The 53,761-nt window shown below is 66.4% G+C and carries 61 protein-coding genes (1 of these 61 running past the window's edge); 29 read left to right on the forward strand and 32 right to left on the reverse strand.

Features of this window, described 5'->3' with window-relative positions:
• Together ACZ9AQ_RS19015 and ACZ9AQ_RS19020 are read right to left on the reverse strand one after the other, a co-directional pair.
• On the reverse strand, positions 1-758 hold the 5' portion of the coding sequence (locus ACZ9AQ_RS19015; RefSeq protein ID WP_429206333.1) for a type IV pilus twitching motility protein PilT. 364 nt of this gene lie to the left of the window's left edge; the window shows 758 of its 1,122 coding nt (coding positions 1-758); its start codon is at positions 756-758; its stop codon lies beyond the left edge, outside the window.
• A 69-nt stretch (positions 759-827) separates the two neighbouring features.
• Complete coding sequence (locus ACZ9AQ_RS19020; protein ID WP_429206268.1) at positions 828-1,310, reverse strand: DMT family transporter; 483 nt, start codon at positions 1,308-1,310, stop codon at positions 828-830.
• Between the two features lie 180 nt (positions 1,311-1,490).
• Here ACZ9AQ_RS19020 and ACZ9AQ_RS19025 point away from each other — a divergent pair, with 180 nt between their 5' ends.
• Positions 1,491-2,261: a head GIN domain-containing protein gene (locus ACZ9AQ_RS19025; protein ID WP_429206270.1), complete on the forward strand. Its 771-nt coding sequence runs from the start codon at positions 1,491-1,493 to the stop codon at positions 2,259-2,261.
• A gap of 66 nt (positions 2,262-2,327) precedes the next feature.
• On the opposite strand, the gene ACZ9AQ_RS19030 is transcribed toward ACZ9AQ_RS19025, so the two are convergent.
• The gene (locus tag ACZ9AQ_RS19030; RefSeq protein WP_429206272.1) at positions 2,328-2,870 is read right to left on the reverse strand and encodes a YaeQ family protein; all 543 of its coding nucleotides are present in this window, start codon (positions 2,868-2,870) and stop codon (positions 2,328-2,330) included.
• A 115-nt stretch (positions 2,871-2,985) separates the two neighbouring features.
• Between ACZ9AQ_RS19030 and ACZ9AQ_RS19035 the strand changes: the two genes are divergently transcribed.
• The 4 genes from ACZ9AQ_RS19035 to ACZ9AQ_RS19050 all read left to right on the forward strand — a co-directional run bounded on the left by ACZ9AQ_RS19035 (position 2,986) and on the right by ACZ9AQ_RS19050 (position 5,592).
• On the forward strand, positions 2,986-4,017 hold the full coding sequence (locus ACZ9AQ_RS19035; protein ID WP_429206274.1) for an NADP-dependent oxidoreductase: 1,032 nt from the start codon (positions 2,986-2,988) through the stop codon (positions 4,015-4,017).
• A 66-nt stretch (positions 4,018-4,083) separates the two neighbouring features.
• Entirely contained in the window at positions 4,084-4,488 is a 405-nt protein-coding gene (locus tag ACZ9AQ_RS19040; protein ID WP_429206276.1) for a phasin family protein, read from the forward strand.
• 151 nt (positions 4,489-4,639) lie between these two features.
• Positions 4,640-4,993, forward strand: coding sequence for a KGG domain-containing protein (locus tag ACZ9AQ_RS19045; protein WP_429206278.1), 354 nt, complete (start codon positions 4,640-4,642; stop codon positions 4,991-4,993).
• An 83-nt stretch (positions 4,994-5,076) separates the two neighbouring features.
• Positions 5,077-5,592, forward strand: coding sequence for a YgjP-like metallopeptidase domain-containing protein (locus ACZ9AQ_RS19050; RefSeq protein WP_429206280.1), 516 nt, complete (start codon positions 5,077-5,079; stop codon positions 5,590-5,592).
• Here the strand turns inward: ACZ9AQ_RS19050 and ACZ9AQ_RS19055 are convergent.
• Entirely contained in the window at positions 5,589-5,975 is a 387-nt protein-coding gene (locus ACZ9AQ_RS19055) for a hypothetical protein (RefSeq protein ID WP_429206281.1), read from the reverse strand. The two genes, ACZ9AQ_RS19050 and ACZ9AQ_RS19055, sit on opposite strands and share 4 nt — an antisense overlap.
• 259 nt (positions 5,976-6,234) lie before the next feature.
• On the opposite strand from ACZ9AQ_RS19055, the gene ACZ9AQ_RS19060 reads away from it, so the two are divergent.
• From ACZ9AQ_RS19060 to ACZ9AQ_RS19080, 5 genes are read left to right on the forward strand one after another with little or no spacing between them, the layout of a single operon-like run.
• The gene (locus tag ACZ9AQ_RS19060) at positions 6,235-7,494 is read left to right on the forward strand and encodes a hypothetical protein (RefSeq protein ID WP_429206282.1); all 1,260 of its coding nucleotides are present in this window, start codon (positions 6,235-6,237) and stop codon (positions 7,492-7,494) included.
• Positions 7,494-7,946: a phosphate ABC transporter substrate-binding protein gene (locus ACZ9AQ_RS19065; RefSeq protein WP_429206283.1), complete on the forward strand. Its 453-nt coding sequence runs from the start codon at positions 7,494-7,496 to the stop codon at positions 7,944-7,946. Before ACZ9AQ_RS19060 ends, ACZ9AQ_RS19065 begins: the two co-directional genes overlap by 1 nt.
• 7 nt (positions 7,947-7,953) lie before the next feature.
• Positions 7,954-10,701, forward strand: a complete 2,748-nt coding sequence (locus ACZ9AQ_RS19070; RefSeq protein WP_429206284.1) for a bifunctional diguanylate cyclase/phosphodiesterase — start codon at positions 7,954-7,956, stop codon at positions 10,699-10,701.
• On the forward strand, positions 10,665-11,798 hold the full coding sequence (locus ACZ9AQ_RS19075; protein WP_429206285.1) for a diguanylate cyclase: 1,134 nt from the start codon (positions 10,665-10,667) through the stop codon (positions 11,796-11,798). The genes ACZ9AQ_RS19070 and ACZ9AQ_RS19075 overlap by 37 nt, the downstream gene beginning before the upstream one ends.
• A 22-nt stretch (positions 11,799-11,820) precedes the next feature.
• Positions 11,821-12,447 carry a YdcF family protein gene (locus tag ACZ9AQ_RS19080; protein WP_429206286.1) on the forward strand — a complete coding sequence of 209 codons (627 nt, stop codon included), beginning with the start codon at positions 11,821-11,823 and terminating at the stop codon, positions 12,445-12,447.
• Here ACZ9AQ_RS19080 and ACZ9AQ_RS19085 read toward each other — a convergent pair.
• The 7 genes from ACZ9AQ_RS19085 to ACZ9AQ_RS19115 form a co-directional block, all read right to left on the reverse strand.
• Positions 12,399-13,001: an LOG family protein gene (locus tag ACZ9AQ_RS19085; protein ID WP_429206287.1), complete on the reverse strand. Its 603-nt coding sequence runs from the start codon at positions 12,999-13,001 to the stop codon at positions 12,399-12,401. The two genes, ACZ9AQ_RS19080 and ACZ9AQ_RS19085, sit on opposite strands and share 49 nt — an antisense overlap.
• A 10-nt stretch (positions 13,002-13,011) precedes the next feature.
• Positions 13,012-13,707, reverse strand: coding sequence for a TetR/AcrR family transcriptional regulator (locus ACZ9AQ_RS19090; RefSeq protein WP_429206288.1), 696 nt, complete (start codon positions 13,705-13,707; stop codon positions 13,012-13,014).
• A 91-nt stretch (positions 13,708-13,798) separates the two neighbouring features.
• Entirely contained in the window at positions 13,799-14,626 is an 828-nt protein-coding gene (locus ACZ9AQ_RS19095) for a response regulator (protein ID WP_429206289.1), read from the reverse strand.
• 60 nt (positions 14,627-14,686) lie between these two features.
• The gene (locus ACZ9AQ_RS19100) at positions 14,687-15,661 is read right to left on the reverse strand and encodes an esterase/lipase family protein (protein WP_429206290.1); all 975 of its coding nucleotides are present in this window, start codon (positions 15,659-15,661) and stop codon (positions 14,687-14,689) included.
• Positions 15,658-17,277, reverse strand: coding sequence for a GMC family oxidoreductase (locus ACZ9AQ_RS19105; RefSeq protein WP_429206291.1), 1,620 nt, complete (start codon positions 17,275-17,277; stop codon positions 15,658-15,660). The genes ACZ9AQ_RS19100 and ACZ9AQ_RS19105 overlap by 4 nt, the downstream gene beginning before the upstream one ends.
• The gene (locus tag ACZ9AQ_RS19110; protein WP_429206292.1) at positions 17,274-17,807 is read right to left on the reverse strand and encodes a hypothetical protein; all 534 of its coding nucleotides are present in this window, start codon (positions 17,805-17,807) and stop codon (positions 17,274-17,276) included. The genes ACZ9AQ_RS19105 and ACZ9AQ_RS19110 overlap by 4 nt, the downstream gene beginning before the upstream one ends.
• A 36-nt stretch (positions 17,808-17,843) precedes the next feature.
• A complete protein-coding gene (locus ACZ9AQ_RS19115) occupies positions 17,844-18,614 on the reverse strand; it encodes an RNA methyltransferase (protein WP_429206293.1) in 771 nt (256 codons plus the stop codon).
• 181 nt (positions 18,615-18,795) lie between these two features.
• Between ACZ9AQ_RS19115 and ACZ9AQ_RS19120 the strand changes: the two genes are divergently transcribed.
• The 4 genes from ACZ9AQ_RS19120 (at position 18,796) to ACZ9AQ_RS19135 (ending at position 23,229) form a co-directional block, all read left to right on the forward strand.
• A complete protein-coding gene (locus ACZ9AQ_RS19120) occupies positions 18,796-19,575 on the forward strand; it encodes an inositol monophosphatase family protein (protein ID WP_429206334.1) in 780 nt (259 codons plus the stop codon).
• Positions 19,576-19,825: 250 nt separating this feature from the next.
• Positions 19,826-21,190, forward strand: coding sequence for a DEAD/DEAH box helicase (locus tag ACZ9AQ_RS19125; RefSeq protein WP_429206294.1), 1,365 nt, complete (start codon positions 19,826-19,828; stop codon positions 21,188-21,190).
• A 572-nt stretch (positions 21,191-21,762) separates the two neighbouring features.
• Positions 21,763-22,614, forward strand: coding sequence for a hypothetical protein (locus ACZ9AQ_RS19130; RefSeq protein WP_429206295.1), 852 nt, complete (start codon positions 21,763-21,765; stop codon positions 22,612-22,614).
• Positions 22,615-22,623: 9 nt separating this feature from the next.
• Positions 22,624-23,229: a hypothetical protein gene (locus ACZ9AQ_RS19135; RefSeq protein ID WP_429206296.1), complete on the forward strand. Its 606-nt coding sequence runs from the start codon at positions 22,624-22,626 to the stop codon at positions 23,227-23,229.
• 79 nt (positions 23,230-23,308) lie between these two features.
• Here ACZ9AQ_RS19135 and phbB read toward each other — a convergent pair whose 3' ends face one another.
• From phbB to ACZ9AQ_RS19160, 5 genes are all read right to left on the reverse strand, one after another.
• Complete coding sequence (gene phbB, locus ACZ9AQ_RS19140) at positions 23,309-24,088, reverse strand: acetoacetyl-CoA reductase (protein WP_429206297.1); 780 nt, start codon at positions 24,086-24,088, stop codon at positions 23,309-23,311.
• Positions 24,089-24,249: 161 nt separating this feature from the next.
• The gene (locus tag ACZ9AQ_RS19145; RefSeq protein WP_429206298.1) at positions 24,250-24,804 is read right to left on the reverse strand and encodes a hypothetical protein; all 555 of its coding nucleotides are present in this window, start codon (positions 24,802-24,804) and stop codon (positions 24,250-24,252) included.
• Positions 24,805-25,009: 205 nt separating this feature from the next.
• Positions 25,010-25,897: a M90 family metallopeptidase gene (locus ACZ9AQ_RS19150; protein WP_429206299.1), complete on the reverse strand. Its 888-nt coding sequence runs from the start codon at positions 25,895-25,897 to the stop codon at positions 25,010-25,012.
• 2 nt (positions 25,898-25,899) lie between these two features.
• Positions 25,900-26,646, reverse strand: coding sequence for a glutathione peroxidase (locus ACZ9AQ_RS19155; protein WP_429206300.1), 747 nt, complete (start codon positions 26,644-26,646; stop codon positions 25,900-25,902).
• Positions 26,647-26,890: 244 nt separating this feature from the next.
• Positions 26,891-27,514, reverse strand: coding sequence for a winged helix-turn-helix domain-containing protein (locus tag ACZ9AQ_RS19160; protein WP_429206301.1), 624 nt, complete (start codon positions 27,512-27,514; stop codon positions 26,891-26,893).
• A gap of 504 nt (positions 27,515-28,018) precedes the next feature.
• Between ACZ9AQ_RS19160 and ACZ9AQ_RS19165 the strand changes: the two genes are divergently transcribed.
• Positions 28,019-29,053 (forward strand): OmpA family protein, encoded by a 1,035-nt coding sequence (locus ACZ9AQ_RS19165; RefSeq protein ID WP_429206302.1) that lies wholly within the window; start codon positions 28,019-28,021, stop codon positions 29,051-29,053.
• A 131-nt stretch (positions 29,054-29,184) separates the two neighbouring features.
• Positions 29,185-30,099, forward strand: a complete 915-nt coding sequence (locus tag ACZ9AQ_RS19170) for a YihY/virulence factor BrkB family protein (RefSeq protein ID WP_429206303.1) — start codon at positions 29,185-29,187, stop codon at positions 30,097-30,099.
• Between the two features lie 233 nt (positions 30,100-30,332).
• On the opposite strand, the gene ACZ9AQ_RS19175 is transcribed toward ACZ9AQ_RS19170, so the two are convergent.
• The 3 genes from ACZ9AQ_RS19175 to ACZ9AQ_RS19185 form a co-directional block, all read right to left on the reverse strand.
• The gene (locus tag ACZ9AQ_RS19175; protein ID WP_429206304.1) at positions 30,333-31,574 is read right to left on the reverse strand and encodes an AI-2E family transporter; all 1,242 of its coding nucleotides are present in this window, start codon (positions 31,572-31,574) and stop codon (positions 30,333-30,335) included.
• A gap of 44 nt (positions 31,575-31,618) precedes the next feature.
• Positions 31,619-31,933, reverse strand: coding sequence for a BON domain-containing protein (locus tag ACZ9AQ_RS19180; RefSeq protein WP_429206305.1), 315 nt, complete (start codon positions 31,931-31,933; stop codon positions 31,619-31,621).
• Positions 31,934-32,016: 83 nt separating this feature from the next.
• Entirely contained in the window at positions 32,017-32,562 is a 546-nt protein-coding gene (locus ACZ9AQ_RS19185) for a hypothetical protein (RefSeq protein WP_429206306.1), read from the reverse strand.
• Positions 32,563-32,837: 275 nt separating this feature from the next.
• Here ACZ9AQ_RS19185 and ACZ9AQ_RS19190 point away from each other — a divergent pair, with 275 nt between their 5' ends.
• Both ACZ9AQ_RS19190 and ACZ9AQ_RS19195 read left to right on the forward strand, forming a co-directional pair.
• Entirely contained in the window at positions 32,838-33,302 is a 465-nt protein-coding gene (locus ACZ9AQ_RS19190) for an outer membrane lipoprotein (protein ID WP_429206307.1), read from the forward strand.
• Between the two features lie 93 nt (positions 33,303-33,395).
• The gene (locus ACZ9AQ_RS19195; protein WP_429206308.1) at positions 33,396-33,761 is read left to right on the forward strand and encodes a hypothetical protein; all 366 of its coding nucleotides are present in this window, start codon (positions 33,396-33,398) and stop codon (positions 33,759-33,761) included.
• Positions 33,762-33,822: 61 nt separating this feature from the next.
• Here ACZ9AQ_RS19195 and ACZ9AQ_RS19200 read toward each other — a convergent pair whose 3' ends face one another.
• The 7 genes from ACZ9AQ_RS19200 to ACZ9AQ_RS19230 all read right to left on the reverse strand — a co-directional run bounded on the left by ACZ9AQ_RS19200 (position 33,823) and on the right by ACZ9AQ_RS19230 (position 38,810).
• Entirely contained in the window at positions 33,823-34,965 is a 1,143-nt protein-coding gene (locus ACZ9AQ_RS19200; RefSeq protein WP_429206309.1) for a DUF3616 domain-containing protein, read from the reverse strand.
• A 480-nt stretch (positions 34,966-35,445) separates the two neighbouring features.
• Positions 35,446-35,829, reverse strand: coding sequence for a hypothetical protein (locus tag ACZ9AQ_RS19205; protein WP_429206310.1), 384 nt, complete (start codon positions 35,827-35,829; stop codon positions 35,446-35,448).
• A 191-nt stretch (positions 35,830-36,020) separates the two neighbouring features.
• Entirely contained in the window at positions 36,021-36,407 is a 387-nt protein-coding gene (locus ACZ9AQ_RS19210; protein ID WP_429206311.1) for a phage holin family protein, read from the reverse strand.
• 14 nt (positions 36,408-36,421) lie between these two features.
• Positions 36,422-36,766, reverse strand: a complete 345-nt coding sequence (locus tag ACZ9AQ_RS19215; RefSeq protein ID WP_429206312.1) for an ElaB/YgaM/YqjD family protein — start codon at positions 36,764-36,766, stop codon at positions 36,422-36,424.
• A 100-nt stretch (positions 36,767-36,866) separates the two neighbouring features.
• The gene (locus ACZ9AQ_RS19220; protein WP_429206313.1) at positions 36,867-37,400 is read right to left on the reverse strand and encodes a ferritin-like domain-containing protein; all 534 of its coding nucleotides are present in this window, start codon (positions 37,398-37,400) and stop codon (positions 36,867-36,869) included.
• A 43-nt stretch (positions 37,401-37,443) separates the two neighbouring features.
• A complete protein-coding gene (locus ACZ9AQ_RS19225; protein WP_429206314.1) occupies positions 37,444-38,346 on the reverse strand; it encodes an OmpA family protein in 903 nt (300 codons plus the stop codon).
• A gap of 77 nt (positions 38,347-38,423) precedes the next feature.
• Entirely contained in the window at positions 38,424-38,810 is a 387-nt protein-coding gene (locus tag ACZ9AQ_RS19230) for a DUF4398 domain-containing protein (RefSeq protein ID WP_429206315.1), read from the reverse strand.
• Between the two features lie 189 nt (positions 38,811-38,999).
• Between ACZ9AQ_RS19230 and ACZ9AQ_RS19235 the strand changes: the two genes are divergently transcribed.
• Positions 39,000-39,359 (forward strand): BON domain-containing protein, encoded by a 360-nt coding sequence (locus ACZ9AQ_RS19235; RefSeq protein WP_429206316.1) that lies wholly within the window; start codon positions 39,000-39,002, stop codon positions 39,357-39,359.
• 20 nt (positions 39,360-39,379) lie between these two features.
• Entirely contained in the window at positions 39,380-39,601 is a 222-nt protein-coding gene (locus ACZ9AQ_RS19240; protein WP_109344196.1) for a glycine zipper 2TM domain-containing protein, read from the forward strand.
• Positions 39,602-39,768: 167 nt separating this feature from the next.
• Here the strand turns inward: ACZ9AQ_RS19240 and ACZ9AQ_RS19245 are convergent, their stop codons facing one another.
• A complete protein-coding gene (locus tag ACZ9AQ_RS19245; RefSeq protein WP_429206317.1) occupies positions 39,769-40,533 on the reverse strand; it encodes a Crp/Fnr family transcriptional regulator in 765 nt (254 codons plus the stop codon).
• A 196-nt stretch (positions 40,534-40,729) separates the two neighbouring features.
• On the opposite strand from ACZ9AQ_RS19245, the gene ACZ9AQ_RS19250 reads away from it, so the two are divergent.
• The 4 genes from ACZ9AQ_RS19250 (at position 40,730) to ACZ9AQ_RS19265 (ending at position 42,890) form a co-directional block, all read left to right on the forward strand.
• Positions 40,730-41,446 carry an outer membrane lipoprotein gene (locus ACZ9AQ_RS19250; RefSeq protein WP_429206318.1) on the forward strand — a complete coding sequence of 239 codons (717 nt, stop codon included), beginning with the start codon at positions 40,730-40,732 and terminating at the stop codon, positions 41,444-41,446.
• A 211-nt stretch (positions 41,447-41,657) separates the two neighbouring features.
• The gene (locus tag ACZ9AQ_RS19255) at positions 41,658-41,882 is read left to right on the forward strand and encodes a hypothetical protein (RefSeq protein ID WP_429206319.1); all 225 of its coding nucleotides are present in this window, start codon (positions 41,658-41,660) and stop codon (positions 41,880-41,882) included.
• An 87-nt stretch (positions 41,883-41,969) separates the two neighbouring features.
• Positions 41,970-42,116 carry a lmo0937 family membrane protein gene (locus ACZ9AQ_RS19260; RefSeq protein WP_005671362.1) on the forward strand — a complete coding sequence of 49 codons (147 nt, stop codon included), beginning with the start codon at positions 41,970-41,972 and terminating at the stop codon, positions 42,114-42,116.
• 105 nt (positions 42,117-42,221) lie between these two features.
• Positions 42,222-42,890, forward strand: coding sequence for a YiaD family glycine zipper/OmpA-like lipoprotein (locus ACZ9AQ_RS19265; RefSeq protein WP_429206320.1), 669 nt, complete (start codon positions 42,222-42,224; stop codon positions 42,888-42,890).
• Between the two features lie 61 nt (positions 42,891-42,951).
• Here the strand turns inward: ACZ9AQ_RS19265 and ACZ9AQ_RS19270 are convergent, their stop codons facing one another.
• On the reverse strand, positions 42,952-43,803 hold the full coding sequence (locus tag ACZ9AQ_RS19270) for a branched-chain amino acid aminotransferase (RefSeq protein WP_429206321.1): 852 nt from the start codon (positions 43,801-43,803) through the stop codon (positions 42,952-42,954).
• A gap of 329 nt (positions 43,804-44,132) precedes the next feature.
• Here ACZ9AQ_RS19270 and ACZ9AQ_RS19275 point away from each other — a divergent pair, with 329 nt between their 5' ends.
• Together ACZ9AQ_RS19275 and cls are read left to right on the forward strand one after the other, a co-directional pair.
• Complete coding sequence (locus ACZ9AQ_RS19275) at positions 44,133-46,316, forward strand: site-specific recombinase (RefSeq protein ID WP_429206322.1); 2,184 nt, start codon at positions 44,133-44,135, stop codon at positions 46,314-46,316.
• Entirely contained in the window at positions 46,313-47,701 is a 1,389-nt protein-coding gene (cls, locus tag ACZ9AQ_RS19280; RefSeq protein ID WP_429206323.1) for a cardiolipin synthase, read from the forward strand. Before ACZ9AQ_RS19275 ends, cls begins: the two co-directional genes overlap by 4 nt.
• A gap of 55 nt (positions 47,702-47,756) precedes the next feature.
• On the opposite strand, the gene ACZ9AQ_RS19285 is transcribed toward cls, so the two are convergent.
• Together ACZ9AQ_RS19285 and ACZ9AQ_RS19290 are read right to left on the reverse strand one after the other, a co-directional pair.
• Positions 47,757-48,593, reverse strand: a complete 837-nt coding sequence (locus tag ACZ9AQ_RS19285) for a metallophosphoesterase family protein (RefSeq protein WP_429206324.1) — start codon at positions 48,591-48,593, stop codon at positions 47,757-47,759.
• A gap of 25 nt (positions 48,594-48,618) precedes the next feature.
• A complete protein-coding gene (locus ACZ9AQ_RS19290) occupies positions 48,619-49,368 on the reverse strand; it encodes a phosphatase PAP2 family protein (RefSeq protein ID WP_429206325.1) in 750 nt (249 codons plus the stop codon).
• Positions 49,369-49,507: 139 nt separating this feature from the next.
• Here ACZ9AQ_RS19290 and ACZ9AQ_RS19295 point away from each other — a divergent pair, with 139 nt between their 5' ends.
• The 3 genes from ACZ9AQ_RS19295 to ACZ9AQ_RS19305 all read left to right on the forward strand — a co-directional run bounded on the left by ACZ9AQ_RS19295 (position 49,508) and on the right by ACZ9AQ_RS19305 (position 52,113).
• Entirely contained in the window at positions 49,508-49,720 is a 213-nt protein-coding gene (locus ACZ9AQ_RS19295) for a hypothetical protein (protein WP_005671379.1), read from the forward strand.
• Positions 49,721-49,832: 112 nt separating this feature from the next.
• Positions 49,833-50,834: a sulfate ABC transporter substrate-binding protein gene (locus ACZ9AQ_RS19300; RefSeq protein ID WP_429206326.1), complete on the forward strand. Its 1,002-nt coding sequence runs from the start codon at positions 49,833-49,835 to the stop codon at positions 50,832-50,834.
• Positions 50,835-51,093: 259 nt separating this feature from the next.
• The gene (locus ACZ9AQ_RS19305; RefSeq protein WP_429206327.1) at positions 51,094-52,113 is read left to right on the forward strand and encodes an SDR family oxidoreductase; all 1,020 of its coding nucleotides are present in this window, start codon (positions 51,094-51,096) and stop codon (positions 52,111-52,113) included.
• On the opposite strand, the gene ACZ9AQ_RS19310 is transcribed toward ACZ9AQ_RS19305, so the two are convergent.
• Both ACZ9AQ_RS19310 and ACZ9AQ_RS19315 read right to left on the reverse strand, forming a co-directional pair.
• On the reverse strand, positions 52,075-52,509 hold the full coding sequence (locus tag ACZ9AQ_RS19310) for a hypothetical protein (protein ID WP_429206328.1): 435 nt from the start codon (positions 52,507-52,509) through the stop codon (positions 52,075-52,077). The two genes, ACZ9AQ_RS19305 and ACZ9AQ_RS19310, sit on opposite strands and share 39 nt — an antisense overlap.
• Before the next feature lie 99 nt (positions 52,510-52,608).
• Complete coding sequence (locus ACZ9AQ_RS19315; protein ID WP_429206329.1) at positions 52,609-53,598, reverse strand: porin; 990 nt, start codon at positions 53,596-53,598, stop codon at positions 52,609-52,611.
• Positions 53,599-53,761: the final 163 nt, after the last annotated feature.

A 53,761-nucleotide genomic window follows, 5' to 3' on the forward strand; every position in this document is an offset into this window, starting at 1 on the left:
GTCGCCAGCACCAGCGGCCCCGACTCGGCCAGCGCCAGCGCCTCCTGCGCCGTCTGCGCATCGCGGATCTCGCCGATCATGATCACGTCCGGGCGCTCGCGCAGCGCGTCCAGCGCCCCGAGGTAGTAACTCTCGACGTCGCCATCCTCGCCCACCTCGCGCTGCGTGATGATGCACCTGCGCTGCGGGATCAAGGTCTCGACCGGATCCTCGATGGTGATGATGTGCCCCGAGCGCTGCCGGTTGATCTCGTCCAGGATCGAGGCGATGGTGGTGGACTTGCCCTGGCAGGTGTCGCCGATGATCAGCACCAGCCCGCTGGTCAGCTGCGCAAACTCGCGCTCGTCATCCCACAGGCCGAGTTCGCCCAGCGCAATCGGCTCCTTCGGAAAGCGCCGGATCACGCACCCGATGCGCTTGCCGCCCTGGAAGCGGAAACAGTTGGCGCGGATGCGCGCCGTATGCAGGTCGATCGAACGGTCGAAGGCGCGCGAGGCGATGCGCTGCGGCCAGTTCGGCTCGATCACATCGAAGAACTCTTCCAGTTCTTCCTTCGTGATCGGCGAGTCGGTCACCGCCACCAGGCCTTTCGGCTGGCGCAGCATCAGCGGGCTGTTTTGATGGATGATGATGTCCGAGAACACGAGCTTGGAGTTCAGCAGGTGCAGGATCTGCTGCACCAGGGTCTCGAACACCGGGTGGTCTTCGTTTTCGATGTACGAAAGTGTGGGGATCTGCGAGGACTGGTGGTATTCCATCTGGCGGCAAGGAGAAAACACGTTCCAGGCATTATAGAACTGGAATGTTGCACCAGAGTAAAAATATCGTCAGCGTGAAAAACTCGCAACAATGCGGTCGCCAAACACCGTGATGATCACGCCCAGGGCCACCACCAGCGCACCGCACAGACGCGCCGGCGACACCTCGCGCCTGGCCATGTTGATCAGCCCGAAATGGTCGATCGCCAACGAACTGAGCAGCTGGCCGGCGATCACCAGCACCACCAGCGTCAAGAGGCCGATGCGCGGCGCCAGGAACACGGTGCCGAGCACGAACGCCGCGCCCATGAAGCCGCCCAGGAATTTCCAGGCCGGCTGCGACGGCAGCGCCGCCAGGGTCGTCCCCAGGCCGGCCACGCCGCCCTTGGCCAGCGCCATTGCGAGCAGCGCCGCCGTGCCGCAACTGAACGAGATCAGCGCCGCCATGATCGAATTGGCCCCGATCGAATGGGCCAGCTGGCTGTTCACCGCGGCCTGCGCCGACATCGCCACGCCGATGCAGAAGGCCGCCGCCAATAAAATCAGGTTCATCTCGGTACGTCCTGGCAAAAAACGCACGATTCTAGTGCATTCCGGGCCGGCGCGTCGGCACGCCCCGTCGCGTACTCGTGCATTTCATCCCCGGCAAGCTGCAATTCGTCGCAAACGGCGCTTGCGGATCCGCCCGGCTCGCTAGGATGGCTGCCATACCAACGATTCACGGAGTCTACGATGCCAGCCTTTCAACCATCCCTTGCCGTGCGCACCCTGCTGGTGGCCGCCACCCTCGCCTGCGCCGCCGCGCCGGCGCCCGCCATGGCCTGGCCGTTCGGCGGCGAAAAAGTCGAAGGCAGCGGCAGCGTGACGCGCCAGGCGCGCCAGGTCGAGCGTTTCACCGGCATCGCGCTCGAGCTGCCGGCCCAGCTGGAACTACGCATGGGCACTACCGAGGGCATCACGATCGAGACCGACGACAACCTGCAACACCTGATCGAGACCGAGGTCGACGACGGCGTGCTGCGCATCCGGCCAACGAAGCGCAATATGAATTTGCGTGCGCGCACCATGAAAATCGTCGTCAACGCGCGCCAGATCGAGCGCCTGTCGCTGGGCGGCTCGGGCACCATCGATGCCGAGGCGCTGCGCGCCCCGAACCTGCGCTTCAACCTGGGCGGCTCGGGCAAGATGCGCATCGCCAGCCTGGACGCCGACAAGGTCTCGGTCAGCGTCGGCGGCAGCGGCGATTTCCGCGCCAACGGCGGCAAGGCGCGCGACGTGTCGGTGTCGATCGGGGGTTCCGGCAATGTCGACCTGGGCAAGGTCGCGGCCGACAGCGCCAGCGTCAGCGTGGCCGGCTCGGGCGACGTGACGGTCTGGGCCAAAAAAGAACTGAGCATGTCGATCGCCGGATCCGGCGACGTCAAGTACTACGGCGACCCGCAGCTGCGCACCTCGGTCGCCGGCTCGGGCAAGTCGCGCCGGCTGGGCGACGCGCCGCACTGACCGGGAAAGCGGCGCGCACTGATCGGCAAAGCGGCGCCTGCCGGGACAGGCTCCTTGGACAGGCGCTTAAAGCGCGCCGCGCAGCACTTCGCGCTCGACCTGCACCGTGTCCGCGCCGTCGGTCAGCCATATCTGGCCGTCCTGGATCGTGCACTGCAGCTGCATCGAACGCTGCGCCATCTTTTCCAGTTGCGCGCTGATCTCGGACGGGATGTTGATCACGCTGACGTTCTTCGCGCGCTCGATCTTGCCCGCCAGGCCCTTGAACCAGATGGCGCTGGTCGCGCTGTAGCTGTACACCACCACTTTTTCGGCGCGGCCGGCGGCCTTCAGCAGGCGCTTCTCGTCCGGCTGGCCGACCTCGATCCAGGTCTGGATGGCGCCGGTCAGGTCCTTCAGCCACAGCGCCGGCTCCTCGACGTCGAACAAGTCCTTGCCGTAGGCGAGCGCAGGGTCGGCGTGCAGGGCGAAGGCCAGCAGGCGGATCATCACGCGTTCTTCGGTCTCGGACGGATGCCGGGCGATGGTCAGGCTATGCTCCTGATAGTAGTTCCGGTCCATGTCGGCGATCGACAGGTCGGCCTTGTAGATGGTCGCTTTGATAGCCATTGTTGCGTGCGCTCGTGTGTGCTGGAGGATGAAAACCCGCTATTGTCGCATGCGCGGCGACTGCCGGGTTCCCCGCCGGTATAGACTGGCCGTCTCACCGAACATGGAGATCGCGATGACCAATGCTTTTCCTCCGAACCAGCAGTTCCTGCTTGCCGCGCGCCCGGTCGGGCTGCCCAGGCGCGAAGACTGGCGGTTCCACGAACAGGCCGTGCCCGAACCGGGCGAAGGCGAGGTCGTGGTCAAGGTCCTGTACCTGTCGCTCGATCCCGCCATGCGCGGCTGGATGAACGAAGGCAGATCGTATATCCGTCCGGTGGCGATCGGCGAAGTCATGCGCGCCGGCGGCGTCGGCGTGGTGGTGGCCTCGCGCTCGGACCGCTTCGCCGTGGGCGACTACGTGATGGGCGGCACCGGCGTGCAGCGCTACTGGTCCGGCCCGGCCGACGACAAGAGCGCCAACCTGGCCAGGATCGATCCGCAAGCGGGTCACCTGACGGCCTGGCTCAACCTGCTGGGCATGCCCGGCATGACGGCGTACTTCGGCCTGCGCGAGGTCGGCCAGGCCAGGGCCGGCGAGACGGTGGTGGTGTCGGGCGCGGCCGGCGCGGTCGGCATGGCCGTGGGCCAGCTCGCCAGGCAGATGGGCTGCCGCGTGGTCGGCATCGCCGGCGGGTTTGACAAGTGCGCCTTCGTCGTCGACCGTCTCGGCTTCGACGCCTGCATCGACTACAAGGCCGGCCAGCTCGGCGCCGCGCTCAGGCAGCATTGCCCGCAGGGCGTCGACGTCTATTTCGACAACGTCGGCGGCGAGATCCTCGACGCCGTCCTCACCCGCATCAACATGAAGGCGCGCATCGTGATCTGCGGCGCGATCTCGCAGTACAACGCGACCGCGCCGGTGAAGGGCCCGGCCAACTACCTGGCGCTGCTGGTCAATCGCGCGCGCATGGAAGGCATGGTCGTGTTCGACTACGCGGCGCGCTATCCCGAAGCCGTGGCCCAGCTCGGCGAATGGCTCAAGCAGGGCGCGATCCAGAGCCATGAACACGTGGTCGACGGCTTCGAGCAGTTCCCGCAAGCGCTCCTGATGCTGTTCGAAGGCCGCAACCTCGGCAAGCTGGTGCTGAAAGTGGCGGACGCCTGAAGAACTTGTCGCCGCCTCCATGGTCGTACAGGTCCGGGCCACCGCCCTTCTTTCATGGAGCCGGCCATGCTGTCCCTTTTCGAACAATTCTTCGCCAACCCGGCGCCGCAGGGCCCGTTCAGTCCGCAACTGGCCACGCCGCTGCAAGCCCAGCTGGCGGCCCAGTTGGGCACGCAGGTGGGCGCGCTGGCGACGCTGTCGCAGCACAGCCATGAGCTGCTGGCGCGCGTGACCGAGCTGAACCTGCAGATGGCGCGCCACCTGGTCGAGACGGCGCTCGACACCGAGCGCCAGCTCGCCGCCTGCACCGATCCCCTGCAACTGGCTCCCACCGCGATGCGTGGCTGGCAGCCGCTGGGCGAACACGTGCGCGCCTGGCAGCAGGGCCTGATGGGCGTGATGGCCGAGGCCCAGACCGGCCTCGGCCACGCAGCCGCACTGGCGCCGGCGCCTGCGAAACGTTCCGCCTGAGCGGGCCGGCGCCCCGTGTGGCGACGGGGCGGAACTAACGCTCACCACGTTTCTCTAAACGCACGAGCGCAGCCTGAGATGGCTCCAAGTGCGTTCATGCATAGCGTACAGCCTCTACAACTGACAGCCCCCCGGGCACAAGGAGATCGACATGGCGACCAGCAAGGAGAACGAAGGAAAGAGCAGCAGTCAGGGCAGTGCCCAGAAGAGCGGACCGCCCGCCAAGCGCGGCTTTGCGGCGATGGACCAGAACCAGCAGCGCGAGATCGCCAGCAAGGGCGGCCAGGCGGCCCACCAGAAAGGCACGGCGCACGAATTCGATTCCGAAGAAGCGCGCCGCGCCGGCCAGAAAGGCGGCGAGGCCGTGAGCCGCAACCGGGCCCATATGGCCGACATCGGCCGCAAGGGCGGCGAAAGCCGGCAATCGGCCCAGCGCGCGGCGGCCGCGGCGGCCGCGGCGGCGGCGGCGTCGCAAAAGGGCAATCGCCAGGGAGACGAAAGCTAGCGCGGCTGGCTGCCGACTGTCCACAGGGCGGTCCCGGCGCGGCCCGCCCGACGGGCCTGCCCCTGTGGTACATTGCCGGGCTTATGCCTACCCTGAAATACCTGACCGCCTACCCGGACACCCTGCAAGCCCAGGTCAGCGGGCTGATCGAACAGAACCGCCTTGGCGACACCTTGCGCCGCCGCTATCCCGAGCCGCACGGCATCCGCACCGATCGCGCCCTGTACGACTATGTGCAAGATCTGAAGGTCGATTACCTGCGCCAGGCCGCGCCGGTCTCGAAGGTCTCCTTCGACAGCAAGATCCAGGTGATCCAGCATGCGCTGGGCCTGCACACCGCCATTTCCCGGGTCCAGGGCTCGCGCCTGAAGGCCAAGCACGAGATCCGCATCGCCAGCCTGTTCCGCGACGCGCCGCTGCCCTTCCTGCGCATGATCGCCGTGCACGAACTGGCGCACCTGAAGGAAAAGGAACACGACAAGGCGTTCTACCAATTGTGCCGCTGGATGGAGCCGGATTACCACCAGCTCGAGTTCGACGTGCGCCTGTACCTGACCTGGCTCGACCTGTCGGGCGAGCGCTTGTGGGGCGGCGACTAGCCCGACTGCGCGCTCGATGCCGCCGGTGACACTGGCGCCTGACGCAGCGGCGCGCTTTGCGCCTCATCCGACTGCGCGGCGCATGTGCGCGTGCAGCGCTGGAGCGCCGTGTCGCAGGCGCCAAGGCGCGCCATCCGGCGCCCGTCGTCGCCGGCGGCATCGAGCGCGCGGCTCGCCTGGGCCGGTACCGCACCCTGGACGGTGCGCGCCAGCGGATTGCGGTGCTCCACATTGGCCCCCATCAGCCGTTGTTCCAGCGGCAGCGCCTGGGCGCTGGCGCGGCATTCGCGCTGCTCGGAGGCGCACATCGCGCTGCAGAACGCCGCGTCCGCGGCGGGCGCCGGCCTGGCGACGATCGCCGCCAGGGTAGCAAGGATGATCATCGACAAGGGCTTCATTCCAACCTCTCGCAAAGTGGCGGCATGCCATCCTGTCATCCTAGCCCGTTTTCGCTCAGAGCGCCTGTCCGCTACCCGCGCCGCCGCAGCCACCCGCAATCGTTGCCCAGCAACAACGAACGTTTTGTTCAAGTAAATTTATAACCGCCGGTCACTCGACTTCGTGAACCGGCTCCGATACAGTCTGAAAACTCGGAATTGTCGTCATCCCAAGGCCTTTCCAGCCTCCGGCCACTCACATCTCATGGTTCAGCAACATACCAGGCGCGTGTCCGCCGCGTTCGCTACGTGCGCGCTCGCCTTCCTGTCCTCTCACGCCCGCGGCGCCGAAGCGCCGGCCGAGGCGGCCTTGCGCGCATGGAAGCTGTCCGGCTTCGGCACGCTCGGCATGGTGTATGCCGACTCGCGCAGCGCCGACTTCACCTCGTCGGTGCTGCGCGCCGACGGCGCCGGCTACACGCGGGCCTGGAGTCCGGACGTCGACAGCCGCCTCGGCGCCCAGTTCGACCTCCATCTGGGCGCCTGGTCGGGTGTGCTGCAGGTGATCAGCGAGCAACGGCCGGACGGCAGCCATGCGCCCCAGCTCGAATGGGCCAACGTGAAGTACCAGCTGACGCCCGACCTGGCCGTGCGCGCCGGCCGCATCGCCCTGCCCGTCTTCCTCGGCGCCGATTCGCGCAAGGTCGGCTACACGATTGCCTGGGTGCGCACGCCGGTCGAGGTCTATGGTGCCCTGCCGATTTCCAGCAGCGACGGCCTGGACGCCACCTGGCGCTGGGGCACGGGTTCGGTGCTGCACGCCACCCAGGCATTCGTCGGCCGCACCAACCAACGCCTGCGCAACGGGCTGCGCATCAAGGCCGACGACATCGTCGGCCTGTCGCACAGCATCGAGCGCGGCGCCGTCAGCGCGCGCCTGTCGGCCGCCAGCGGACGCCTGCACACCGCCATCGGAGAAGAGCTGATCGTCGGCCTGCGCGGCATCAAGCCGGCCGGCGACGCGCTGGCCGACCGCTACGAGATCACGAACAAGCGCGTTTCGATGGTCAGCATCGGCATGAGCGTCGATCCGGGCGCCTGGTTCGTGACGGCCGAGTGCGGGCGTACCCGCACCGACTCGCTGCTGGGCGGCGGCACCTCGCTGTATGTCGGCGCGGGCCTGCGCCGCGGCGCACTGACGCCCTATGCCGGGTATGCCCAGGTGCGCGCCGACGTCCCGACCCGCGATCCCGGCCTGCCGCTGGACGGCTTGCCGCCGGCGCTGGCCGCGGCGGCCGTCCGTATCAATGCCGGCCTGAATGGCTTCCTGGCGGCGATCCCGGTGCAGTCCACCTGGAGCGCCGGCCTGCGCTGGGATGCGGCGACCAATATCGCGCTCAAGCTGCAGCTCGACCGGGTGCGTCCGCGCCAGGGCTCGCGCGGCACCCTGATCAACAACCAGCCCGACCTGCGTCCCGACCGCGCGGTGCACGTCGGCAGCGTGGCCATGGATTTCGTGTTCTGATGCGCGCGCACTCCCGCCCCTTCCCATCCTTGCGGCGCATCCCCGCCGCCCTCGCCCTCGCCCTTGGCCTGGCCGCCGCCAACGCGTCGGCCGAACTGGTGGTGGTGGTCTCCAACCGCAGCCAGGTGGCGGCCATCGATGCCCACCAGGTGGCGGCGATCTTCCTCGGCCATGCCAGCCGCTTCCCGGACGGCACCCGGGCGGTCGCGGTCGACCAGCAGCTCGGCGCGGCGCAGCGCGACAGCTTCTACCGCGAAGTCACCGGCAAGACGCCGGCCCTGCTCAAGGCGCACTGGTCGAAGATGGTGTTCACCGGCCGCGGCCAGCCGCCGCGCGAAGCCAGCGGGGACGCCGGCGTGCGTCGCCTGGTGGCCGGGAATCCGGCGATGATCGGCTATATCGAGCGCGACGCGCTCGACGCCTCGGTGCGCGCCGTGCTGGTGCTGCCGTGAGGATGCGATGAACACGCTCGCGTCCACCACGCCGGCCGCAGCGGCGGCCACGGCGGCGGCCACGGCGGCGGCGTCGACCGCCTCCCGTGCGCGGGCGCGTCGCGGCACGCCCGCGCGCTGGCTCGCCCTCGCGCTCGAGACCCACATCTCGCTGCCGCTGTTCGCCCTGTGCCTGCTCGGCGCCATGTGGTTCGGCACCCTGCATGTGATCGAGGCGGAACGCCGCGCCGCGGAAGGGGCCGCGCGCAACGCCACCCACGAGCTGCTCGACACCTACGAGGCGCAGATGGCGCGCAGCCTGAGCAACATCGACCAGACCCTGCGCGTGCTGAAATACGCGGTCGAGCAGAGCGGCGCCGGCGGCGCGCTGTCGGCGCTGGCGGCCAAGGGCCTGCTGCCGCCCGGCCTGGTGTTCCAGGTCGAGATCACCGACCGCCACGGGCGCGTGGTGGCCAGCAACCCGGACGTCGGCCCGCGCGACCTGTCCGGCGCCGGCTACTTCGAGTTCCACCGCCATCACCAGCAAGACCTGCCCTACGTGAGCCACGCCATCGTCCATCCGGGCGCCAGCGAACCGCACTTGCATTTCACGCGCCGCATCGACGACGCCGCCGGCCGCTTCGCCGGCGTGGCCGTGGTCGCGGTCGACCCGGCCTATTTCACCAGCTCGTACGAACGCTCGCGCCAGGGCGAGCGCGGCCTGCTCGGCCTGGTCGGCGTCGATGGCGTGGTGCGCGCGCTGCGTATCGGCGAACAGGTCTCCTGGGGCCAGGCCTACGCGGTCGACCCCACGGACATGATCAACCTGCGCACCTGCCGCATCGATGGCCAGACGCGCTACACCACCAGCCGGCCGCTGGGCGGCTTCCCGCTGCTGGCGGTGGCCGGGCTGTCGGAAACCGAACAGATGGCGCGATTTGGCCAGCAGCGGCGCGCCTGGCTGCTGGGCGCAGGCGCCGGCAGCGCCCTGCTGGTGGCGGTGGTGATCCTGGTCAGCGCCTGGTCCTGGCAGCTGGCCAAGGCGCGCCGGCGCGAGCGCCAGGCCCAGGAGACCTATGCGGCCGCATCCGAGGCCAGCCCGGACGCGTTCTTCGTCCTGCGCAGCATCATGGATCAGCATGGGCGCGTGGCCGACTTCACCATCGTCACCACCAACAGCCGCGCCGAGCAGCTCACGGGCCTGCGCAAGGAGCAGCTCACCGGCCAGCGCATGTCGGTGATGCTGCCCGGGGCCTTCAGCGCCGGCATCTTCGCCGACCTGGCCGCGGTGGCGCTGAGCGGCGTCGCGCGCGAAACCGAATGGCTGGCGCGCCCGCTGCCGCGGGGCGAACGCTGGCTGTACCGCCAGGCGGTCGCGGTCGAGGGCGGCGTGGTGGCGATCGTGCGCGACATCACCGAACGCAAGCTGGCCGAAGGGCGAATCCGCCACCTGGCGCACCATGACGACCTGACCGGCCTGCCCAACCGCAGCCTGCTGCGCGAACGCCTGGAGGAGGCGATCGGAGCCGCCGCGCGCGACGGCGGCGCGGTAGGCCTGGCCTTCATCGACCTCGATGGCTTCAAGCTGGTCAACGACGCCCTCGGCCACAACGCCGGCGACGCCCTGCTGAAGGTGGTCGGCGCGCGCATGGCACGCTGCCTGGGCGCGGGCGACACGCTGGCGCGCTTCGGCGGCGACGAGTTCGTGATCCTGCTGCCGGCGCTGTCGGGCGAGCCGGGATCGATCGCGCCGCTGCTGGAAAAGGTGCGCCAGGCGGTCACCGAGCCGGTGCTGGTCGAGGACCAGGAAGTGCGGGTCAGCTGCAGCGTCGGCGTGACCGTCTATCCGCGCGACGGCGTCGACGCCAGCACCCTGATGATGCACGCCGACGTCGCAATGTATCGCGCCAAGGAGCTGGGCAACGACAACGTCCAGTTCTACGCCAGCGAGATGAACGCCAGCATCGACGAGAAGCTGGTGCTGCTGGAAGGCTTGCGCGCCGCGCTCGACACCTGTGCCGACGGTCATGCCGGCCCCTGCCAGTTCGAGCTGCTGTACCAGCCCAAGGTGGACCTGCGCTCGGGATGCCTGTTCGGCGTCGAGGCGCTGATCCGCTGGCACCATCCGGAACAGGGCCGGGTTTCGCCCGAGCGCTTCATTGGCCTCGCCGAAGAGAGCGGGCTGATCGTTCCGATCGGCGAATGGGTGCTGCGCACCGCCTGCGCCCAGAGCGCCGCCTGGCGCGCCGCCGGCCTGCCGCCGGTCAGCATGTCGGTCAACGTCTCGGCGCGCCAGTTCGAGGACAAGCGCCTGGTCGAGCGCATCGCCGACGCCCTGCGCGCGAGCGGCCTGCCGCCCGAAGGTCTCGAGGTCGAGGTGACCGAAAGCCTGATCATGCGCGACCTGGGCCGCTCGGTGGACAAGATGCGCGAGCTCAAGGCCATGGGCGTGTCGCTCTCGATCGACGATTTCGGCACCGGCTACTCCAGCCTGTCGGCGCTGAAATCGTTCCCGATCAGCCGCCTCAAGATCGACAAGTCCTTCGTTGCCGACCTGGCCGACCGCGCCGACGACCAGGCGATCGCGCTGGCCGTGATCTCGCTCGGTCACAAACTGAACCTGCGCGTGATCGCCGAGGGCGTCGAGACCGAGCAGCAGCGCGACTTCCTGCGCGCCAATGACTGCGACGAGATGCAGGGCTATCTGTTCAGCCGCCCGCTGCCCGCGCAGGCGCTGGCGTGCCTGCTGGCCGACAGCCGCAAGGGCGTGGCGTGAATCCGGCGCGCGACACCACCAGCGTCCTGCTCGGCGCCGAGCCCGCGCTGCGGCGCATGCTCAATTACTGGATCGCCACCACCTTGCTGTACCTGGCCGGCGCCCTGCTGCTGGCCGGCCAGGTGGCGGCCGGCCACACGCCGCGCGCGCCGGCCCTGGCGCTGGCCGCCGCCGCCGGCGGCGGCACGCTGGTCTTCTATGCCCTGATCCGCTTCAGCGCGGCACTGGGCCTGGCGCCCGGCGCGCTGGCCATGCTGCAGTCGCTGTTCGCGATCGGCTGCGGCATGGCCTCGTATGCGATCGCGGGGCCGATGCGCGCCGCGCTGCTGTGCATGACGGTGGTGATCGTCGCCTTCTGCGCCATCGCCCTGCGCCCGCGCCAGACCATGTTCCTGTCGAGCGTCGCGCTGGGCGGCATGGGCGCCGTCATGGGGTGGCTGCAGGCCGCCGACCCGCTGCGCCACCCGCCCGAGATCGAGGCCATGAACTTCGGCTACCTGGCGGCGGCGCTGCTGTCCACCGCCCTGCTGTCGAGCGAGATGACCAAGCTGCGCCGGCGCATGAAACGCAAGAAGCAGGAGCTGGAACAAGCCCTCGCGACCATCCGCACCCTGGCCACGATCGACGAGTTGACGGCCCTGGCCAACCGCCGCCACATGAACGAACTCCTGTGCGCCGAGGAACGGCGCCAGCCGCCCGGCGCGCGCAGCTGCGTGGCCCTGCTCGACATCGATTTCTTCAAGCAGGTCAACGACCGCCACGGCCACGCGCTGGGCGACGCCGTGCTGCGCGAGTTCGCCGCGACCGCACGCGGCGCCCTGCGCGCGCGCGACACGCTGGCGCGCTGGGGCGGCGAGGAATTCCTGCTGCTGTTGCCGGACGCCGCGCCGCACGACGCGCGCCAGGTGCTCGAGCGCGTGGCCGACCACGTGCACGCGCTGCGCGTCGAGGGGCTCGACCCGCAACGGCGCATCAGTTTTTCGGCGGGCCTGGCCGAGCGGCGCACCGGCGAGCCGTTCACCGAGGCGATCAGCCGCGCCGACAAGGCGCTGTACCAGGCCAAGGCCGCGGGACGCGACCGCATCGAGGTGGCCTGAAGCGCGATCGAAACCGGCTAGAATGAGCGTCATGCACCCCGACCTGTCCGCCATTGCCGCCTACGTGATGCCCGCGGTGCCGCTGCGCGCCTGCGACGTCGGCTTCCTGTTCGGCACCCGCCACGGCGTGGAGGAATTCTGCCGCGCCGCCCACGACCTGTGGCAGCGCGGCATGTTCCGCGTGCTGCTGGTGTCGGGCGGCGTCACGCGCGGCGACGCGCGGCCCGAGGCCGAGGTGATCGGCGCGCGCCTGGTCGAACTGGGGATGCCCCCGGCGCTGCTGGTGCTGGAAACCGCGGCCGCCAATACGGGAGAAAACGTGATGCTCGGGCGCGCCGCGCTGGCCGCGCGGATGGACCTGGCGGGCGTGCGCAGCGTGCTGGCGATCGGCAAGGCCTGCGCCATGCGGCGCTACCTGATGACGCTCGAGCGCCACTGGCCGGGCCTGGCGCTGGCGGGCTGCCCGGTCAATTATTTCGGCATCGCGACCGAGCGCTGGCACGAGCACCCGGAATTTCGCGCCCGCGTGCTGGCCGAGTACGACAAAATCCCCGGCTATCTCGAGCGCGGTTTTCTGAGCGAACTGGCCGGCTATGGCGCTTATCCGCGCAAGCCCCTGGCCTCGGCGTCGGCCTCGAGCGCCGCCTGAACGGCGGGCGCCGGCGCCGCCGCGCGCAGGCGCCGGATCAACTCGCCGGGGTCGCTCTCGGACAGCATCAGGCCTTCGTGCTCGGGCCGCACGAAGCCTTGCGCCACCTGGTGGCGCACGAAGGCGCGCAGGCCGTCGTAGAAGCCGTTGACGTTGAGCAGGCCGATCGGCTTGGCGTGGATGCCCAGCTGGGCCCAGGTCACCATCTCGAACAGCTCTTCCAGGGTGCCCATCCCGCCCGGCATGGCGATGAAGCCGTCCGACAGGTCCGACATCATCGCCTTGCGCTCATGCATGTCCTTGACCACGAACAGGCGGGTCAGGCCAGCGTGGCCGACCTCGCGCTCGACCAGCGCGCGCGGGATCACGCCGGTGGCTTCGCCGCCGAGGCGCAGCACCTCGTCGGCGATCACGCCCATCAGGCCGACCTTGCCGCCGCCGTAGACCAGGGCGATATTGTGCTCGACCATGGCGCGCGCGAGGGCGCGCGCGGCGTCGGCGTACAGGGGATCGGCGCCGAGCGCGGCGCCGCAATAGACGGCCAGGGTTTTCATCGTGTCAGCCTCAGAAGAAGTCGGCGCCCGGCCTGGCGTCGGCCGAGAGTTTTTGGAGATAGTCGTCGGACAGCTTCTCGAACAGCACCCGGGTCTCGCCGCGCAGGTAGGGGCCCACCATCGACAGCACCTGGTAGCAGCCGCGCGCCAGCGCGTCGGCGATGGCCTGCTGCTCGCTGTACTTGCGCGGGTTGCGCACGTATTCGAACGACAGCCAGTAGGTCGCCACCACCACCATATTGGTCGCCATGGCGCCGATCTGCTGGTCGGACGCCTCGAGCGAGCCTTCGCTGCGCAGGTCTTCGCACAGCTGGCGCGCGACCTTGATCTTGTGGGCGTGGATGGCCTTGAAGTGCAGTTCGAGCTTGCGGTTGCGCGACAGCAGGTCGTTCAGGTCGCGGTAGAAGAAACGGTAGCGCCAGATCAGCTTGAACATATGGTGCAGGTACAGCCACACGTCTTCCATGTTCGAACGGCGCCCTGCCGGCACCGCGAGCACGCGCTCGATCTCCGCCTCGAACTGGACGAAGATCGAATTGACGATGTCGTCCTTGTTGCGGAAATGGTAGTACAGATTGCCGGGCGAGATATTCATCTCCTCGGCAATGACGGTCGTCGTGATATTGGGTTCGCCGAACTCGTTGAACAGCCTGAGCGACAGCTCGAGGATGCGTTCACGGGTGCGGCGCGGAGCTTTTTGTTGCATGAAGGCCGGAGTTAATAGTGCATTCCCGCAAGGATAACATCGAACGGTCGTTCGATGAATCTTTCGATCGCCCCCGGCCCATTGGCCCGGGTCAGGCGGCCGCGCGCTGGCGCTGCAGGCGGAAGGCCTCGTCGATCCGTTCGCGCAGGGCGCGCGCGCCCAGCGGCTTGACGTAGTGGCCGTCGGCCACGCCGCAGGCGATCGCGGCCTCGATCTCGGCGAGGTCGGGCTGGCCGGACAGCATCAGGCGCACGGTCGTGGGATAACGCTCGGCGGCGCGCGCCAGCACTTCGGTGCCGCGCATGCCGGGCATGGCCTGGTCGCACAGGATCACCTCGACCGCTTCGTGGTCGAGCACCGCGAGCGCCTCTTCGCCCGAGCTGGCGCTGAGCACGCGGTAGGGCTGGCCGGCCAGCATGTCGTTCAGCACGCCCAGCATGAAGCGGTCGTCGTCGACCAGCAGCAGCGTGCCCCCTGCGGGCGCGGCGCCGGAACCTGGCACGAGTGCGGGCGCGGACGCCGGCACGCTCGCCGCAGCCGGAGCGGCAGCCGGGGCGGCAGCCAGAAAGGCTTCGAGTTCGGCGACGAAGCTCTCCGGTTCGATCGGCTTGCCGATGTAGCCGTCGAAGCCGGCGGCCAGCACCTTTTCGCGGTCGCCCGCCATCGCCAGCGCGGTCACGGCCAGGATCGGCACGCCGGAAAGCTGCGGATCGGTCCTGAGCGCGGCCAGCACCGCGAAGCCGTCCATGCCGGGCAGGTTGACGTCGCAGGCAATCAGGTCGGGGCGCTCGCTGCGCGCGGCGGCCACGCCGCGCGGGCCATCAGAGGCGCACAGCGGCGTGTGTCCGTAGGCGCCGAGCAGGAACGACATCAGCTCGATGTTGGCCGGGTTGTCTTCGATGATGAGGATGCGGGCCACGGTGGCGCTCCGGGAATGCGGTGTTGTCCTCACTCTACCACGCGGCGCGGCGGGAGTCGGCTACGTGATGCCACGTCGATGGGGCGTTGCGGCAGGCGCCGCACGGTCGCTGCGCAAGGCCTCGATCTCGCCCATGACCATGGCCAGCACGCGCGGGTTGCGGCCGAGCGCCACGTGGCCCACGCCGCCCAGCGCCAGGTTGCGCGCGCCCGGCAGTTCGCTCGAGGTCTGCGGCGCGATGATGTTGTCGTGGTGGCTGTAGATCGACACGATCCGCGCGCGTATCTCGGGCGCTTCACCGCCCGCGAGCGCGGTGAGCCACGCGCAGTCGGGTCCGGCCACGCCCATGCGCCGCATCTGGCCCGCGTTGATGCCCAGGCCAAAGGCGGCCAGGCAGGTGCCGTGGTGCGGCGTGCCGAGCGTGATGAGGCGCGCCACCCGCCCTGCGCCGTGGGTGCGCATCCAGGCGCGCGCCGCCAGCCCGCCCATGCTGTGGGCGACCACGATCAGTTGCGCCGCGCCGGCCTGCGCGCACAGCTGCCCGGCCGCTTCCTCGATGCGCGCGGCATAGCCGTCGATGTCGCCGGTCAGCGGTTCCAGGTCGAGCGTGGCGTGGCTGATGCGCGCCGCATCCAGCAGCGGCGCCAGATAGGCCCAGTAGCCGCTGTTGCAGCCATAGCCGTGCACCAGCAGTACCGGCGGCGCCGCCGCGCCGGGATGGAGGCGGGTGCGCGCTTGCGCGCGCGGCATGTGCCAGGAGGTCATCAGCATGCTGGTGCTGAACTCTTCCCAGGCCATGCGCAAGGCGGCGCCCGGCGCGATCTGGAAAGCGGGCGGGGTCGGGCTGGCGGCGCGTGCCGACAACAGGAAATTGTTGACGTTGATAACCAGGCGCACCAGCGCCACGCTGCCCAGCCCCAGCGCCGCGGCCTGCCAGCCTGTCAACCCGAGCCAACGCATGCCGGCCGCGCCGATGCCGAGCGCCGCCAGTGCCTGCACCAGGAGGATCCATCGCAGCAGGGTGCGCGAGCTCATGCCAGCGCCGCCGCCGGGCGGCCCGTCAGGTTTGCCGCCAGGCCGCTCGCCAGGCGCGCCGTGACGGCGTAGACGGTCAGCTGCGGATTGGCGCCGAGCGAGGTCGGGAACAATGAACCGTCGTGCACCGACACGTTCGCCAGTCCCCGGTAACGGCCGGAGGGATCGACCACGCCGCCGCGCTCGTCGCCGCTCATGGCGCAGCCGCCCATCGCATGGGCCGAGACCACGCGCGTGAGGTGGGCGCGCTGCGGCAGGGCCGCGATCTCGCGCCGCGCCTCGGCCCAGGAACGGTAGCGCTGGGCCTTCTCGTGCGCCGGCTGCACGCTGCGGGCGCCGGCCGCGAACTGGATCTCGGCCATGGAAAGCAGCGCGCGCCGTGCGCCGTCCCACAGGTAGTCGTTCAGCTGGTAATCGAGTTCGCCGCTGCCGTCATGGCGCAGGCGCACGACGCCGCCGGGCGACTCGTCGTGAAAGCCGTCGCGCAGCAGCGCCAGCATGGCGCCCAGGTGGGCGAAGTCGCGCATCGCCGCCGCATGCTGCTCGCCGAAACCGCTCATCATGGTGGCCGTCAGCAGCGGATGCAGCGGCGGCGTTTCGAGCTTGTAGCCCATCGGGCCGTCGATCGGGCCCTGCGCCAGGAAGTGGTCGGAATACACGCTCTGCGGCGCCCCGGCCCAGCCCTCGACCCGCTTTTCGTGAAAGGCGGCCGAGATCACGGTCGGGTGCAGGAAAGTGCGCTTGCCCAGCTCGCCGCTGGGATCGGGCGCTTTCGAGCGCAGCAGCAGCGCCGGGGAATTGATGGCGCCGCCGGCGACCACGAAGTGGCGCGCGCGCAGGCGCAGCTGGCGTCCGCTCGGCAGCACGCCACCGCCGTCGAGCGCGGTGCAGACCAGCTCCTCGGCCTGCTGGCCGCGCAGGACCAGGCGCTCGGCGCGCGCGCGCGTGACGAGGGTGGCGCCGTTGTCGAGCGCCGCCGGGATGCTGGTGACCAGCATCGACTGCTTGGCATTGGTCGGGCAACCCATGCCGCAGTAGCCCAGGTTCCAGCAGCCCTGCACGTTGCGGCGGATGGCGGCGCTCGGGATGCCGAGTCTTGCCGCGCCGCGGCGCAGGATGTCGTTGTTCTCGTTCGGCCCGACCAGCCAGTCGACCACGCCGGTGCGGCGCTCGGCCATGGCGAACCATGGCGCCAGCTCGTCGTTTGAAGCGAATGCGAGACCGTGGTGGCGGCGCCACCAGGCCAGGGTCGATTCGGGGGTGCGAAAGCTCGAGGTCCAGTTGACCGTGGTCGAGCCGCCGACGGCGCGGCCCTGCAGGATGTTGATGGCGTTGTCCGCCGTCTTGCGCGCACCCGATTCCTGGTACAGGTCGGGATAGGCGTCGGCTTCGCGCATCTGGAAGTCGCGCGAGGATTTCAAGGGGCCCTCTTCCACCACGATCACCGACAGGCTTGACCTGGCCAGGATCTCGGCGCTGATGGCGCCGCCGGCGCCGCTGCCGACGATGACGACGTCCGCCTCCAGCGTGCGGTCGTGCTCGAGCCGCGAGCCGTCGATGACGCGCCAGCCGCGCGCCAGGCCGGCTTCGATCGGATCGGGAATGCGGGCGGTCATGCCGGCACCCTGGGCGGACCGGGGTAGCCGAGCGCTTCCCAGCTGGCCGGCTGCGCATACCACGCGCCCAGCACCAGGTCGTGCAGCGCGCCGTAGGCGCTGCGCATCAGCTTGAGGCGGTGCACGCGCCACTCTTGCAGGAAGGCGCTGACGTGGGCGATGTCGGCGCTTTCCCAGCCGGTCGGCACGCCGGTGAGCAGGCGCCGCGCCGGACGCAGGGCCAGCAGGCCGAACAGGTCTTGCACTTCTTCTTGCGTGGCTTGCGGCAGGCCGCGGATGGCGGCTTCGACGGCGTCGATGGCGCGCGTCAGCTGCTGCGCACGGCGGCCGGGATCGTGGGCCAGCGCGCCGTCGAGGATGGCCGGCGCGATCGCGTGCAGCGCGGCGCGCGCCTCGCCGGCGAGGGCGAAGCGGCGCGGCGCCTGTGTGTGCGTGGCGCGGTACCAGGCGCCGCCGGCGCCCAGCGCCAGCGCGGCCAGGCCGCCCACGGCCAGGAAGGTCCTGCGAGAGGTGCGGGAGAGATTCGCCATGTCCTTAGTGTACGACATGCGCCGGGCAAGGACGGTTCAGCGGGGCGGCCTGGCCTTCAGGATCGCGCTGGCGATGCCGCGCAGGATGTTGACTTCTTCGGTCTCGAGGCCGGTGCGCGCGAACAGGCGCTTCAGGCGCGGCATCAGCTTTTTCGGGTTGTCGGCGTCGAGGAAGCCGATCGCCGTCAGTGCCTGTTCCAGGTGCGCGTACATGCCATCCACCTGCGTGACGCTGGCGCTCTCGCCATGAAAGCCCACGCCGCGCGCATCGACGCCGTCGCCCGCCGCCGCCAGCCGCGCTTCATAGGCCAGCACCTGGGCCGCCTGCGACAGGTTGAGCGACGAGTAGTCGGGATTTGCCGGGATGTTGATCAAGACGTTGCAGCCTTCGACGATCCCGTTCGGCAGGCCGACCCGCTCATTGCCGAACACGATGGCCGGGCGCAGCTCCGGCTGGTTGCCGGCATCGGCGGCAAAGGAGGCGAAAGCGCGCGGGGTCCAGACCGGCGGCGAGAATTCACGCAGGCGCGCCGAGACCGCGGCGGCGAAGTTGCAGCCGTCCAGCGCCTGCCTGACGTCGGCGACGATGCGCGCCTGGCTCAGGACATCGATGGCGCCGCTGGCGAAGGCCACCGCCTCCGGATCGGTCAGCGGATCCTGGCACTTGGGGGCGACCAGCACCAGGTCGCTGAAACCCATCGTCTTCATGGCGCGCGCCACCGAGCCGACGTTGCCGGCGCGGCTGGTCTCGACCAGGACGAAGCGCAGGCGCTTGAAAAGAGAAGTGTCGGTTTGGGTCGGGTTCATTTACAATAGCGACCATCGCGCAGTGCGGACGGTTTTTTGTGATAACGGGAACAAGCCCGCGATTGTAGCCGTTTCGGCACTGCCCTGCTCTTTAATCACTCTTTAATAGCTGATCGTTCACGACACCCCCTGTGCGTGAGTGGGCGTTCGCGTTTTTCACGGAAAAGCCTCCATGCACCCAATGCTCAACACGGCCATCAAGGCCGCCCGCCGCGCCGCCACCGTCATCAACCGCGCGTCCTTCGATATCGATCGCATCGTCGTCTCCGAGAAGCAACACAACGACTTCGTCACCGACGTCGACCAGGCGGCGGAACAGGCGATCGTCGAGACCCTGCTCAAGGCCTATCCGACCCACGCCATCCTGGCGGAAGAAAGCGGCGCATCCGGCAACCTGAACGACGAGAGTGAATTCGTGTGGATCATCGACCCGATCGATGGCACCACCAACTTCCTGCACGGCTATCCCAACTACTGCATCTCGATCGCGCTCAAGCACCGCGGCGTGATCACCAACGGCCTGGTCTACGACCCGGTCCGCAACGACCTGTTCACCGCGACCAAGGGCGCCGGCGCCTACCTCAACGACAAGCGCATCCGCGTGCGCCCCACCGAGCGCATCGGCCGCGCCCTGCTGTCGGCCGGCCACGGTCCCGATCCCCGCGCGCTGGCCGAATACCTGCGCATGTACGAAGTGGTCGCCTCGCGCAGCCACGGCGTGCGCAGCGGCGGCTCGGCGGCGCTGGAACTGGCGAACGTCGCGGCCGGCCGCATCGACGGCTATTTCGAAAAAGGCCTGAAGGTATGGGATATCGCGGCCGGCGCCCTGCTCGTGACCGAGGCCGGCGGCATCGTCGGCGAATTCAATGGCGAGTCCGAATACCTGAACAAGGGCCACGTGATCGCCGCCGGCCCGAAGGTTTTTGGCGCACTCGTCCCGCTGCTTTCGCCTTTCGCGTAAAATAACGACTTACCAGGGGCCACTGGCAGGCTGCGCTTGCCGGTGGCCCGTTTGCTTTTCCAGGCGTCTTACAAAGCATTACATAGTCAGACGCAAAAACTTTCTACAGTGAAACTAAATTCACGATAATCCTTGCTGACCGCCTTGCGCGGCAGCGTCCGGGCGACCGCTTGATCGCGCGCCCGCCTCAATCCGATTCCCAGGACTTGCCGCCACTGTGGCGACGGGCCGTTTTTTACTGAAAAAATCTATGTCATTCTCTTCACTTGGTCTCTCTGACGCGATCGTGCGCGCGGTGACCGAACAAGGTTATACCGCCCCGACGCCGATCCAGAGCCAGGCCATCCCCGCCGTCCTGAACGGCGGCGACCTGCTGGCCGGCGCCCAGACCGGCACCGGCAAGACCGCCGGCTTCACCCTGCCGATCCTGCACCGCCTGTCAAGCGACGCCGTCGGCGCCGCCCAGCGCAACAAGACCGCGCCGCGCGCCATCCGCGCCCTGGTGCTGACCCCGACCCGCGAACTCGCGGCCCAGGTCGAGGAAAGCGTGCGCCTGTACGGCAAGTACACCAACCTGAATTCGGCCGTGATCTTCGGCGGCGTCGGCATCAACCCGCAGATCAAGCTGCTCAAGCACGGCGTCGACATCCTGGTCGCCACCCCGGGCCGCCTGCTGGACCACGCGGGCCAGGGCACGATCGACCTGTCGAAGATCGAGATCCTGATCCTGGACGAAGCCGACCGCATGCTGGACATGGGCTTCATCCACGACATCCGCAAGGTGCTGGCCCTGCTGCCACCGAAGCGCCAGAACCTGCTGTTCTCGGCCACCTTCTCGGACGACATCAAGGCGCTGGCCGACCGCCTGCTGGACAATCCGCAATCGATCGAGGTCGCGCGCCGCAACTCGACCGTGGAAGTGATCGCGCAAACGATCCACCCGGTGGACCGCGACAAGAAGCACCCGATGCTGGCGCACCTGATCAAGTCGAACAACTGGCAGCAGGTGCTGGTGTTTACGCGCACCAAGCACGGCGCCAACAAACTGGTGGAACAGCTGGGCAAGGACGACATCAGCGCGATGGCGATCCACGGCAACAAGAGCCAGTCGGCGCGCACCAAGGCGCTGGCGGAATTCAAGGATGGCAGCCTGCAAGTGCTGGTGGCCACCGACATCGCGGCGCGCGGCATCGACATCGACCAGCTGCCGCACGTGGTGAACTATGACCTGCCGAACGTGCCGGAAGACTATGTGCACCGCATTGGCCGTACCGGCCGTGCGGGCGCGACGGGCGAAGCGGTGTCGCTGGTGTGCGTGGACGAGCACCAGATGCTGAAGGACATCGAAAAGCTGATCAAGCAAACCCTGCCGCGCGCAGTGATCCCCGGCTTCGAGCCCGACCTGAACGCCAAACCGCAACCGATCCAGCTGCGTAGCGGCGCCCCGGGCCACACGGGCCGCGGCGGCCGTCCAGGCGGCGGCGGTGGCCGTGGTCACGGCGGTGGCGGTGGCGGTGGCGGTGGCGGCAAGCCGCGCACCCCGGGCACCGGCGCCCCCGCCGCGAAGCGCCAGAGCGGCCCCCGCCCCGCCTCCGCCGCCCGCCGGGACCGCTGATCCACAAGGGTCAACAACGAGGGTCAGTGTCGAATTATTGGGAAAGATTGTCACACCACCCAATCCGCTGACTTGACCCTCTGATTGTTTCAGCCAAGTTATTACCCAATAATGAGGGTCAGAGTCGAATTAAGTGACAACTTTCGAATGTTGTCATTTAATTCTACTCTGACCCTCATTGTTTTATTCCCTTCGCGCCATTGAATTGCCCGCTTTTCGTGAATAGCGATTTATCCTGCGCATTTTTTTGCCAGTTTCCATCAAAGCCTTATCCCACCGTGAACTTTAGCCTTTAAATCAATGAGGGTCAGAGTCGAATTATTGGCCAATAGCCATAATTCATTTTGACGACGGAAAAGTCAGGAGATGAGCATTCCGTTAGTAATTTGCTCAATAATTGGGGTCGGAGTCGAATTGTTTGACAACTCTGAATGTTGTCATTTAATTCGACTCTGACCCCGATTGTTATGCGGAGGGGGTTAGATTACGAGGGGGAATTGATAATTGGCAATGTGAGCCGGTGCGGGTTTGGAAGAATGGGGTTTTCGGGCTGGCGGTCGGGAGGATCCACAATGCTGCGTCGCATGATGGTGGGGCTGGTGTTGGGGCTTGGCGTGCTGCTCGGCGGCTGCGCATCGCCTGGATCGGTCAGCTTGCAGGAGGTGCGCGAGTTCGCGGATGCCTCCGCCAAGCTGGGTGGGTATGCGGAATTGTCGCGGCGCTACCGCGATACCTACGAGCGCGAGCAGCCCTATCTGTCGCCGCAGGCCGAGCGCATCGCGCGCGAAAACGATGCGCGGCGGCGCGCCGTCTATGACGACTTCGTCGCCATCCAGAAGACGCTGGTTCTGTATATGCAAACTCTCAGCCTGCTGGCGGGCGACGGACGCTACGACTTGTCGGATCGGATCGATGACTTGGGCAATGGACTGAAGGCGAATGTCGAATCCGGCTTGCAGCAGCGTCATGTGGCGGCGTACACGGGCATGACCCGGTTGCTCACGCGCGTGATCGCCTCGGGTTATCAGAACCGCAGCGTCGAGACCATGGTGCGCGACGGCGATGCGGATGTGCAGGTGCTGCTCGATGCCATGATCTCGCTCACCCGCCTCTATTACAAAACCAACGAGAATGAAAAGAAGACCGTGCTCGGCATCTTCGATGTGGAGCTTCCATTTTCGAACCGAAATACGGATCGTATGCTGGTCACCCTGGCCAAGGTGCACTACCTGAACAAGTCGACCGAGTACAAGCTGATCGACCGCCGCTACGAGCTGGCGCTGCAGGGACTGACCAAGGTGGCGCTCGGCCACCAGAAGATGCGCGAGAACATGCACAAGCTGACGAGCGACGAGACGCGGCGCATGCTCGCCAACTACGGCCGCGACCTGCGGGCGATCCGCGACGGACTGAACGGCGATTGAGGAGACGTCATGCAGGACTCATCACACGAGAAAACCAGCCCGTCGGATGCGGCTGCCGCGCAGGACGGGACTCCTCCGGCGCAGGCCATCGCTGCCGAGGGCCGGGCCGCGCCACCCGCCGAGGCCCAGGACGCCGTCGCCACGACCGCCCATGCCGCGGGCGCAGGCGGCCTGTCCAGCATGCAGCACGTGGTCGAACTGGCCGATGGCCTGTCGACGATCGCCGACCGCCTGCACGAACGCATCCTGCGCGAGATCCGCAGCTACGACGGCGGCAGCGTCCCGGTCCAGGTGCAGGACGCCATGCGCCGCCTGCTGGACGATGAAATGGTGTTGCGCCAGCGCGCCAACACCTTGTATGCCGACGCCGCCGCCTTCGTCATCCAGGGCCTGGACCAGCCGCAAAGCCGGCTCGTAGGCCTCACTTCCGCTGCCGCCGAAAAGATCCGGCGCATCGGCGTGATCGGCGAAGTCACCGGCCTCGTCGGCGGCCTGCTGTCGCTGGCCGGCGCCGTCGCCACCGGCCAGCCGACACCGATCGCGCTGGCCATCGAAAAAATCCATCTCCACAGCACCACCCTCGATGCGCTGACGCCGCCGACGGCCGCGGTCTGAACCTTGGTCTGAATCGCAGCCTGAGTTGCAGCACGAATCGCAGCCCGCGGCGGCGAGGCCGCCGCAGGCCGCCACCTCATCAATACATATGCTGTCCGCCATTGATGGCAATATTGGCGCCCGTCAGATAGCCTGCCAGGTCCGACACCAGATACGCCACCAGCCCCGCCACTTCCGCCGGCTTGCCCAGCCTGCCGACGGGGATCTGCGGCAGGATGCGGTCGCGCAGCACGTCCTGCGGCACTTTTTCCACCATGGCGGTGTCCAGGTAGCCGGGCGAGACCGTGTTGACCGTGACGCCGTGGCGCGCCACTTCCAGCGCCAGTGACTTGGTGAAGCCGTGCATGCCAGCCTTGGCCGCGGCGTAATTAGCCTGGCCGAAAGCACCTTGCTGGCCATTGACCGAAGAGATATTGATGATGCGCCCCCAGCGCTGCGCGATCATCGCCTCGAGCACTGGCCGGGTCATATTGAATACACTGTCGAGATTGGTGCTCATGACCGCTTGCCAGTCTTCCCCGCTCATCTTGCGCATGCTGCGGTCGCGCGTGATCCCCGCGTTGTTCACCAGGACGTCGATGCGGCCCAAGTCGCCCAGCACACGCTGCACGACGTTCTCGCAGGCACTACCATTGGAAACGTCGAGCTCATAGGCGCGCACCTTGACGCCGTCCGCTTCCTGGCCGGCCAGCCAGGCGTCGCGACGTACATTCTGCGGCGAATGGGTCGCCGCCACCAGGAACCCTTCCGCATGCAGGCGCCGGCACAGCGCCGTGCCCAGCCCACCCATCGCCCCCGTCACCAGGGCTACCCGCGCTTCGTGCTTTGCTACCTGCTTTGCTACCGTGTCTCCTGCCATGTCGTACTCCTGTTCTCGTTGGCGCGCCGCTGGCGCGGCTGCGAGCATCCGAGTGTATGGAAACGACAACAGTAGGCTGTTGATTAGGATCAAGTGTGAACAGGACAAAACCTCTGTGCAATGAACAACACGACAAACACGGTGCCTGGCGCCACGACAATTCAGGCGATGACGTCGGGCCTGCTGCTGGGATCGAAATCGGCCCAGTCGCCGCCGGCGATATTGCCCTGGGCGCGCTCGATGTGGTGGGCGCCCAGCTGGCGCAGCAGGTCGACGGCGCGTGCCTGCAGGTCGGGATCGTCGAAGGCGACCGCCACCAGCATGCCTGCCGGACGCGGCGGCACGGCGTTTTCGCCACCCTCTTCGGGCTCGCCCCGCTCTTTCATCTTGCTGAAGCTGAACAGCGAGCCGACATGGCCGCCCACCAGCCCGCCGACGACCGGGCCCAGCGGTCCGGTGACGGGCGAGGTGGCGGCGCCCAACGCTGCACCGACGGCGCCGCCGGTGGCCACGCCCTGCATCACGCCTTCGGGCGCTTCCTTGGCGCCGGGCGACTGGATATGGTCGCCGCCGATGGGCGTCATGTCGTGCTGGCCAGGCTGGGTCAGGTAGAACCCGCTGATGCGGTCGACATCGAATCCGGCGTCGACCAGGGCGTCGCGCGCACGGTCGACCTCGTCCTGAAGCTGGAAACGTCCTGCGATGATGATGGACATCGGCGAATCCTCCCCATTAATGTGGCAAATAAGTGGCAACCAAGTGGTGGCAAATAAAGGCAAAAGTGGCAGATACGGTAGCTCGAGCGTATGCGGGCCGCGCCCAGCGATCTGTACGCGATCGCACGCTGCTCGTTGCCACTGCAAGGCCAGGGTTACCATAAGTACTCAACCGGAAATAAATGTTTTATTGATGGGTGAGTACTTAGCGCCACTGTCCATAGACGACGCCGTAGCTCGGCGCTTGCTCCGCCGGCGGCGGCGGAGCGCTCTGCCATTGGCGTGGATCGATCCGGTAATACTTGAGGAATTCCTCGTACAGGTCCGGATGGCGCGCCGCCAGCTGGTGCGGCTGCTCGAAGAAGCTTTCGGTGGCCACTGCGAAGAACTCGGCGGGATTGGTCGCGCCATAGTGGTCGAGCACGCCCTGCGTGCCCCACATCGCCTCCTGGCGCAGGTTGGCATAGTCGCGCGACAGCACCTCGGACCAGCTTCGGTAGCGCTCGCCGCTGCCCAGGTAGGGAGCGCCATTCGTATTGCCCGACTCGCTGTCGAGCTGGTGGGCGAATTCGTGCAGCACCACGTTGTGGCCGGCCGGCGCGGCATGGCCGGCGCGCCGCACATGGTCCCACGACAAGATCACGCGGCCATCGCCCCAGGATTCGCCCAGCAGGTCCTGGCGCTCCTCGGTCACCACGCCCGCCACGTCGACCTGCTTGCGCGGCGCCAGGAAGGCGCCGGGATAGACCAGGATCAGGTCCAACGTCGGATAGATGTCGGGCTTGCCCGTATCGCCGACCCGCCCCAGCAACAGCAGGCAGGCCTGGGCCGCGATCGTCACCCGCATCTCGTCGGTGACGTCCAGACCGGCGCAGCCGACGAATTTCTTCTCGTGCAAAAATTGCTGGACCATGCGCTGCAGGCGCCGGCGCTGCCCGTCGTCCATCCCACCGTATTGGGCGAGATTGCGCGCCAGGATGGCCGCTTGAAACGCCGGCAAGGGCCGCGCCAGCGCCTGCCGCAGGCGCCACTTCGGCCACAGCCAGGCTGCCAGCGCAGCCAGGCCCAGCGCGCCGACTACGATGCCTTCCACGGTCAGGCCCTGCCGGCCAGCCAGGCCTGCACCTCGTCGGCGCCGCCGATCAGCTCGCCACCGACGAAGACTTGCGGCCAGGTCATGCGGCCGGTGACGCCGCGCAGGACGATAGTGTTGATCTTCTGGTCTTCGGAGATATCGGTAAAGTGGATGTCATTGTCGCGCAGCGCCTGCTTGGCACGGGCGCAATGGGGGCAGCCGGGACGCGAGAACATGACGACCGGTTCCGGTACTTCGGCATCCGGCGCCAGATAGGCCAGCATGGTATCGGCGTCCGATACCTCGAACGGATCGCCTTCACGCTCCGGTTCGATGAAGATCTTCTCGATCACGCCGTCGCGCACCAGCATCGAATAGCGCCAGGAGCGGCGGCCGAAACCCAGCTCGCGCTTGTCGACCAGCATGCCCATGCCCTCGGTAAAGTCACCGTTGCCGTCTGGAATAACTGTGATGTTGCCCGCATCCTGCCCGGCTTTCCACTGGTTCATGACGAAGGCATCGTTGACCGCGATGCACAGGATGTCGTCCACGCCGTGCGAATGCAGTACCGGCGCCAGTTCGTTATAGCGCGGCAAGTGGGTCGAGGAACAGGTCGGCGTGAACGCGCCCGGGAGGGAAAACACGACGACCGTACGGCCCTTGAACAGCTCGTCCGAACTGAGGTCACGCCATTGATCGTCCGGCCTGGCCTTGAAGACCACGCTCGGGACTGCTTTGCCTTCCAGCGATTCGGCACTCGGTAACATCTTCACTCCTATCTGGTTGCACCTGCCGGCGAGCGGCGACATGGCAGGCAAGTGAGGATAATTGACCGGTTTTCAACATAAGAGTTGCAATAAAGTGGTCACCCGGATGGCGTCCCGCGGCAGCCGGCCTGGACGGTGGGGCCTGAAAAAACAAAGCCGCGCATGAAGCGCGGCACAAATGACGACAGCGATCGTCTGACCGGAGTCGTTGCGGGTCTCTACCGCAACGCCTCCGGGCGCGCACTCAGGCGCGTTCCTTGGCGGTAACGGCATTCTGGCTCGGCGCCGGGCCGAACAAGGCAGCCACCAGCGGGTCACGCGCGACCGGGCTGCGGTTCACGCGGATGGCGTAGTGGGTGTCATCGGCCAGGATGTGGAAATGGCGACCGCTGCCGGCCATGCTCTGCTCGCGCAGGCCTGGACGTTCCTTGCGTGGGGCAACACCTTCGCGCTTCGGCTGGCAGATCGCGGCCAGGAAGGCCTTGACGCGATCCGGATCCGGCGAGATCTGGTACACGGCCTTGCCGAGGTAGGTGGCGGTGCCTTCGATATAGCGCGCCAGTTCGATCACGCCGGCTTCGCGCAGGTCGCGGATGTACTTGCGGGCGCCCGACGGCGAGAATTTGAGGAACCAGGCGATCTCGTCGGCCAGCATTTCGTGGTTCGACAGCTCGTTGATCAGCTTCTGCATGTTTTCGATGCGACGCTGAGTGGCCGAGGTCGAACGCACCCGTTCGATCGGGGCCAGCGAAATCGGGGCGCGCTCGGTCGGTTGTGGTGGGACGCGCTCGATCAGCGCCGAATTGCTGGTAGTGTGCACTGCGCCGGTGTCGCCGGAGACCGCGTTGTGCTGAGTCGTTGCATGCATATCGATGAGCTCCAATATAGAGAGTGAGACTGTGTGGTCCGGGTCGCTGTGTGTCGTCTGACACCCTGACAACATCTCGGTTCCGCTTAACTGGGCTCAAGATTGCCTGCATCAGACACTATGGTCTGTGCGCCAACCAACATTCAACAACATTCCTAAAAGCATTTATTTAGCGACCCCTTCCGGCGTGGACGATGCGGCACATGCGAGCGCTCCCACCGGGCGTCTGCCTGCGCCACACGGGATGGCAGAATGTCACACAACTTTCCTAATATAAATATTTCGTTCTGGCGGGCGATGGAGTGCGCCATCACGCTCGTCACGTCGTTACAGCTCGTTTCATCTTAGAAATGTAGAGATTTTTCCACTGTTGTAAAATTGCACAGCCATTCCGCGTTGGGTGCGCTACCGCACCGAGCTTACGGAACTTGCACTGTTATGCTTTATCCAACATCGCTGCTGACGTATGCGTTGTCATCAACTTTTAACCTACGGGAGTTACCTGTGAACAATACCAAGAAGATCGCCCTGGCTGCTGCACTGCTGTGCGCATCCGGCGCCACCCTCGCCCAAGAACTCAACCCGTCGTGGTACATCCAGCCAAGCGTCAACCACGTGAAGCCGGATGCCGACTTCGGCGTGGATGATCGCGACACCGGTGGCGGCCTGAAGTTCGGTAAGGCGGTGCACCAGAACTGGGACATCCAGATCGGCGCCAGCCAGACCCGCTTCGAGCAAGGCATCAACGACTACCGCCAGACCCTGCTGGGCGTCGACGCCCTGCTGATGCTGAGCCGCGATCGCTTCCGTCCGTTCGTCCTGTTCGGCCTGGGCGCCGAGCGTGACAAGGTTGAGAACCGTGTCGCCGGCCGCTTCGTCGAGAAAAACTCGCCGTACGCGACCGTCGGTATCGGTTTCCAGGCTAGCCTGACCCCGCAATGGTCGCTGCAGGCCGACCTGCGCACCGTGCGCGGCTTCCTGCGTGATGACGAAGAATTCGGCTTCAAGCGCAGCAACAACAAGATGCTGACCGTCGGCCTGAACTACGCGTTCAACCCGCCGCCAGCACCGCCGGCACCGGCGCCAGCCCCAGTGGTCGAGGCTCCGGCTCCAGCACCGGCGCCAGTCGCACCGCCGCCGCCACCAGCACCGCGCTTCCAGAAAGTGACCCTGGAAGCCACCAAGCTGTTCGCCTTCGACAAGGCTGAAGTGATCACCCCGGCGCCGAAGCTGGACGAGATCGCCGCCGCCCTGCAGGCCGACACCTCGGTTACCAACGTCGAGATCACCGGCTACACCGACCGCCTGGGTTCGGAATCGTACAACCAGAAGCTGTCGGAGCGCCGCGCCAACGCCGTGCGCGAATACCTGGTCGGCAAGGGCATCGACGGCAACCGCCTGCGCGCCGTCGGCAAGGGCGAAGCCAACCCGCTGGTCGAGTGCAACCAGCGCAACCGCGCTCAGCTGATCGCTTGCCTGGAACCGAACCGTCGCGTCGAAGTCGACCAGATCACGGTCGAAGTGCCAGTGCAGCAGTAATACCTTAGGCGACATCGCCTTGACGCACTCGCCCTCCCGCCCGCCGTCCCGTACGGCGGCCGGGGGAGCGGGTGGTCGCGGCAACGCTTGACCAGGGGGCTTCGGCCCCCTTTTCATTTGGAGGATGCGATATGGCAGTTACGAAATGGTTCCCTTACACGCACCAGATTCTGAAAGTGCTGCGCTGCGCGGTGACGGAATGGCTGGACCACCGTGCCTCCAGCAAGGGCGCGGCACTGGCCTTCTACACCCTGTTTTCGCTGGCGCCGATCCTGGTGCTGGTGATCGCCGTCGCCGGCTTCTTCTACGGCGAGGAAGCGGCGCAAGGCCAGTTGCTGGCCGAACTGCGCGGGCTGCTGGGTACGCAGGGCGCGGATACGATCCAGGCCATCCTGGCCGGCGCCCAGAACAAGGAAACCGGCCGCTTCGCCACGATCGTCGCCACCGTGCTGCTGATCGTCGGCGCCACCACCGTGTTTTCCGAGCTCAAGGACAGCCTGGACGAGATCTGGGGCCTCCCGGCCCCGCCGGATGCCGGCATCTGGAATACGGTCCGCACCCGCCTGCTGTCGTTCGGCATGGTCCTGGTGCTGGGTTTCCTGCTGATGGTATCCCTGGTCGTCAGCGCCGCCACCACGGTGGCCGAAAAGTTCATCACCGGTGTGTGGCAGGAAGCCGCCATCATCATGGGCTGGATCGCCTCCGGCATCGGCTTCCTGGTCATCGCCACGCTGTTCGGCGTGATCTACAAGCTGCTGCCGCGTGTGCGGCTGTCCTGGAAGGACGTCACCATCGGCGCGCTCGGCACCGCCGCGATGTTCACGCTGGGTAAGTTCGGGATCGGGCTCTACATCGGCAACAGCGGCACCACCGACAGCTTCGGCGCCGCCGGTTCGCTGATCGCCCTGCTGCTGTGGGTATATTACTCGGCGCAGATCTTCTTCCTGGGCGCCGAATTTGCGCGCCAATACGCCGTGCAGATGGGCAGCTTGCGCAACAAGCCGAAAGAAATCACTGGCGTCGAACCGAAGACCAGCACCGCCTGAGGTAGGGTCGGCGGCTTGGCCGCCGACGCGGTGATTGGAACAGGCTCCGCTGTCGTGCCGGATGATCTCGCCGCCAACCATCACCGCGGCTTAGAGTCTACCCCGGTAGGCAGGGGGAAGCTCATGGTGATGCATGGCGGGCGTGAGCAACGCAGCGCACGCTTGCCCGGCGCGCCAGGAGCGACTCCCACCTACCGGGATAGCTCTTAGCCGGCTGCGCGCCCCGGCCAACCCTACTCGCCCAACAGCTCCGACACCACTTCCATCCCCTCGACCCGCTCGGCCACCACCTTCAGCACCATCACCACCGGCACCCCGAGCAGCAAGCCCCATACGCCCCACAACCAACCCCAGAACAGCAGGCTGACGAAGACCGCTGCCGGATTCATGCGCGCGATCTTGCCGGTCATCCAGGTGGCGACGACCATGCCGACCAGGGTCGCGATCGCCATCGAGGCCCCGCCCACCAGCATCACCATGCTCAGGGTCTCGAACTGGAGGAAAGCCGCCAAGCCGGTCGCGACCGTGATGACGAGGGGGCCGAAATACGGCATCAGGTGCGCCACGCCGGCGAAGGCGGCCCAGGCGCCGGCGTTCTCGAGGCCGATCAGGCGCAGCGCGCCCCACATCATGAGGGCGAGCAGAACGTTGGTTACCAGGAGCATGAACATATAGCTCTGGATCGAGGTGTTGATGTCGTCCAGGATGTGGACCGTGACTTTCTTGCGTGTGAGCGAAGGACCTGTGAGCTTGACCAGCTTGCGCTTGAAGGTGTCGCCAGCCAGCAGCAGGAAGAACACCAGGAACACGACCATGGTCGCTTGCGACATGAAAGCGGCCAGGCTCATGGAGCCGGCCAGCACCCAGTCCATCACGCGGATCGGCGAACTCGCCGCGGCGGCCGGCGGCGGATACTGGCGCCGCTGCTGCGCCAGGCGCTTGGCGTCGGCGCCGACGTTGCTCGCGGCGCGCTCGATCTCGGCCGCCGCCGCCTGCATCTGCTGCAGGGTCGAACGCTGGCCGCTGGTATTGGTGAGGATGCGCGTGATCTTGTGGGTCAGCGTCGGCAACTCGTCGAGGATGTTGAAGAATTCGCCCTGCAGCCGGTACAGGGTGCCCGCCATCGCGCCCACGATCACGGCCGTGACCAGGGTGGCGCCGATGATGCGCTTGACGTGCCAGCGCTCGAGCCAGCGCACGACAGGATTGAGGGTATAGGCGATCAGAATGCCGAGCAACAGCGGCACGAAGAATTTCTGCGCCCATTGGAGCGCGAATACGAAGGCGATGGTGGCGAGGATGCCGAGTGACAGCCCGCGCGCATTGACGTGCAACGGCACGCGCATGCCGCCGATGTGCAATGTGATGTCGTCGCCGGCCGCGCGCGTGTCCGCGCGGGCGGCGTCAGGGGCGGCTAATTCAGGCGAAGGGTTGGATGCTGCCGGCGTGGCCGGATCGGTTGGTGCTAGCTGCATGGTATGCCTGAACGAAATGCCGGGCCGCCCCGGTTACCTGCGTATTATTTCACACGGATGTCATTCTTGACCGACGTGACGCCCTTGACGCCACGTGCGATCTCGACGGCGCGCTGCGCATCGCGTGCATCTGCCACGAAGCCCGACAGCTGGACGTCGCCCTTGAAGGTTTCGACGTTGACTTCGCGTGCCTTCACGTTCGGGTCGTTGACCAGGGCGGCCTTGACCTTGGTGGTGATCACGGCGTCGTCGATGTACTCGCCGGTGCTGGCCTGCTGGTTGGTCGACGAGCAGCCGACCGCGGTGATGGCGACGGTAGCGACGAAAGCGGCGGAAATGAGGTTCTTGGCGATTTTCATGATGGCTCCTTATTGATAATCATGGTGGTGCAATACCCTTGCGGGCGGGTTGGGCGGCGCCGGCAATCCGGCCCGCAGGTTCTTTATTTGCCGTAGGCCGTCCGGGTGGTGCTGACGCACCCTTCCTTGACGTCACCGGCGAAGGCATCGCACTTCTGCAGTGCGACACGGTATTCGGCGTCGATCTTGGCGCCCTGCGCTTCGAGGCGCGCCTCGATCGCCTTGCGGTCGGCCCGCGCGTCGGCCTGGCTGGCCACCAGGGTCGCCTTGGCCAGGCGCTGGCACACTTCGCGGTCGTTGCCGACCGCGGCGCCGCAGCGCGTCTTGTCGCGCTCGTAATACGCCGAGGCGATGCGCATACGCGCCTGGGTATAGGCCGCCAGCGTGTTCTTGTAGGCGGCGTCCGCTTCTTCCTCGACGCGAACGCGGGCGGCGCGGGCGTCGGCCACGCAGATGTCGTGCGGGATGCCGGCCAACGCATCGCAGCGCGTCTTGGCGGCGTCGTAGACGGTCTCGGCGGCGTCCATTGCCTGCTGGTAGACGGCCTTCGGTTCCAGCTGCTGGGCGCCAGCCTGGCCCGTCCAGCCGAGAACCGCGCCAATCAAGAGGATCGCATGCGACGTTTTCATTGTTTTTGTTCTCCATTTGTCAACACTGGACATATCTTTACATGCCGCGCACTCGTCTTCTGTTCGATGCCGAACACAACAGGCAGACTCTTGGCGCACGCCTATAGGTGTGTAGATATAGAACAACTGGATTGCCGAGACGTGCCGCGTCAAACGATGCCGGCGGAGTTTGATAGCGGCGGGCACGACCCTCGGAGCAAGGTAGGTGCGGCAACGCACAGACCCTCGTTACCCACCTGATTATTCTGAGTCCATACTTTTGTCAGGAGAACAACATGAATGCTAATCGTAAATTTATCGTCGCTCTAATGGCGACCGGCGCACTCCTCACCGGCTGCGCCAGCAACAGCTCCCAGCCATACGGCTACAACAACGGATACGGCTCGGGCAGCAGCACCGCCTCGGCTGGCTACGGCGTGATCGAATCGATCCAGGTGGTCCAGGGCGAGAACCGCACCAGCGGCGCCGGCGGCGTGCTGGGCGGTGTCGTCGGCGCGCTGGCCGGCAGCCAGATCGGCAGCGGCAGCGGCCGTACCGCGGCCACGGTGGCCGGCGGTCTGGCTGGCGCCGTCGTTGGCAACAACGTCGAGAAGAACCGCAATGCAGCGGGACCGGAGATGTACCAGATCAATATGCGCATGGATAATGGCGAATACCGCGCCGTGACCCAGGACAGCGCCTACGATCTGCGCGTGGGCAACCGCGTGCGCATCGTCGACGGCCGCGTCTACCGCTATTGATTTGCCGGCATGGTGGCGGGCAGGCGCATGACGCCCTGCCCGCCACCATGCGTTCCGGCCGGCGCGCCGGCCATTGACCAGCTGGAGGCAACCATGGCTACTTTCACCCGCATCGTGCGCGGCGCCTGCGCCTGCGCACTGGCCGGCGCCGCCTTCGCGGCATCGGCTCACGTGTCCGCGCAAACCACTGCGACCACGCAAGCCGGCACTGACGCGACCGTCAACCCGATCGTCGGCCGCCAGCAGGCGCAGGAAATCGCGCAAGGCGACCCGCCGCGCTGGTATCGCGACGATCCGCAACAGCAGACGCTGCGCAAGGAACTCGGCGCGGCGCTGCAGGAGGCGCAGAACGCCTGCCGCAAGGCGCCGACGGCCGAACGCAAGTCGTGCATGGAGCAGGCGCGCGCGACCTGGCAGCGCGAGACGGCGCAGCTCGGCAAACCGATGCCGCGGCATTAAGCCGGGCAAGCAACGCTTCGGCAAACGCACTGACGGCCATTCTACTGGCCGTTTTTTTCGCCTATTTCTTTTCACGCCGCGGCGGCAGTGTATAGACATCCGCCACCAGGATGCTGTCGCCGATCTGGCGACTGGGCGACGCCGCGTCGTGCACCACCAGCAGCCCTTCTTCGCGCCCGTCCCGGCTCGAAAACAGCGAAATGCCTTCCGGGTGATCGACGCCCTGCCCGAACGGCAGCGACAGCACGTGTTCGAGCATGTCCCGGCTCAGCGCCGAGGCCTTGTCCGGCCGCGCCCCGCCGGGCCAGCGCAGCAGCGTCACCGGCCCATCGAGGTCCATCGTCGGCCCGGCCAGGATCAGGAGATCCTTGCCATGCACGCACAGGTCGCGGATGCCCAGGCCATCCAGGTCGAGAAAATGCTTGCGGTACAGGGCGCCTTCAGCGTCGAGCGGCGCCAGCCGTAGCCAGCCCTCTTCGCCATCGTCGACCGGCGCCACTTCGACGATCGCGGCCCAGCCGCGCAGCACCGGGCCGCGCAAGCCCAGCAGCACGCGCGTGCCGGCCAGGGCGATGCCTTCGATATCGAAACCGTTGTCCTTGCCGGGAATGGCCAGGAACGGACCGAAGTGCTCGTCCTGCCGCAGCAGTCCGGTCAATTCGTTGCCGTGCTCGTCGCCGCGCAGCAGCGCCGCGGTGCGCCGCTTGCCCCTGTGCACGGCCTCCTTCTGCAGCGTGAAGCCGCCATCCTGCCTGACGAGGGGGATGCGCGCCAGCAGATAGCGGTTGCCGTCGGCGCCGACGCTGGCCAGGCGCTTGCGCGTGCGCCGCCCCCCATCGCCCTGGTCCGGCCGCCTGCGGCGCAGGCTATGCGAACCGGTCACCCACAGATAGTCGCCGTCGCTGGCCAGGCCCTCGATATCGGCTTCGTGCATGCGCTTGCCTTCTTCGTCATGCGGTGGCAAGGGCAGCTGCAGAAAGTCGTGCAGCGCGAACTGGTGGTGTCCGCGAGCGAAACTGGTCTTGCCGCGTTTGTCCTCGGCGGCCAGGGTCAGGCGCTCGATGGTGAGCGACTCATCATTGGCCAGCCACAAGGTATCGCCCATGCGCAGGGCCACCGACAGCCCGTTGCGCAATTCCTTGTCGGGGCTGAGGTCATTGCGGTCAGGATGGAATTCGAGCAGGACGATATTGGATGGATGCATGCTGCGCCTCGCGATCGGTATTGACGCCAGCATACCCCATGGACTTGGGCGCAGCGCCCGGCTTGCGCATGTCACGCGATCTATGCCAAGCCTTGCGCAGGAAGCGATAACGAAAAAATACCACGCCGCGTCAACCATCCGTCGCGACGTGCGTTATATGCCCAGAGCAAGCAGCGGAGCATGGCAAGCGCGTGGCAAGCTACGCTGTCACGAACCAGCTTACGGGCAAGGCGCCGCGGCCGGCAAAAAAAGACGGCGTCCAATCAACGATTGCGACGCCGCTCAAGCCCCACCATATTCTGTACTGCACGATCCGCCCTGTCGTTCTTGGATGGCGGCGACTGCGCATGTGCCGGTCGAATCCGCCAGCCGCATCGGTCGCATGGACTGCCCGCATGTGCCGACCATACGCTCCAGCCTGTATTTTGGCCGGCGATTGCCGCAAACTCGTTGCGGCAACGTGTCAAAAACAGCTTACCCTTATTCTGGTATTTGCCGCGCCCGTTTGCGATTGACGTACCAGCCCAGTGCGCCCAGCACCAGGGCGGCGCCCGCCGCCGGCTTACCCAGCCGGCGCTGGCGTACGAAATTGATCACGCCCAGCGCATATGGCAACAGCACCGACACATTGGTTCCGGTTGGCTTCAGCAGGGCATCGGCCCGGGCGCGCAAGGCCCAGGTCGCGTGATCCATCGCCGAGTGCAGCATGACTTCGGGCTTGATGCCGTACTGGATGCTGGCCTTGGCGTGCGCCACGCCTGCTCGGAAGAACTCGCCCTCACGCAATAGTTCTGCCTTGCGCACCGCCGGATCGAGGCTGTGCTGGTGACCGGCCAATCCTGTCGTTCCGTTTTGATTCTGCATACTTTCTCCCTTGGTGACACCGCCTGTTATCGCGGCTTATGCTCGCCCGTCCCGGCAGGCGCTCATCACAGCTATCTACAGCAGCCCGCCTGTAACAGCCCGCTTATTGCAGCCCGCTTATGACAGCCTGTTTTTACTAGAGCCCGTTTATTCCAGCCGTCCGCTCATTGCAGCCGCTTTATCACAACCGCCTATAACAGCATTTCGCGGTCGTTCTTGAGCTCTTTCATCGTCGCCGGAAACGCCAGCTTGTTCTGCTTGAGCAGCGCGAGTCCCTTCGTCACCAGCACTGCCGTGATCAGGGCGAACACCGCAAACATGATCAGCAGGATGGTCCAGCCCATTGCGTCCCATGCCAGCGCCACCACCGTCATGGCGCCGAAGGCGATGGCGAACCACACCGCCAGCACCGCCGCCGCGAAGATGGCCAGCAGCTCGATCACGTGGTTGCGGATCTCGGACAGCTCGAGCGCCGCCAGTTCGACGCGCGATACCGCCAGCCCGAACAGGCTCTTGAACAGGCTGGAAATGCCGCCGATGACACCGGGGTTATGTACGATTGCGTCTTGTTTATCCACGTCTGCCCCCGGCCCTATTGCCTGCGGCTCAGCAGGACGCCGAGCAGCACACCGACGCCGGCCGCGATCGCCATCGTGCGCCACGGATTGCCCTTCACGTAGACATCGGCCGTGTGGGCCAGTTCCTTGCCCTTTTCCACTGCCTGGGTCGGCAGCAGGCTGGCGCCACCCAGGGCGCGGTCGAGCAGCTCCATGCCGCGTGCGCGCAGCTCCTCGGCCTTTTCGCCGGTCAGCGAAGCGGCCGCGGTCAGCATCGACTGGGCATCGCGCACCAGCGCTTTCATGTCGGACTGGGTCGCATAGGTGCTGCCGCTGATCGGGTGCATGCTGCCGTTGGTATTGCGGGAAGTTTCTAGCATGTTCTACTCCTGTCACTGAAAATCATTTGATAAAGCCGGACGCGGACAATCCGGCGCGGTCCAGCGCCTGGCCCTGGACCGCGCCCGAACGGTCGACGACTCACGCCAGCAGGTCGCGCATATCGTCGGCATGCTCTTCCTCGACTGCCATGATGTCGATGAGCATGTTGCGCGTGGTGGGATCCTTGTCGCCGATCACCGCGATCATCTGGCGGTAGGACTCGATCGCCACCCGCTCGGCGATCAGGTCGGCCCGCACCATCGCCTGCACGTCGTCGGACTCGTCGTACTCGGCATGGCTGCGCGCGGTAAACGTGGCCGGGTTGAAGTTCGGCGAGCCGTTGAGCTGCACGATGCGTTCGGCGATGCGGTCGGCGTGGTCCTGCTCTTGCCGGGCATGCTCGAGGAACTCGGCCTTGATGTGACCCGTGTTGGGACCAGCCACCGTGTAGTAATGGCGCTTGTAGCGCATCACGCACAGCAGTTCGGTGGCCAGGGCGTCGTTGAGCATCGCGATGACCGCTTCGCGGTCGGCCTGGTAACCCTCGGTGACGGCGCCGTCATCGAGATTGGCCGCCGCACGCCGGATCGCCGCGATGTCGAAGCCGTGCGCCAGGTTGTTCGTCTGTTCCATGGTATTTCCTCAATCAGTGTTCAGCTCAGTGCTTCAGCGTGGTTCAGCGCATTGCGGCGCGTGGGGGAATCTGCGCGCCATCGTTGGACAGCACGATCTCGACGCGGCGGTTCTGCTGGCGGCCGGACGCGTTGTCGTTCGACGCCACCGGGAACGCCTGGCCGTAGGCCTTCATCGAGATGCGGTCGCGCGGCACGCCCATTTCGCCCAGGGCGCTGGCGACCGCGTTGGCGCGGCGCTGCGACAGGTCCTGGTTGTAGCTCGCGCTGCCGGTACTGTCCGTAAACCCTTCGACCAGCACCGTACGGTCCGGGTTCTCGCGCATCACGTCGGCCAGCTTGCGCAGGGTCGACATTCCGTTCGGATTCAGGGTCGCCTGGTTGGTGGCGAACAGCACGTCGCCGATCGTCACCACGTAGCCGCGCTCGGTCTTGACGGCCTGGATGTCGTTCAGCAAGGCTTCCAGGTGGGCGGTGCGCTCGGCCAGGGCGGCGTTCTGCTGCTGGGCGGCCTGGGCTTGCGCCTGCGCCTGCTGGGCTGCGGCGGTGGCGGCTTCGGCCTCGCGCTTGGCGCGCTCGGCTTCCGCGGTGCGCGCCTCGAGGCGGACCTGGTCGCGCTGGCGCGCGGCGTCGGCGATGTCGGCTTCGGCGGCCTTGGCCTTGGCGACTTCCTGCGCGGTGGCGATGCGCTGCTTGGCGACGTAGGCCAGGCGGTCGACATCTGCCAGGCTTTCGCGGCGATGCGCGGCCTGGTTGGCCTGATCGAGCGCTTCGCTGGCCTGTTTGAACTCCAGCGGCGCATAGGTCGACACCTGCGGATTGTTGTTGGCGCTGACGAAGTCGGCGCGCGCCTGGTCCAGGGTCGCGGTGGTCACCGGGGCGCTGGCGCAGGCGGCGGCCAGCACGGCGGCGGCCAGGATCGAGACGGCGGATTTACGGTTTTTCATGTTCTTGTTCCTCTTCTTGTTGAAGCGCCGTTCGACGGCGCGGACTCATGCGTTCAATGCGGACGTCAAGGGTGATCTCACTGGCTGTTGGCGCGGTCGACCTCTTCGCGCAGCACGCGCAAGTCTTCGTTCAGCTGGGTCGAGGCGGCGGTCGCCTTGGCCGACACGGCCTTGCTCTGCGCCAGCTTGGCGTCGGCCTGGGCCTGGACCGCCAGTTCGCGCGCCAGCTTGTAGTCGCGCGCGGCCAGGGCCTGGTTGGCGCGTCCCATCTTCTCGCGGGCGGCGCTGATCTCAGCTGGCGCCAGTTCGGCGGCGCCGGCCGCCACGGCGTTCTCGACTGCATTGCGCGAGACCGCCACGTCGGCCGTGGCGGGCGCCTGGTCGGGGCTTGCGCAGGCGGTCAGTGTCAGTACTACGGCGGCGCAGCTGAGGCGAAGCCCGGTCATCGCTTGATGTTTATTCATCGCATATTCTCCTGGGGAAGTGTTGTAGAGAACGTTATAAACCTGTTATGCACGGCACTCAGTTCGTTGACGCACATTCATTTCTCCTACAACAAAGCCATAACCGCGACGCGGCGGAAACACCTTGTAACAACATGGGGCGGTCACTGTGTGTTGCCGAACAGATCAAATTAGCAACGGACTCTAGTCTTGAGCCAAGTCACCGAGAAACGACATACCCGAATGAATGGATCGAGCATCAAGCGTCACGCGAGTATTCCAGTCCTGCTGGCCTTCCTGGCTTGCGGACCGCTGGCAGGTTGCGCCTCAGGCATTCCCGGTTTCGGCAGTGAAGAAACCGTCAATGACGAAGCCATCAGCGCCGGCGTGCGCAGCGCCATCAAGCACGACCCCGAACTGACGGTTTCCGATCTCGATGTCGACACTTACCAAGGCATTGTCCGGCTCAGCGGCTTCGTCAGCTCGGCCGACAGCGTAGCCGCGGCGGCCTCGGTCGCGCGAACTGTCAAGGGCGTCAAATCGGTCAGGAATGACCTGCGCCTGAAATAACCCCATCAATGGAGATCATCATGAAAAACATCAAATCGCTGGTAGTGACCGCAACCCTGGCAACCGCCGCCTTCGGCATGGTCGGCTGCTCGAACATGTCGAAGCAAGACCGCAACACCGCCATCGGCGCCGGCGCCGGTGCAGTGCTGGGCGGCGCGGTGAGCGGCGGCAGCGCGCTCGGCACCGTGGGCGGCGCGGCCGTCGGTGGCGTGATCGGCAATCAGGTCAAGACCACCAACTGATCCAGGTCTCCGCTCGACAGCAAACGCCCGGCATGCCGGGCGTTTGTGTTGGTGCGGTACCCGTAAGCCGTCGATGAGAGCGGGTCCAGCGCCTTGATGTTCGTGGAAGAATCTCGCCAGCACGGCCGGACGGCCTTGCGCAGCCGGGGCGCAGCGCCGTCGCCGGCTTAGTCGACGTGGCCGTCCGCGACCGGCATGTCCGCGACCGGCATGTCCGCGACCGGCATGGCGCCGGCTTCCCTGACGATCGCGTAACAGCTGCAGGCTGCGGCGGCCAGGCCCTCGGGATCGAGGATCTCGATATTGCCGCGGCTATAGTCGATCAGGCCCTGCTGCTGCAGCGCGCTGGCGGCCTTGGTGACGCCGACGCGGCGCACGCCGAGCGAGTGCGCGAGGAATTCATGGGTCAGGTGGAACCGATCGGATTGCAGGCGGTCGCGCGTGACCAGCAGCGAGCGCGCCAGCCGCGCCTCCAGCACGTGAAAGCGGCTGCAGACGGCGATCTGGATCGCCTGCGCCAGCAAGGCGTCGGTGTACCGGTACAGGACTTTCTGCAGCGCAGGATTGCGTTCGACCTCGCTGCGAAAGCGCGCGCCATCCATGCGGCTGGCGTTGCCGGCGCGCTGGACGACGGCGCGCACCTGGGTCGTGTCGTGACCGAGGGCGCTGGTCAACCCCAGCATGCCTTCGCGTCCCACCTGGCCGACCTCGAGCGTCATGCGCCCCTCGGCCACGCCCAGCAGCGACACCAGGCAATCGTGGGGAAAATAGATGTGTTCGATTAGATCGCCGGCTTCGCACAACACTTGCCCCGCCTCGACCCTGACCTGGTCCAGCATCGGCAGCATGCGCGCCATTTCTTGCGGCGGCAGCGCAGCCAGCAGCCGGTTGCTGTGACACTCGGCGACGGGCGGATGGACGGCAGAGTTCATTCTTTCCTCGGAGAAAATCGTAAGAATCAGTACGCGGCAAGCCGGATGCGCCCCGTTCCAGAAACATTTGCAAACAATTTCAGTGAGCGTAACCGTCGCGCCTTGCGCGAGTATGTACGGTGACGCACCGAACCTCAGGTTGTTCCTGAAGACAATCATCGTACCTAGGCGTCAACGCCATATGAAAGGAATAAAGATGAATACGCCCCCACACCATCCCGTCAAGAACCGCGCCCACCCCCTGCTCCTGCTGGCGGCGGCCGCAGTTGTGCTGTTCTGCCTGGTCGGCACGGCCGCCATCATGGGCTGGCTGCCTTCTTCGATCGGCGGCACCGCCAACCGCCAGCTGACTGAAGCCGACCGCCTGGCCCTGGCTTCCACCCTGCCGCAAGACGTCCCCGACCAGGGGCCGGGCTACGCCGCCTATCCGGGCGCGCCGCTCGCGCCGGCACAGCAGCCCTATGCGCCGGTCCAGGCCGTCCCGGCGGCCCCGGTGCAGCAGCTTGCGCCGACGCCTGCGCCCGCGGCGCCGGTCAAGCAAAGCAAGCCGCTTCAAGCCGCCAATGCGCGCGACTGGTGCGCGAACTGCGGCAACGTCGAATCGGTCCGCGCCATCACCCAGCGCGCCGAAGGCAGCGGCCTGGGCGCCGCCGGCGGCGCCGTCATCGGCGGCCTGCTGGGCAACCAGGTCGGCGGCGGATCCGGCCGCACCCTGGCCACCGCGGCCGGCGCGATCGGCGGCGCCGTGGTCGGCAACCAGGTCGAAGGCAATATCAAGGCGACCACCAGCTACGAGATCCGCGTGCGCCTGGACGACGGCACCCTGCGCACCTTCCGCCAGAACAGCGAACCGCAATGGCGCAATGGCGACCGCGTGCGCATCGTCAACGGACGGCTGCGCTCGGTTGCCTGAAGCAGGCTGACCTGAATCCACGGGCTTGGATCCGATGACGTGATTCAGGCAGACTGCATGGCTAGCACATGGCCGGGATTGCGCAAGCGTCCCGGCCAAACTTTTTCCTGAGTGCAATGTGCGACAGCGCACGGAAATATGGATGAGCTGACCCGACAATCGAATCACGCTGAAACGAAAAGTGGGACACCATCAACCGTGGGAGAAGCGCATGAACAGCATGGCATGGATTGGCATCATCATCTGGGGAATCGTACTGACTCTGTTCGGCCTGTTGTCGGCCGGGCCGACGCCCGATGGGGCGGGTTACCTGCAGCCGCAAGACATCGTGTTCCTGATCGCGGGCGGCCTGCTCACCTGCCTGATCGGCTGCACCGGCCTGATGGGCATGATGGGCTGGATTCCCGGATTGCGGAAACGAAAAAGTTGCGCATAATGTACGCCATCGAACGGTACTCAACAGTGAGCAAGTACATACTGGAATCACAGCGCAACCGGCGCAAACAGTAGAGGAGAAACCACCATGTTGTATACCATCGCTGTCGTTCTCGTAATCCTGTGGCTGCTCGGCCTGGTGACTTCGTACACCATCGGCGGCTTCATCCACATCCTGCTCGTCGTCGCCGTCATCATGATCCTGGTGCGCCTGATCAGCGGACGCGGCATATAGCGGTAGAATGACAAGTCACGCTTGTCGCAACACCCAATCCGTTTCGCGGTCGCGCCTGTAACGGCGTGACGACGAAACGGATTTTTTTTTACTTAAGGAGTGCATATGCATAAAAACTTCATCAAGACGACCGCCGCGGTCGCCATCATCGCCCTGACCGCCACCGGTTGCGCCGACATGTCCACCACCCAGCGCGGCACCGCGACCGGCGCCGGCATCGGCGCCGGCCTGGGCGGCCTGATCGGTGGCACGACCAGCGGCGGCGGCGGCGGCCGCGTTGCCGGCGGCGCCGCCATCGGCGCGGCCGCGGGCGCCGTGATCGGCAACATCTGGTCCAAGCGCATGGAAGTGCAGAAGCAGCAGATGGAACAAGCCACTCAGGGCACCGGCGTGCAGGTTACCCAGACCCAGGACAACCGCCTGAAGCTGGAAATCCCGAGCGACATCTCGTTCGACACCGGCCGCTCCGACATCAAGGGCAACTTCCAGCCGATCCTGCAGCGCTTCGCGCAGACGCTGCAAGAGAACCCGAGCACCAATGTCGTCATCATCGGCCACACCGACAGCACCGGCAGCGATGCGATCAACCAGCCACTGTCGGTCGACCGCGCCTCGCGCACCCGTGACTTCCTGGCTGGCCGCGGCGTGAACCCGAACCGCATCACCATCGAAGGCCGCGGCTCGCGCGAACCGATCGCCTCGAACAACGACAACGCGGGCAAGGCGCGCAACCGCCGCGTCGAGATCTACGTCGCCGAACCGGCGCGCGGCTGATCGCTCCACCCATCGAAAAAGGCCGGCATTGCCGGCCTTTTTCGTTTTTGCTTGCGCCGCGTTACGCGGCCTCGGTGAACGCCAGGTACAGCTCGCGCGCCTGGCGTGCGACCGGGCCCGCTTCCAGCGTGCGGTCTTCATACCGGGTGCACGGCGTGACCTTGCCATAGTTACCGGTGCTGAAAATTTCGCGCGCGGTGTTCAGTTCGGTGGCCTTGACGCTGCGCTCTTCCACCTGCATGCCGGCCGCGGCCAGCAGCGCCATCACGCGCGCACGAGTGATCCCCGCCAGGAAGGTGCCGTTCGGGGCCGGCGTCACCACCTTGCCGTCATCCAGCACCAGAAACAGGTTCGACGTTGCGAATTCGGCCACGTGGCCTTCGGCGTCGAGCATGATGGCCTGGTCGAAGCCGCGCTCTTTCGCTTCGCGCATGGCGCGGGTCGAGTTGGCGTACAGGGCCGAGGCCTTGGCGTCGGTCGGCGCCATGTTCGGCTGCGGACGGCGCAGGGTCGACAGGCAGGCCGAGAACCCGGCGAACGGCGGCAGCGGCGCATCGAACAGGGTCAGCGCGAACCGGCTTTGCTCGGCGACCGGGATCAGGAAGCCCTCGGAGCCGAACACCAGCGGACGAATATAGAGTTCGGCGTCGATCGGGAATTTGGCCACGCCTTCACGCACCAGCGCTTCCATCTCGTCGACCGTCAACGGGCAGCGCAGGCCCAGTTTTTCGGCGGACGCGATGACGCGTTCCAGGTGCGGCCGCAGGTCGGGCAGCTTGCCGCGCAACGCGCGCGCACCGTCGAACACGGACGAACCGAGCCACAGACTGTGGTCCATCGCGCCGTACAGCGGCGTGTTACCTTCGGCCCATTGGCCGTTGTAATAAGTGAGGTACATGGTTTCCTTCGTCATTGCAAAACCGTACCAGTGTAGCGGCACCGGCGCCGCCCCGTCCAGACGCGCCGTCCCGCCGTCCCGCCGCCCCGCTACCGGGACTCGTCCAGGCCCAGGGCCCTGCGCCCTCGCTGCGCATCTTGTGCGGATCGTCGTTATCGGCCCACCAGCCCCCCAGGACGGCATCACCGGCGGTGTTCCTCGTTTTACTTCGTCACCCTTGGCATGCGGCCGCAGCCAGCCGGAATAACTGACGGCCGCGTCGGTCCTCCATGCATTGTTCGTTGCCACACCATATTTACCGGCCTCGTCGCGTACACTATGGCTTTCCGGTAAAAATTGTTTTCATGCTTGCTACTCTCGAACGGATCGATCCCTACAGCGACGACATCGACCTGCTGGTCGAGTTGGTCTGCCACCTGCGCCCGCGTCAGCGCTGGGTGTGGCAGGACGCTGACGATCCGGCCCAGGCGGTACGCACGCTGACCCAGCTCCTGAAGGGCAATCCGACCCAGGCCTGGGCGCTGCGGCGCTACCTCACCACCCTGCTCGAGAAACGGCGGCACACCAGTCTGTACAGCGACATCGGCATCCTGTCGAACGACGGCTTCGTCACCGAACTCAAGAGCCGCATCGCCTACCGCTTCCTGCCGCCGGCGCTCGACAACCTGTATTTATCGGACGCGCTCGACCAGGTGCTGTACCGCGAGGACGACTTCGAATGGATCCGCGCGGTGCCCGACGACGAATGGATGCTGCTGTTCGACGTGATCGCCAATGCCCCGCCGCCGGACGACGACGCGCCCGACCGCGCGCGCGTGGTCACGCTCAAGGGCCTGCTGGACGCGATCCGCACCCTGTCCTGCCGCATCTGCGCGCTCGGCCTCGAGCCGCGCCTGGTGCACAGCTACAGCCAGATCGAGAATTTCGACTCGCCGTTCCTGATGCAGAACATCGAGGCCAACCGCTACCTCGATGATTACGCGCGCTATCTCGCCGGCGAGCGCGAGCGTCCCGACGACGCGGGCCACCTCCTGGTGATGCTCGACCAGTGCGAAGACGTGGTGCTCAAGATCCGGCGCCTGGCGCTGGCGAACGGCACCAGCATTGCCCTCACCTACCTGCTGGTGGCGGTGCAACAGAGCATCGACCGCCTGCAAAAGCTGCTGTTCCTGGTCGACGTCACCGACGAACAGAGCCCCACCCCGGCGCCGGCGCCGGCGCACCCGTCGGCCCATGAGGTCATGGACGAGCTGGTCATCGACGGCGAGGTGCTGCTGCCGGTGGCGCCGCAGGGCGACAATCCGGGCCAGCTGACGGTGCCCGATGCGCCGCTGCTCAGCCCGCGCCAGCGCGCCGCGATCTCGCTCGCCGAAGAATTGATCGAGGCCCATAACACCAAGTACCAGGTCAGCGGCCTGGTGCGCGACAACGTGCACCTGCTGGCGCGCAACGTCACCGAGAACGCCAGCCGCACCGGCGAGCACTATATCGCCGAAGACCGCAAGGACTTGCGCAAGATGCTGTGGTCTTCGTCGGGCGCCGGCTTCATCGTCGGCTTCATGGCGCTGTTCAAGATCCTGTTGGGTTACCTGAGGACGCCGCCGCTGGTCGAGGCTTTTTTGTTCAGCATGAACTACTCGCTCGGCTTCGTGCTGATCCACATGCTGCATTTCACGGTCGCCACCAAGCAGCCGGCCATGACGGCGCAGCGCATCGCCGCCTCGCTGCATCGCTCCGCGACCGGGCGCGGCATCGACGTCGACAAGTTGGCCGAACTGGTCAATAAAGTGTTCCGCACCCAGATGGTGGCGGTGCTCGGCAACGTGCTGGTGGCCTTTCCGGTGGCCCTGGGCATCGCCGAGTTCGTGCGCTGGTACACCGGCCACCACCTGGTCGACCCGATCAAGGCGCTGCACCTGCTCAACGACATCGACCCACTGCACAGCCCGGCACTGTTCTACGCCGCCGTGGCCGGCGTCTGGCTGTTCGTGGCCGGCCTGATCTCGGGCTACTACGACAACAAGGCGCTGTACACGCGCATGGGCCAGCGCGTGCGGCAGCTGCGCGGACTGCGCCGGGTGCTGGGCCCCGCGCGCCTGGCGCGGCTGGGCGACTATGTCGAGGGCAATCTCGGCGGCCTGATGGGTAACTTCTTCTTCGGCATCCTGCTCGGCACCACCGGCACCGTGGGCTTCCTGCTCGGCCTGCCGATCGACATCCGTCACATCACGTTCTCGGCGGCCAACTTCGCCACCGCCCTGGTGGCCCTGGACTACGGCATGACCTGGGCCCAGATCGCCAACGCCACCGCCGGCGTGCTGTTGATCGGCACCGTCAACCTCTTGGTGAGCTTCGGACTGGCGCTGTGGGTGGCGCTGCGCGCGCGCAATATCGTCTTTAAACGCTGGATCCTGCTGGTGCAGGCACTGGGCCGGCGCTTCGCCTATTCGCCTGTCGAATTCTTCCTGGGCCCGCGCCATCGCCAGCTGCCGCCGCCCGATACCGTGTACTCGAAGGGAACAAAATGAACAAGAAGCGCTTCGCCGCCTGGGTCGGCCTCATCGGTTTCGTGTGCGTGGTGGCTTCATGCAAGGCGCTGCCCGACCGCAGCACCATCGCCGGCGCGCCCGACAAGGCCGTGCCCACCGTCGCCACGCAACGCGGCGAGCTGCAGGATGGACAGGCGGCGGCGCTGCTCAAGCGGCGCTGGGCGCGCGCCTCGCCCGACCTGAAGCAACTGGCGGTGCTCGAAGAACAGGCGACCGGCGTGCCGCTGATCGCCGGCAACCAGGTCTCGCTGCTGTTCGACGGCCCGGCCACCATGCGCGCCATGATGGAAGCGGCCAGGAATGCGAAGAGCTCGATCAACCTCGAGACCTATATCTTCGACCATGACGAGATCGGGACCCAGTTCGCCGAGATCCTGATGCAGAAGCGCGCCGAGGGCGTCACCGTCAACATCATCGTCGACGGGGTCGGCACGCTGGCCACGCCGAAGGAATTCTTCGAGCGCCTGCGCCAGGCTGGCGTCAACGTGCTGGTGTTCAATCCGGTCGACCCGACCAAGCGGCCCGGCAGATGGGCGCTGAACAACCGCGACCACCGCAAGATCATGATCGTCGACGGCAAGGTCGCCTTCACCGGCGGCATCAACATCAGCAGCACCTATGCCAACAGCTCGCTGTTCCGCTCGAACAAACGCCCCGGCAAGGTCAACCAGGAAGACGTCGGCTGGCGCGACACCCACATCAAGATCGAGGGACCGGCCGTCGGCGCCCTGCAATGGGCCTTCATCGACAACTGGGTGCACCAGGACGCGGGCGAGCTGCCCGCGGTCGAGTACTTCCCCCAGCTCGCCCCGGTGGGCGAGAAAGTGGTGCGGGTGCTGGCCACCTCGCCCGACCGCGATTCGGAAATCTATAAATCGCTGGTGCTGGCGATCGGCGAAGCGAAGAAGTCGATCCACCTGACGGCGGCCTACTTCGTACCGGACCGCCAGATCGTCGACAGCCTGGTCGCGGCGGCCCAGCGCGGGGTCGACGTGCAGCTGGTGCTGCCGGGCGTGTCGGACCACGATTTCATCAAGTATGCGGGCGAGTCGTTCTACCACGAGCTGCTCGAAGGGGGCGTGCGCATCTTCCAGCTGCAGGTGGCGGTGTTGCACGCCAAGACCACGGTGATCGACGGCATGTGGTCGTCGATCGGCTCGGCCAATATCGACCGCCGCAGCTTCATCCACAACTACGAAGTCAATGTGGTGGTGCTCGATCCACACTTCGGGCGCGACATGGAAGCGGCGTTCAAGGAAGACCTGCGCCACTCGAAAGAGATCAAGCTCGAGGACTGGAAGCGGCGGCCGTGGGGCGACCGGCTGCGCGAGATGATGTCGAGGCTGACCGAATACTGGATCTGATGCGCGTAGGGCCGGTAACACGGGCCGGTAACACGGGGCGGCAATACGGGGACGGTTACAGTCCCGCCGCCAGCATCCCGTCGCTGTGCGGCGACCAGATGCTCCCGGCGCGCACGAATTTCTCGGTCGTGACCAGGGCGAACCTGCCCGCCACCACGTCCCAGCCATAGCGGTCGATCTCAACCCGCTGCGGCGCGACCCGCACCACGTTGAACGAATTGACTTCGCCGCGCCCGCGGGTGGAGGTGGCGGTGCCGGCCTGGACCACGAGCGCCGCATATTCGGCGATCTGGTAGCGCGCCGCCGTGCTGCCCGCGTGGCTGGCATGCATGTGGCCGGCCATCAGGATATCGACGTTCGTCTCGGCGAACACTTCCATCGCCATCGGCGCGCGCACCACGAGGTCGCGCTTTTCGAAGTGTTCCGGCAAATCGAAGGGATGGTGGGTGACGACGATGCGCGTGACCTGCGGCGGGAGCCCGGCCAGGCGCCGGCGCAGCCCCGCCACCTGGTCGTGGCTGATGCGGCCATCCTTGATAGTGAGCGAACGCGCGGTGTTGACGCCCACCACGGCGATCTCGTCGTCGATGAACGCGGGTTCGAGATCATCGGTGATGTAGCGCTTGTAGCGCGACAGGGGCCTGGCGAACCGGCGGAACACGTTGTACAGCGAGATGTCGTGGTTGCCGGGCACGACGATCTGCGGGCCGGGCAGCGAATCGAGGAAGGCGCGCGCCTGTTCGAATTCCTCGACCCTGGCGCGCTGGGTCAGGTCGCCCGAGATCACGACCACGTCGGCCGCAATGCGCTCGACCAGTTCGCGCAAGGGGCCGAGCAGCGCCTGGTCGACACGGCCAAAATGCAGGTCGGACAGGTGAACGAGGGTGCGCATCCGGGAATCTCCTTTTCTACAACGCTTATATCTCTTGTCGCGGCGCCCGGCCGGACGCGCGCCGCGCGCGCGCGGCCCGGCGCCGGTTCAGGGTGGCGACGCCGCCGATGCAGACTGCCAGCCAGCCGCAGCCCTCGGCCAGCGCGGCAAGGATGTCGGTCAGGTAGTGCGCGCCGAGGTACATGCGCGAGAACGCGACCAGGCCGATCATCAGCGCCGCCAGCACGAAGGGCAGCACCCGCCCCATCCATGACCCGGCATGGCGCGCGACATAGCAGGCCAGCAGGCCGTACAGCACGGTGGCGGCCATCGTGTGCCCGCTCGGGAAACTGTAGGTGCTGAGGGTGAGGATGGGCTCGGAGAAATGGGGGCGCGCGCGCTCGAAGGTATGCTTGAGCGCCACATTGAGCAGCATCCCGCCCGGCACGCTCGAGATCAGCGCCACGATCCAATAGCGGTGCCCGCGCCGAACCATCCAGACGCCGACGCCGAAGGCGATCGCGAGCACGCCGGGCGTGCTGTGGGCGTGGGTGACCACCAGCAGCGCGTCGCGCAGCAGGCCGCCCTGGCTGGCGTGCGCGTGCAGCCAGTTGGCCACCACCACGTCGAGCCGGGTGATCGGGGCGCCGGCATTGAGCGCGCCGGCCAGGTGGGCGAAGCCCGCCATCGCCAGCAGCAGGAACACGATCCCGACCGTGAGATGGAGCCCGTACGCGCCTTCCGGCGAGAAGCGGGCGGCGGCAAAACGGTGAAGACGCGGTAGGACATTGCTCATGGCATCGATTATGACTGACTTGGCGAAAAAGCCACACACACAAAAATTTACTGTATATCCGAACAGTAGCTGTAGATTTATACAGTAGTTGTGTTATTCTTTCCTTACTGCACAACCACTACGATTCAAGGAAACGAACATGACCACTCTGAACAGCTCCTTCGGCCTGGAACACGCACCTGTCCCCTTCCTGGCGCGCATTGGCCGTCGAGAAATTCTCGTCACCCGTGATTTCCGCAAGCGCTTCTATGCGGTCAATCCGGTCATCGAATGCGATACCGGCGTCGAGGCCGGCCACGTCGAGATCCTGCTGTTCCGCCGCTGGCTGCTCATTCTTTCCAAGGCACACTGATCCATCCTGGAACGATGCTGAAAAAGCGCATATGGTTGTGTGAATTTATTCGTTTTCTCTCTGTGGGTCGAGACCTTAGGCTATGGGTTCCCACCCTCCAGAAAGATAATAAATGCTTCGCACAACCTTCATCCGTTCGCTGGCAGCACTGACCCTGCTGGTACAGGCCCCGGCGTTTGCCGCCGACGTCAACCTGCTCAACGTATCGTACGACCCGACGCGCGAGCTGTACCATGAGTTCGACGCGGCCTTCGCCAAGCACTGGAAAGCCAGGACGGGCGACAACGTCAACGTGAAGCAATCGCACGGCGGTTCGGGCAAGCAGGCGCGCTCGGTGATCGACGGCCTGCAGGCCGACGTCGTCACCCTGGCGCTGGCCTACGACATCGACGCCATCCGCGACAGGGGCCTGATCAATCCGGGCTGGGAACAAAGGCTGCAGTACCGCAGCTCGCCCTACACCTCGACCATCGTGTTCCTGGTGCGCAAGGGCAATCCGAAGAAGATCAGGGATTGGAACGACCTGGTCAAGCCGGGCATCTCGGTGATCACGCCGAATCCGAAGACCTCGGGCGGCGCGCGCTGGAACCACCTCGCGGCCTATGGCTACGCGCTGCGCCAGCCGGGCGGCAATCCGCAGAAGGCGGCCGAGTTCCTGGGCGCCCTGTACAAGAACGTGCCGGTGCTCGATTCAGGCGCGCGCGGGTCGACCACCACCTTCGTCGAGCGCGGCATCGGCGACGTGCTGCTGGCCTGGGAAAACGAGGCGCTGCTGGCGCTGCGCGAGCTCGGTCCCGATAAATTCGAGATCGTCGCGCCGTCGCTGAGCATCCTGGCCGAGCCGCCGGTCGCCGTGGTCGACAAGAACGTCGACAAGAAAGGCACCCGCAAGGTGGCCCAGGCCTACCTGGAATACCTGTACAGCGACGAAGGCCAGGACATCATCGCCAGGAACTACTTTCGCCCGGCGGTCGACAAGTTCGCCAAGAAGTATGCCTCGCAGTTCCCGCAGATCAAGCTATTCAAGATCAGCGATCTGGGCGGCTGGACCGCGGCCCAGAAGACGCACTTCGCCGATGGCGGCATCTTCGACCAGATCTACACCAGGAAGTAAGCTGCCCGCGGCACGCGGCGCCCGCAGCACCCGCAGCATCCCCGTCTCCCCGACGCCGTTCCCGCCGCTGGTGGGGCGGCGTTTTTTTGTCGGATCCTGGCATGGGCGGCACCCGCCGCTCACCCGCGCGCCAGACAATCCCTTGAAATAGCAAACTCAGTCACGAAGTGAACAATTCACTAACTCGTGGCCCGCCGCGCATCGCCGACGCGAACGCGGCGGTCCTTCCCCGCACAACGAACAAGGAAAGGATCACCCCATGTCAGTCAAACTCCGCAGGATCAATGAGCAAGTCATGGTCATCACCGGCGCCACCAGCGGCATTGGCCTGTCGACCGCGCGCATGGCCGCCGGGCGCGGCGCGCGCCTGGTGCTGGCCGCGCGCGCCGACGACGCGCTGGACGAACTGGTCGACGAGCTGCGCGCCGGCGGCGCCGACGTCATCGCCGTCGCCGCCGACGTCGGCAAGATCGACGACGTCGAACGCATCGGCGACGCCGCCATCCGCGCATTCGGCCGCATCGACACCTGGGTCAACAATGCCGGCATCTCGATCTTCGGCCGCATCGAGGACATCGCGCCCGAAGACCACCACCGCCTGTTCCAGACCAATTTCTGGGGCGTCGTGAACGGCTCGCTGGAAGCGGTCAAGCGCATGAAGCAGCGTGGCGGCGGCGCCCTGATCAACCTGGGCAGCGAACTGTCCGACCACGGCATTCCGCTGCAGGGCATGTACGCGGCGTCCAAGCACGCGGTGAAAGGCTTCACCGATTCGCTGCGCATGGAACTGGAAAAGGAAGGCGCGCCGATGTCGGTCACCCTGGTCAAGCCGTCGGGCATCGACACCATGTTCGCAGTGCACGCCAAGAACTACATGGAAAAGGAGCCGAAGCTGCCGTCGCCGGTGTATGCGCCGGAGCTGGTGGCCGACGCCATCCTGTACGCGGCCCAGCATCCGAAGCGCGACCTGTTCGTCGGCGGCGCCGCCAAGATGAACTCGTCGGGCGCCCGCTTCCTGCCGCGCGCCTTCGACAAATACGTGACGGCAACCATGTTCAAGGGCCAGACATCGGACGCGCCGGCCGACCCGGGCCGCCGCGACGCCCTGCACAAGCCCGACCATACGCGTGAGCTGCGCGAGCGCCAGGGCATTTACCAGACCCATGAGCGCAGCCCGTACACCGCGGCGCAGCTGCGCTCGAAACAGATCACCACCGCCCTGCTGGGCGGCGGCGCGCTGCTAGCGGCCTTCGTCCTGAGTCGGCGGACGGCTCGTTAAGAACGCGGTGTCCTCCTCGGTCAGCGGCAGATCGGGGATGGACTCGATGCGGTCGGTATCGATGTCGGCGCCATCCTTGGCCACCGTATCGCGGCCGGCCGCGGCGCGTTCTCCGGTGCCGCCCATGTCGCTGTCGCCCGAGAAATCGGCGTCGCCGACGTCAGGTCCGGCGGTGTCGCCGGCGTGGCTGGCTTCAAGGTCCGAGGTCGTGCCTTCATCGAAGTCGAGCACCTGGTCGGGATCGAGATTGCCGGCAAAGCCCGGGCCGCCGACGACGTCGCTGCCGGTGTCCGAAATATCGCTCGGGCCGAGCGCGTCGATGCCGTGGCCCTTGCCCAGGTTGCGGTCCGGGCGTTCCGGGAAGTTGTCCGGATCGAGTGTGCTGGTGCCAGTCATGTTTGCCTCCATAAGTGTTGATGAACCATGGAGACAGAGTACTGAATTTCGCCGCCCCGTGTCGCAGCGCACGCCTGCGCGACCGGACTGCGCCCGGGTTCAGAACGCGCGCCGCATGCCCACGTTGAGCGAGGAACCGTTGCCGGGCTTGACGCCCAGGTGCGCACCGGCCAGGTGCTGGATGTGCGAATAGGCGGCATAGAAATCCATCCGGCGCGACATCGCATAGGTGGCGCCGACGGCGAGCTGGCGCGCATCGTTGTCGGCCGGATCGCGGTCGTTGCGGCGCACGAAGGATGCCAGCAGCGTGGTCTGGCGCGATACCGGCATCGCCACGCCCATCAGCACATCGCGGCTGTCGGTCGAGCGCGTGGCGGCGACGCTGGCGCCATACGGATTGTCGGGATTGAACAGCGGCGAATTGCCCCAGCCGCGGTTGGCGCTGTAGGCGGTATAGGCCGTGCCCCAGTCGAAGCGCATATTGGCGGCGACGATGGAATTGCGGGCCGCCATCGTGATGTCGACCTCGTTGTAGCGGGTCACCTTGGCCACGTTGCGATTCTGGTGGGCGGCCCGGATGTTGAGCGGGCCCAGGTTAACGCCGACCGTCATGCCCCAGGCGCGTCCCGACGGCGAGCCGTCGACGTCGCCCTTGCGCCACTTGGCGCCGGCGCTGACGCCGGCAAAGCGGCCTTCGAAGCCTTCGCTGTCGTCGGCGCGTATGCCGCGCGGCGCCGCCTGCGCCGCCAGGCCGCCCTGGAAGGGATCGCCGACTTCGTTCAGGGCGGTGTAGTCGACGTTGTACTGGCGCCCTGCGGTCACGCTGCTGCGCCACTCGCGCTCGGGCGAGCGCGCGATGCCGGATGCGCTATCGGGCTCGCCCTCGAGCATGAAGATCGACGACTCGGCCGGCACCGTCTCGGCGCGCGCGGTCAGCTGCAGCTGGCTCAGGCAGTCGGCCCCGCAGACGGCTTCCTGGATCGCCCCGGCGCCGGCGCCCTCCGCATACTGACGGGCCGGTTCGTTCTGCGCCGAAGCGCAGGCCGCGCTCCCTCCGAGCACGGCCAATGCGACGATGGACATTCTCATGGCGTCAATCTCTCCCTGACACCTACTATCCGCCTGTTATGGCAGCCTGATCTGTCTTATACCTCACATAAACGCGCGTTTCGGTTCGCGTTTGCCTGACTCATGACCCGGCGCATGGCCTGACGGCCCGCCTTGATCCGGCGCACGGCTCATGCGTTGCTGC

This window comes from Massilia sp. UYP34 (assembly GCF_056279385.1).

Coding starts and splice junctions, on each gene's coding strand:
- ACZ9AQ_RS19145 (WP_429206298.1), bottom strand. CDS start 24,804: ATGTCCATCATCATCGCAGGACGTTTCCAGCTTCAGGACGAGGTCGAC.
- ACZ9AQ_RS19130 (WP_429206295.1), top strand. CDS start 21,763: ATGCTGCGTCGCATGATGGTGGGGCTGGTGTTGGGGCTTGGCGTGCTG.
- ACZ9AQ_RS19250 (WP_429206318.1), top strand. CDS start 40,730: ATGAATACGCCCCCACACCATCCCGTCAAGAACCGCGCCCACCCCCTG.
- ACZ9AQ_RS19120 (WP_429206334.1), top strand. CDS start 18,796: ATGCTCAACACGGCCATCAAGGCCGCCCGCCGCGCCGCCACCGTCATC.
- ACZ9AQ_RS19205 (WP_429206310.1), bottom strand. CDS start 35,829: ATGCAGAATCAAAACGGAACGACAGGATTGGCCGGTCACCAGCACAGC.
- ACZ9AQ_RS19160 (WP_429206301.1), bottom strand. CDS start 27,514: ATGCATGCAACGACTCAGCACAACGCGGTCTCCGGCGACACCGGCGCA.
- ACZ9AQ_RS19045 (WP_429206278.1), top strand. CDS start 4,640: ATGGCGACCAGCAAGGAGAACGAAGGAAAGAGCAGCAGTCAGGGCAGT.
- ACZ9AQ_RS19200 (WP_429206309.1), bottom strand. CDS start 34,965: ATGCATCCATCCAATATCGTCCTGCTCGAATTCCATCCTGACCGCAAT.
- cls (WP_429206323.1), top strand. CDS start 46,313: ATGAACAAGAAGCGCTTCGCCGCCTGGGTCGGCCTCATCGGTTTCGTG.
- ACZ9AQ_RS19040 (WP_429206276.1), top strand. CDS start 4,084: ATGCTGTCCCTTTTCGAACAATTCTTCGCCAACCCGGCGCCGCAGGGC.
- ACZ9AQ_RS19275 (WP_429206322.1), top strand. CDS start 44,133: ATGCTTGCTACTCTCGAACGGATCGATCCCTACAGCGACGACATCGAC.
- ACZ9AQ_RS19125 (WP_429206294.1), top strand. CDS start 19,826: ATGTCATTCTCTTCACTTGGTCTCTCTGACGCGATCGTGCGCGCGGTG.
- ACZ9AQ_RS19190 (WP_429206307.1), top strand. CDS start 32,838: ATGAATGCTAATCGTAAATTTATCGTCGCTCTAATGGCGACCGGCGCA.
- ACZ9AQ_RS19305 (WP_429206327.1), top strand. CDS start 51,094: ATGTCAGTCAAACTCCGCAGGATCAATGAGCAAGTCATGGTCATCACC.
- phbB (WP_429206297.1), bottom strand. CDS start 24,088: ATGGCAGGAGACACGGTAGCAAAGCAGGTAGCAAAGCACGAAGCGCGG.
- ACZ9AQ_RS19060 (WP_429206282.1), top strand. CDS start 6,235: ATGGTTCAGCAACATACCAGGCGCGTGTCCGCCGCGTTCGCTACGTGC.
- ACZ9AQ_RS19270 (WP_429206321.1), bottom strand. CDS start 43,803: ATGACGAAGGAAACCATGTACCTCACTTATTACAACGGCCAATGGGCC.
- ACZ9AQ_RS19185 (WP_429206306.1), bottom strand. CDS start 32,562: ATGAAAACGTCGCATGCGATCCTCTTGATTGGCGCGGTTCTCGGCTGG.
- ACZ9AQ_RS19240 (WP_109344196.1), top strand. CDS start 39,380: ATGAAAAACATCAAATCGCTGGTAGTGACCGCAACCCTGGCAACCGCC.
- ACZ9AQ_RS19310 (WP_429206328.1), bottom strand. CDS start 52,509: ATGACTGGCACCAGCACACTCGATCCGGACAACTTCCCGGAACGCCCG.
- ACZ9AQ_RS19215 (WP_429206312.1), bottom strand. CDS start 36,766: ATGCTAGAAACTTCCCGCAATACCAACGGCAGCATGCACCCGATCAGC.
- ACZ9AQ_RS19175 (WP_429206304.1), bottom strand. CDS start 31,574: ATGCAGCTAGCACCAACCGATCCGGCCACGCCGGCAGCATCCAACCCT.
- ACZ9AQ_RS19065 (WP_429206283.1), top strand. CDS start 7,494: ATGCGCGCGCACTCCCGCCCCTTCCCATCCTTGCGGCGCATCCCCGCC.
- ACZ9AQ_RS19315 (WP_429206329.1), bottom strand. CDS start 53,598: ATGAGAATGTCCATCGTCGCATTGGCCGTGCTCGGAGGGAGCGCGGCC.
- ACZ9AQ_RS19285 (WP_429206324.1), bottom strand. CDS start 48,593: ATGCGCACCCTCGTTCACCTGTCCGACCTGCATTTTGGCCGTGTCGAC.
- ACZ9AQ_RS19100 (WP_429206290.1), bottom strand. CDS start 15,661: ATGAGCTCGCGCACCCTGCTGCGATGGATCCTCCTGGTGCAGGCACTG.
- ACZ9AQ_RS19170 (WP_429206303.1), top strand. CDS start 29,185: ATGGCAGTTACGAAATGGTTCCCTTACACGCACCAGATTCTGAAAGTG.
- ACZ9AQ_RS19055 (WP_429206281.1), bottom strand. CDS start 5,975: ATGATCATCCTTGCTACCCTGGCGGCGATCGTCGCCAGGCCGGCGCCC.
- ACZ9AQ_RS19230 (WP_429206315.1), bottom strand. CDS start 38,810: ATGAATAAACATCAAGCGATGACCGGGCTTCGCCTCAGCTGCGCCGCC.
- ACZ9AQ_RS19135 (WP_429206296.1), top strand. CDS start 22,624: ATGCAGGACTCATCACACGAGAAAACCAGCCCGTCGGATGCGGCTGCC.
- ACZ9AQ_RS19050 (WP_429206280.1), top strand. CDS start 5,077: ATGCCTACCCTGAAATACCTGACCGCCTACCCGGACACCCTGCAAGCC.
- ACZ9AQ_RS19105 (WP_429206291.1), bottom strand. CDS start 17,277: ATGACCGCCCGCATTCCCGATCCGATCGAAGCCGGCCTGGCGCGCGGC.
- ACZ9AQ_RS19225 (WP_429206314.1), bottom strand. CDS start 38,346: ATGAAAAACCGTAAATCCGCCGTCTCGATCCTGGCCGCCGCCGTGCTG.
- ACZ9AQ_RS19155 (WP_429206300.1), bottom strand. CDS start 26,646: ATGTTACCGAGTGCCGAATCGCTGGAAGGCAAAGCAGTCCCGAGCGTG.
- ACZ9AQ_RS19300 (WP_429206326.1), top strand. CDS start 49,833: ATGCTTCGCACAACCTTCATCCGTTCGCTGGCAGCACTGACCCTGCTG.
- ACZ9AQ_RS19020 (WP_429206268.1), bottom strand. CDS start 1,310: ATGAACCTGATTTTATTGGCGGCGGCCTTCTGCATCGGCGTGGCGATG.
- ACZ9AQ_RS19245 (WP_429206317.1), bottom strand. CDS start 40,533: ATGAACTCTGCCGTCCATCCGCCCGTCGCCGAGTGTCACAGCAACCGG.
- ACZ9AQ_RS19090 (WP_429206288.1), bottom strand. CDS start 13,707: ATGCAACAAAAAGCTCCGCGCCGCACCCGTGAACGCATCCTCGAGCTG.
- ACZ9AQ_RS19290 (WP_429206325.1), bottom strand. CDS start 49,368: ATGAGCAATGTCCTACCGCGTCTTCACCGTTTTGCCGCCGCCCGCTTC.
- ACZ9AQ_RS19180 (WP_429206305.1), bottom strand. CDS start 31,933: ATGAAAATCGCCAAGAACCTCATTTCCGCCGCTTTCGTCGCTACCGTC.
- ACZ9AQ_RS19035 (WP_429206274.1), top strand. CDS start 2,986: ATGACCAATGCTTTTCCTCCGAACCAGCAGTTCCTGCTTGCCGCGCGC.
- ACZ9AQ_RS19260 (WP_005671362.1), top strand. CDS start 41,970: ATGTTGTATACCATCGCTGTCGTTCTCGTAATCCTGTGGCTGCTCGGC.
- ACZ9AQ_RS19255 (WP_429206319.1), top strand. CDS start 41,658: ATGAACAGCATGGCATGGATTGGCATCATCATCTGGGGAATCGTACTG.
- ACZ9AQ_RS19295 (WP_005671379.1), top strand. CDS start 49,508: ATGACCACTCTGAACAGCTCCTTCGGCCTGGAACACGCACCTGTCCCC.
- ACZ9AQ_RS19030 (WP_429206272.1), bottom strand. CDS start 2,870: ATGGCTATCAAAGCGACCATCTACAAGGCCGACCTGTCGATCGCCGAC.
- ACZ9AQ_RS19195 (WP_429206308.1), top strand. CDS start 33,396: ATGGCTACTTTCACCCGCATCGTGCGCGGCGCCTGCGCCTGCGCACTG.
- ACZ9AQ_RS19110 (WP_429206292.1), bottom strand. CDS start 17,807: ATGGCGAATCTCTCCCGCACCTCTCGCAGGACCTTCCTGGCCGTGGGC.
- ACZ9AQ_RS19025 (WP_429206270.1), top strand. CDS start 1,491: ATGCCAGCCTTTCAACCATCCCTTGCCGTGCGCACCCTGCTGGTGGCC.
- ACZ9AQ_RS19080 (WP_429206286.1), top strand. CDS start 11,821: ATGAGCGTCATGCACCCCGACCTGTCCGCCATTGCCGCCTACGTGATG.
- ACZ9AQ_RS19070 (WP_429206284.1), top strand. CDS start 7,954: ATGAACACGCTCGCGTCCACCACGCCGGCCGCAGCGGCGGCCACGGCG.
- ACZ9AQ_RS19115 (WP_429206293.1), bottom strand. CDS start 18,614: ATGAACCCGACCCAAACCGACACTTCTCTTTTCAAGCGCCTGCGCTTC.
- ACZ9AQ_RS19085 (WP_429206287.1), bottom strand. CDS start 13,001: ATGAAAACCCTGGCCGTCTATTGCGGCGCCGCGCTCGGCGCCGATCCC.
- ACZ9AQ_RS19220 (WP_429206313.1), bottom strand. CDS start 37,400: ATGGAACAGACGAACAACCTGGCGCACGGCTTCGACATCGCGGCGATC.
- ACZ9AQ_RS19265 (WP_429206320.1), top strand. CDS start 42,222: ATGCATAAAAACTTCATCAAGACGACCGCCGCGGTCGCCATCATCGCC.